The organism is Paracoccus sp. P2, from assembly GCF_046335115.1.
Classification (GTDB): domain Bacteria; phylum Pseudomonadota; class Alphaproteobacteria; order Rhodobacterales; family Rhodobacteraceae; genus Paracoccus; species Paracoccus pantotrophus.
The window spans coordinates 28,501-86,171 of sequence record NZ_JBGOSN010000021.1 but is presented as its reverse complement, the minus strand read 5'-3'; the positions used below and the strand labels follow the sequence as shown (position 1 = coordinate 86,171).

Sequence of the window (57,671 nt, the reverse complement as noted above, 5' to 3'; positions counted from 1 at the left end):
GCGAACTGGGCAAAACTCCTGCTTCGGTAAGCCTTGTGTCGCAAGGGCATCGGCGGTCTCAGAAAATCCAACGTGCGATAGCGGAAAAGCTTGATACCACCCCCGAAAACATCTGGCCTGATCGCTACGAACAGGAGGGCACCATGAAGAGTTAAAAGCGAAAGGCTCCGAAAGCGCCAACTTTCAGAGCCCTGCTTAGGTTTACCGAATCTAACGCACCCGGTACGCCAAGCATCCCCAAAATCGCACGCAAAGTCAATGACCGGCGCCACTCGCTTCGGTCGATGGTTGCGCAGTGCCTGCATCCGCCGTGATTGCCCGTTCCCGCGGGCGGTCACCTGACAAACTATTGCCAGGGATGTGACATGAACCCCTTCTTTCGTTTTCCCGTGCTGGCACCCGCCAGCCGGACCATTCCGGCGCGCTCGAAAGCGAGCGCCCGCGTGCAGGTCGTCGATGTTCGGTCTTTCTTGCCGTGTCCTGTCATCAGCCGGCTCGAATCCGGGCTGGAAGCCCATTGCTGGGACCAGTTGGTCGCGAACTCGGACATCCGGGAAGTTCAGGCGCAGCCGCCCGTCATCCGGTACTGCGACGCACGGGGCAGGCCCGCCGTCCATCACTTCGACTTTCGCGCCCTCCTGACCGACGGCAATGCGATTGCCGTCGCCGTGCGCCCACTGGCCCGTGTTCGCAAATACCGCTTCGAGGACACCCTGAGGCTCATTGCCTCGCAACTGCCCAGATCCTTCGCGACGCGGGTCTTGCTGTTCACCGATGCAGATATTCCCCGGCCAAAGGTCGTGCCGCACGCCCCGACGACGCACCTGATCGAGCATGCCAGGGAACTCGGCGCGCCGATGATCCCCGCCTTTACCCATATGATCTTGGCTTGAGAGCACACCATGAAACACAGCAATTTCAAGCTTCTCGATCTCGTCATCCTTGATGGCGTGGAATATCGGCTTGCATCGCATGAGCCCGGAGGGATCGTGCTGATCGGAACAGCGCCACCGCACCCTGCACGCAGCATCAGCCATGGCGAGCTGGAGGAACTGCTGCGCAGCCCGCGGTTTCGCTACATTCCGCTGGGGGCGGCACGCACAGCCGCGGAGCGCAACCTTGACGGACTCCCCGAATATTTTCGAGATCTTCCCGAGGGCAAGCAAGAGACCGCGCTGTGGCGACTATTGTTCGTCGAGGAGCTGCTGCGCTGCATCAAGGCTGGGCTGGCCAGGCGAAACGAGGCCTCGGTCAACACCATTCTGCCAGCAGTCATCGCTGCCGTAGAAAGTCATATCCGCAAGCGCTTTCGCAAACGGTTCAAGCGCGCGGGGCGTATGGAAACCTCTCGAACGCCGCCTTGCGCCAAGACGTTGCTGACCTGGACACGCGCCTACGAAAGAAGCGGCTTCAGCATCATGGCTCTGGTGCCTCAGACGCATCGATGCGGAGGCAGAGGCCAGATGCTGCCCGGCGAGCTTGCGGCATTTGATGCGCTGATCGCGGAATACGCCTCGCCGCTGCGCCCGACCATCGATCAGATCCACGAGCGCGCGACCAACTTCTACGCGGATTTCAACCGCGACCGTGCTGAGCAGGGGTTGCCCGAACTCCGGCCGCCATCCCGCTCCACCGTCTATCGCGCAATCAAGCGGATGGACCCCTACGAGACCTACCTGCAACGGTGGGGTGTCGATGCCGCCAACAAGAAATTCGCGATCATCGAATACGGCGTGCAGGTCCTGCGGCCCATGGAACGGGTCGAGATCGACGAATGGGATGTCGACCTCATGACATGGGTTTCCAATGCCGGTCTTCTCGACCGGCTGACGACGCAGCAGATCGCGGCCCTCGAAGTGATACGCCTTGTCATCTGCGTCGCCATCGACTGCGCCACGCGTTGCGTCGTCGGTCTCACCCTGTCCAGATCGACCAGCTCGGAAGCGGCAATCCGCACGCTGGAAACGGTGACGATCGACAAGACGGCTATCGCGGTTGGCCTTGGCTGTCGTCACGGTTGGCACCAGGGTGGGCGGCCTGAGACCGTCGCAGCCGACATGGGCTCAGCCTTCGTCAGCGATGATTTCAAGATCACCAGCGCCGGGTTGCTGGCCCGCCTGATCAATCCACCCGGCGGTGTGGCCAAGCTCCGGTCTCGCATCGAACGCCTGTTCGGGACCTTTGCGACGCATTTCGTCAGCCGGTTTCGTGGCCGGACGTTCTCGAACCCCGAGCAGCGGGGCGATTACGATGCGGAGGCGGAAGCCTCGCTCACCGATCAGGATCTGTTGGCGGCGCTCGTGACCTATATCGTGGACGTCTATCACCAGCGCCCTCACGCCGGGCTTCAGGGTGAGACCCCTGCCGATTGCTGGGACCGGCTGGTGGCCAAATATGGCCTTCCGGCCCCGGTCGATGCGATGGATCGCCGGGCGATCTTCGGCATTGAGCTGGAACGCAGCATTTCCGGTCGGGGTGTGCGGGTGTTCGGCGCGGATTTCGCCTGCGACCAGTTGCGCGATGCCCGCAAGCACAGCCATCAGCACAAGGCTCGGCTGCGGTTCGATCCATTGGACCTTGGCTGGATCGCGGTCGAGGTCGGCGGAACCTGGTATCCCGCCCATGACCTGTCCGGAGCGCTCTCGGGCGTCTCCTTCTACCAGTGGTCGGCGTTTGCCAAGACCGTCATGGATCACAACCGCGAACGCGCGGGAATCTCCGCCGAAATCTTCCATGACGGGCTGCGCCGGCTCGATCTGCTTTCGACCGAGGCGGCCAACGCGGCGCAGCTTGGGCGTATGACGTTCACCACCGAGGAGATCGACAGGGCGGAACAGACACTCGGTCTTGGCCTGCACCTGCTGCCCACAAACTCGGTCGGTCAGGCCCAGACCAGTTCGGATTGGCTGCAGGGCGGGTTCGAGGTCGGGGGCAGCGGGGCGGATGATGCCGATGCACCGCCCGCACCGGAGGACCCTCCTGCGGATGACACGCCGCCGACGCGCAAGGGCTGGAGGTTCGAAGATGACGAGTGAGCATCACACGCCACCCGATCAGGTCGCGCGGATCGCCGTTTCCCTACGCAAGCATTTCGTGGCCCATCCGGGCTACGAAACCGTGCGGCTGCTTTTCCGCGAGATTATGGACAAACGCCAGGCCGAGCTGGATCTTGGCCTGTCTGCCGAGGGACGCGGGATCGCGGTCATCGGGGAATCCGGCAGCGGCAAGACCACTGCCATCCAGCGGATCCTGCGCCGGATTGATGCTGCGGACGCCGAATCTGGCGAGTTCCGCTGGATCTCCATTCGGGTGCCGACGCCTGCCACCCAGAAAGACCTCGCACGCGCGATCCTGCATGCCCTGGCTTTCCAGATCCAGAGCAACACCACGGCGTCGCGCATGTGGGAACTGGTCAATTTTCACCTGCACCTGCGGAAATGCTGGCTGATCCACCTCGATGAAGGCCAGGAATTGGGTGGCCGAGGCTCGGAGGTCGAGAAGGCGGGCGTGATCAATGCCCTGAAGAGCCTCATGCAGATCCCGGACTGGCCGACCAACCTGGTCGTCAGCGGGACACCGGAACTGCATGATTTGCTGACCCAGGATCCACAACTGTCCCGCCGCTTCTTCATCACCCGCTTTCTTCCGGTGACCGAGTTCGATGCCTGCGACGATGTTGCAGAACTGGTCGCCCGCTACGCCGGGCTTGCGGATCTGCCGCTGGCGCCGGATCTGGCGGATATGGAGTTCGTGCCCCGGCTTCTCCATGCCGGGCGCGAACAGTTCGGCATCGTGGTCGAACTGATCATCGGCGCGATCACCCGCGCCCTGGCGGATGGAACGCCCGCATTGGGCGGGAAGGATTTCGCACGGTTTTATGCCGAGCGCACTGGGGAGGTCGCTGGTCGGAACCCGTTCCTGGTGCCGGATTTCCGGAGCCTGAACACAGGGCGATCACCGATGGAGCCCGATCCCCCGACGGGTCCCAAGGGGCGGTCGCGAAAACCAAGGGGGAGGCGGTAAGATGATCTTTCCCGCCCCGCATGCCCGCGAGACCATCGCCTCCTACGGATACCGCATTGCCCGGCTGTCAGGCCTGTCATCCCTGGCGGCATTGGTCCACCTCTTCGATCTGGACCTTCGAGCCCTGCTGATGGGCGACAGGCACAGCGTCGAGAACCTTGCCAGATATACGGGCTGTGATCCGCAGGCGCTTGTTCGTGGCGCCCTGGACGCCAGCAATCCGCGGCGTCTGCAACTCGGCGCCGATCCAAGCAACAAGGTTCAGTGCGCCCCGGATCGTTATCGGTTCTGCCCGGCCTGTCTGGGGGGATTGGCCGATGGCGATCTTCGATCTGCCTGCCTGGGCCGGACGGATTGGCTGATCGACGCGAACCATGTCTGTGCCGAGCACGGTCTCCGTCTCATGACGGTCCTGCCCCGCAAGGCGGCACGGATGCAGCAGGACCTGTCGCCTTTGATTCCAAAGCTGGTCGCAGCTCGGGCGGCGCCCTGGCAACCAGGTCGACCGACCACGCTGGAGCGCTATATCACTGAGAGGCTGGACGGTGTGCACTCCAGGCGCTGGATCGATGATGTGCAACTCGATGTCGCGATCCACACCGCCGAAGTCTTCGGGGCTATGGCCATGCGTGGCCCCCAAGGCGACTGGAAAGGCATATCTGCCGATGAGCGTCGCGAGCATGGGCATCTCGGGGCCGAGGTGCTGATCGAAGGACCGGCGGCGATCAAGGATTTCCTGCGCACGCATATCGGTCATGGCCGGCGGGGCAACGATTACCACAACGCCTTTGGCCGCGCGTTCAACGAATTCTATTTCCGAAAGGATCAACCCGCTTACAGGCCCATCTGTGCGGTGCTGGCAGCATATGTTGGGGAAACCTTCCGCTTCACAGGTCAGGAAAAGGTGTTCGGCATCCGCACACGCGGGGTCGAGCCCAAGACCCTGCGTTCGCTCTGCAACCGTCACGGAATCGGGCTGAAGATCACCGTGCAGGTGCTGAAGGCCCAATACGGCCTCAGGGTCGGGATCGGGGCCAGTTCCGAGGTTGATCCCGACCTGATTGCCGATCTCGCACCAAAGCTGAAGGACGTGCTCAACGCCCAGGATGCCGCGCGCCATCTTGGCGTCAGCGTGGATGTCGTGCGGGGGCTGATCGGCGACGGGCTGCTGGTCCCCGATTACCGCTTCAACGACAGGATGGTCGGGTTTTCGGCAGCGACGCTCGAATCCTTTCTCGATGACTGGTGCAGCGCAGGCAAGCCGCCATCAGGTGGACAGGCAATTCGCACCCCCATCCAGACCGTCGCTCGTGCGAACAGGGTCAGAGTTTCGCGGCTGCTGATCGCGGCTCGGGCCGTTGGGGGTGCGCTGTATCGTGACCGGCGGAAGCGGGGACTGACCGGGGTTACTGTCAGTCATTCTTGCATGGCGGCACTGGTTGAGCGGGCAAAAGCCCATGTGGATAGTTGCCCATCCGGCCACAGCGATCCATCCTGTCTGCGATGACATGGTGGGCAGGATATGTCGCGCGAGGGGTTTGCTTGATGAATGCCGGCAGCATAACGGCGGAAATCTCGCGCGTTCGGGACCGATTGTCCCGCCTTGAGGCCGAGCGAATTGCGTTGCAGGGCGAGTTGGAAGCGCTCGAGCGGCAACTGGATGCTGTTGAGCAAACTCGGACGGAACAGGTGACGCTTGAGGGTGCCGCTGTGGTGAATAGCTCATCCTCGCAGGAGAAGATCGATCTGTTTCGGTCTCTTTTTGCGGGGCGCAGCGATGTATTCCCTTTACGATGGGAGAACAGAAAAACTGGTCGATCCGGCTACTCACCCGCCTGCTTCAATGAGTGGGTGAGAGGGGTATGCGGAAAGCCGGCGGTGAAATGCAGTGATTGCCCCCACCAGAGCTTCATCCCACCCGATGATGCGATCATCGAAAAACACCTGCGCGGCGATGGTGCCCGAAACGGAGATTTTGTCGCCGGTGTCTATCCGCTCCTGCCAGCGGATACATGCTGGTTCCTGGCGGCGGATTTTGACAAGGCATCATGGGCGGAAGATGCCATTGCGTTGCTCGAAACCTGCCGGGCAAAGGGAATCCCCGCAGCGTTGGAACGATCGAGGTCAGGGAATGGCGGTCATATCTGGATATTCTTCTCCGAACCGATACCTGCTCGTCTGGCACGTCAACTCGGATCGGTCCTGATCACCGAAACGATGGAAAGACGGCCGGAAATCGGCTTCGCATCCTATGATCGACTGTTTCCAAACCAGGATACCAAGCCACTTGGCGGCTTTGGCAACCTGATCGCGCTGCCGCTCCAGAGCGGGGCGCGCAAGGCGGGCAACAGCGTCTTTGTCGACTCAGACATGCGGCCATATGGGGATCAGTGGGCCCATTTGTCGTCCTTGCCGAGAATGTCCCTGGCGGCGGTGACCGAGCACGTCGAAGCGGCAGAGCTCTCCGGGCGGGTGCTGGGTGTGCGAATGCCGGTGGATGACGAGCAGGCGGACGAGCCTTGGAAGATGCCCCCGTCGCGCCGCAGCACGCGACGACGCCTCGGTGTGGCCCTTCCGCAGACCATCAAGGTGACGATCGCCGATCAGATCTATATCGACCGGTCGGATCTGCCGACCGCTATGATCGCTCAGTTGGTGCGATTGGCGGCGTTCCAGAACCCGGAATTCTATCGCGCACAAGCAATGCGGCTACCGACATTTGGTAAGCCGCGAATTGTATCCTGTGCCGAACTGCACCCCCGACACGTCGCCCTGCCGCGCGGCTGCCTCGATGAAGTGATCGGGCTCCTTTCCGATCACGGAGCGACAGCCGATCTGGACGATTTGCGCGAAGATGGAACTTGTTTGCCAGAGACGGTTCGCTTCCGTGGCGAACTTCGCCAGCAGCAATCGCGCGCGTTTGATGCATTGGCCAAGCACGATACAGGCGTGCTCGCCGCCACGACCGCATTCGGAAAGACCGTCGTGGCCTCGGCGCTGATCGCGCATCGCGCTCGCAATACATTGGTTCTGGTCCATCGCCGTGAACTCCTCAGCCAGTGGGTCGAGCGCCTTGGGTCCTTTCTACAGATCGACCCGAAGCAGATCGGCACCATCGGTGCCGGAAAGCGCAAACCTACCGGTGTGATCGACGTGGCGCTGATCCAGAGCCTGGTTCGCAAGGGTGAAGTTGACGATATCGTTGGCAAATATGGCCATCTTGTCGTCGATGAGTGCCATCACCTGTCCGCTGCAAGCTTCGAGCTTGTCGCCCGCAGATCGAAGGCGCGCTACGTCACCGGATTGTCGGCAACCGTCGCCCGAAAAGACGGGCATCACCCGATCATCTTCATGCAATGTGGTCCGGTGCGCCATCAGGTGAGTGCCAAATTACAGGCTGCCGAAAGCGGCATTCACCATCGGGCCCGTGAGCGTCATACAAGATTTCGATTGCCAGAGGCTCTCGCGTTGGCCGAGCGCCCGTCAATTCCCGCGATCTATGCCGCTTTGGCGGAAGACGAGGCCCGAAATGATCTGATCTTTGACGATGTGCTGAAATCGCTGGAGGCCAAGCGGTCGCCGATCGTACTGACCGAGCGGAAGGATCACCTCGATTACCTTCAGCGACGGTTCGCCCGGTTTGCCAAGAATATCGTTGTCCTTCGTGGCGGCATGTCCGCAAAGGACCGGAAGGCCGCGTATTCCGCGTTGAATGTTGCCGATGAGGACGAGCGTTTGATTCTCGCCACGGGGCGTTACATCGGCGAAGGTTTCGATGACAAGCGTCTTGATACCCTGTTTCTGACGATGCCAATCGCGTGGAAAGGTACGCTGGCGCAGTATGTCGGCAGGCTACATCGGCAGCACGGCGAGAAGAGAGATGTCCTGGTGGTCGACTATGTCGACAGCGCTGTCCCGGTTCTCGCGAGGATGGCCGCCAAGCGGCGAAAAGGCTACCGTGCGCTCGGATATGCCATGGAATAGTATCTGTCAGAAGTGGCGTGGAGAGTAGCAATGTTCAATGAAACCTCGCCCATTCCGACGCTGCGCTCACGACAGTCTTCGTTCATCGGCTACCTGATCCAGTTTTCAACCCGCAGGCCGCGAACGCGGGAAAACTCGCCCGTATTGTCAGTCACGAGGATTGCGCCTGCGGCGCAGGCATGAGCTGCGATCAGCAGATCGTTCGGACCAATGGGCTTGCCAGCGGCCTCAAGCTCGGCACGAATGCTGCCATATTCCGCGTCAGCAGGCACATCGAGCGCCAGAATCTGCACGCTTTCCAGTATCGCTTCGACATGCGCCAGGAGTTTCGCAGACCCTTTCCTGGCGCACCCATATCTCAGCTCTGCGGCTGTGATGATGCTGACGCAGATCGCATCCGGGCCGACCTCGGCAATGCGCTTTGCCGCGCTGCCGTCAGGATGTCGCAGCAGATCGGAGACGATATTGGTGTCGAGCATGTAGAGGGTCAAAGGTCGATTTCCCTGGCCGGGAGAAGCGTCTCGTCAACGTCAGGAAACTGATCCTCTGGTCCGAGCGGGTCTAGTCCGGCCAGCACTTCAAGCAGGTTCTTGCGGCGCACCGGCTCGATGATAAGTCGGTTCCCATCACGATAGATGTTCACCCGATCCCCCGGCATCTCGAAGTCTGCGGGAATGCGGACGGCCTGGCTCTTGTTGTTACGGAAGAGCTTGGCTTCACGAGGCTCTGAATGTGGCTGCGGTCGCGGCATGATCGCCCCTCCTGTGCATATGTATATGCATGAACATATACATCATGCTGCGGAGATTTTCAACCTGCATCGCTGCCAGCCCCGTCCCTACAACCCATTTTGTGGAGAGAAGGCCTGAGCTGAAATGAAACTGAGACCCATGGGGGCAAGGTTGAACTCTCCTGGCGGGATCCGTCAATGATCGACCTGCACGCCCATTTTGCGTCGTGGCCGGCGTCATGGGTCTCGTTCCGAGCCCTGGCCGCGGGGCAATCTTCCCGCCAGCCTCGGCCGTTCTCGCGGATCGTGTTGATTTCGCCACCTTGAACCGCTGAGCCCGAGCGGCTGTGCCCTTGTCCACCCTGCCTTGGTTTCCTATCACGCGGCAACGAAACAGGAGGTGCGCTTGAAGGATTCCCACGATCTCAGCGGCCTGATCCGCTTCGCCGAAACCGATGCCACCTGGCGCCCGCGCTTAGCCAAGGTGGTGGATGAGCACCTTCTGCCTGCGCTCGAAGAATTCGAGATCGACTTCGAAGACTTGGCGGAACTTCTCGGCGAGCAACTGCCCTGGACGCTTTGGGGCTGTGCGTTCGAGGATTTCATTTCCCGTCGCTATGGCAAACATGGGCTCTCGGTGGTTGATGCCTATCTCGCACGAGGAAAAGGTCGCGAAGGCGCCGCAGCTCGGGAATACATGCTCGGGTTGCGTGATGCCTGGGCCAGCCTCTACGAGGTATCCGAGGTGATCCCGGGTCAGAGCATGAAATTGCGTGACCTTATCGCCGGGACGGCACCAGTGACCGTCACCGAACACAGCGCCACGCAGTCTCTGAACATCTGGGACCGCATTGCCGCCCGCGTGGTGCCAGTTGGCGATCATCATGTGATCTCCGGCGGATTGCTGATCTACCCTGCTGCCGCCTCGGAACTGCTCTTCGACGGGCTCCGGCAGGTGTTGAAATTGAAGCGCGGGCAGGATCCGAAGCTGGTGCCCGAGAAGCTGCAGGGCTGCGCACCGCTGTTTTCCAATGCCTGGCTCTTCAGCCAATTACCCGGTCTTCTCGATCCACAGATGCCGGACCTGACCAACACCGATGGCGATGATCTGCTGTTCTGCGAGCTGCGTTTCCCCTTTACCAAGGGCGTGCAGCAGGCACAGATCGCCGACATGCTGGACCGCATGCCAGAGCTGGAGTCCTGCGGGGCAAAGACCTGGGACTGGTTGGCGGCGACGACGCGTCGCAAACCAGGCAAGAGCGGCGGACTGGTGATCGGCAGCTTTGTCGACGGTGGTACGGTGCTGGGGACGATCACGCTGAAGGGCAAAGCTCTGCTCCTGAACGTAAATTCGCGAGAGCGTGCAGAACGCGGCAAGGCCATGATCCAGGCGGTGGCCGGCAAGCTGCTTCGTCCTCCACTGACAGCGATCCAGACCGCGCAGCAGGTGATGCGTGACCAGCAATCGCAAGGCGACGGCCGACAGAGTGATGGCGAAGACCTGCCCCCGGAACTGGCGCGGGAGGTGCTGGCGGAGTTTCTGGACAACCATTATCACGCAATCCTTGACCAACCGGTTCCCGTGCTGGGCGACAAGACACCGCGACAGGCCGTGCGCAGTGCTGCGGGCAGAAAGAAGGTGGTCGATTGGCTGAAGCATCTGGAAAACGGCAGCGCGCGTCAGCCGGGCACGCCGATGGCAAACTATGATTTCAGCTGGATGTGGGACGCGCTTGGCCTGATGTCCGAGCGGCAATGACTTGCTTGGCAGAAACGATCACGTTGGTCTTATCTCAAATTACACAGCACCTCTTGCAATAAGTAACCCGATGGGCTACATGCAAGCACGCAGACAGTGGCGGAAACCCCTATCTTCACCCGACAGACCGAAAAGCTGTTCAATGAAGACGAGAAGCGGGAACTGATCGAGTTTCTGGCCGAAAACCCCATGGCCGGTGATGAGATCCCTGGCACGGGTGGGGTGCGCAAGCTCCGGTTCGCGGCCTCAGGTCGAGGCAAACGGGGCGGTGCTCGGGTGATCTACTACTATCTGGATGAAACCATGCCGCTTTACGCGCTGCTGGCCTATGCCAAGAACGCGAGAAGCGACATGACCCCGGATGAAAAGCGCACGGTGGCCGCGCTGGCCACGGCGCTGAAGGCTGCATGGAAGGAAAGGAAATGAGCACGTTTGGCGAAGATCTAATCCAGGCCATGGGCGAGGCACTGGCCCATGCCAAGGGAGAAGGCCCCGCAATCCTGCACGAGCCGGTCGACCCGCGCGAGGTCAGGATGCGGGCGAAGCTGACACAGGCGCAAATGGCCCCATTGATGGGGATGAGCCTTTCGGGGTATCGAAAATGGGAACAAGGTCAGCGTCGCGTCTCTGGTCCTGCTGCCACGCTGCTGCGGGTGATCGAGAAAGAGCCCGGTGCGGTGCAGCGTGCCTTGGCGGGTTGACCCTGAATGCGTCGAGTAGTTGGAAGCCAACCGGAAATCACCTGCCTCCCGCATGATCGGATGAATGCCGACCAGCATTTCCAGGGGCACCCGATAATGCTGGCAGGAACACAATGAGCACTCTGAACATCCATCTGGACACGGGGGCCAATTTTCGCGCAGGCTTCACCGAAGCAGGCGAACTGGCCGTTGCAGCCAAGGTCCGCGAAGCGGTCCCCGCGCTGTATCTTCGCAGCTACGAGGATCTGCATCGGGTTCTCACACCTTCTCGTCTTAGGGTTATCATGGCGCTCGCCGGGCAAGGGGTCATGTCCATTGACGAGCTTGCGCGCCGGGTCGGGCGCGATGCGCCAGCCGTGCATCAGGACGTGATCACGCTCGCAGATGCGGGGGTTATCGACCATACTGAAAAAGGCGCCGAATTTCCCTATCGCGGCATCCACCTCGATTTCTGGGTGGATTTATCGGATGGGAACATGCAACGGCATGAGCAATAAGCAATATCGGGAGAGCGCTTCATACACTACGGCGCGGCCGATCACCTCAAGGCCTGCAAGATCGCGAACCAACCTCGAAGCAATTGTGAACCTCCGAACTTTGCCAGCCCCAACACGATAACCCGCGTGCGAAGTGAAATAAAAGGCAGTTAACGAAAAACGCGCTAGCCAAAGCCACTGGATTCGTTCAGGATTCGGATGGAGAACAGAGCAAGACTCTCTGAAATTTCAAAAGACTTGTGGCGTTTCAGGAAGATTTGCCTTTTGTGTCACAGGGCGCCCTTTCCGACTCGCTCGTCGGTTGGCCACAGCACCACATATGACTTCCTGCCATGCCGGCAGATCAGCGCTCTGCTTGCATCGCGAGCGACCCGCTCGCAGCAACGGGGCTGCGAAGCGCATGATATCGGTATTTTAGGTAAAGGCGGCTTGACCTGCCCCGGGCTTTTTCCTCCAGTTGCGACTAGAGTCTGCCCCATGGAAAGACCCCTAAAATCCGGCCCGCAAACCCGGACCGCCCGATCCGTCGCAATGGCGGCGGGGGGCCTCGTGCCGATATCCGGGCGCATCGACCGGAGGGGCGATCTTTCCGCGCCGCTCAGCCCGACAGCGCCGCGGCGGTGAAGCCGCCGTTGCGCCACGATTCCAGCGCCTGGCTCAGGGCCGGGCCGGGCGCGCCATCCGCCGGACCCTGGTAGAGCCCGGCCCGCGCCAGGCGGCGCTGCAGCGCGCCCAGCGTCTCTGGGTTCCAGTTCCCGCCCTGCTCGGCCAGCTCGCGCAGCAGGCTGCCATCGTCCGAGGCGACGCCCAGCAGCAGTTGCACCGCCGCGCGCGAGGGGTCGCGGGGAATGCCGCGCCCCTCGTCCAGCAGCACGGCCGCGGCACGGTGGCCGCGCGGCTCGCCCTCGCGCGCGGCGCGCTCGAACAGCGTCCGGGCGTCGCCGGGATCGCCGAAGCGGCCCTCTTGCGCCAGCACGCCCAGGTTGAAGGTGGCGATCGGTGATCCGGCCTGCGAGGCCTGCTGCATCAGCGCGATGCCGCGTTGCTGGTCCTGGGCGCTTCCCCCGTCCAGAAGCGTCACCGCCAGGTTGATCGCCGCATCGGCGCTGCCGGCCGCGGCCGCCCTTTCGTAAAGCGCCAGCGCGCCGGCCGGATCGGGGGCCACGCCGTCGCCGGTTTCCTTCAGCAGCGCCAGGCTGACCATGGCCCGCAGGTCGCCGCGCCCGGCCGCGGCTTCGTAAAGCGCCACCGCCTCGGCGCGCAGGCCGGCGGCCGCCGTCGCCCGCGCCAGCAGCGCGACATATTTCGCCTGCCGGGGGTGAAGGCGGCTGGCCTCGTCGCAGGCCCGCATCGCCGCGACGGCGTTCTGCGCCAGCAGCTCGTAGGAGACGCCGGGCGTGGTCTCGGTCCCGTCGCGCGGATGGGTCGCCAGCAATTCGCAGCGCCGGGCCGGGCCGGGATCGGCCTGGGCGGAGAGTTCGGCCAGCATGCGCCGGGCCTCGCCGATATGTGGCCCGTCGGGATAGCTGCGGGCATAGCTTTCCAGCAGCGGCCTCAGCCGGCTGCGCCGCGCCAGATCCCAAAGCTGCTCGCCCGCCGTGCCCTCGGCCTCGGGGCCCATGCTGCGCCGCGCCTGGCCCGCCCGGCCCGGATCCTGCGCCAGCAGCGCCAGCACCTCGCCGACATGGCTGCCGTTGGGATAGCGTTGCAGGTAAAGCCGCAGCAGCGCCGGATCGGCGGCGCGGACCGAGACCTGGTAGAACAGCGTCTCGGGCGAGGCGGTGGGCGGGCCGTCGGCAAAGCGGAACCGCCGGGTCAACGCCGAGGCGTCCCAGGGGATCTGCTGCCCGCCGGTGCGCGCCATCACGTCCTTGCGCACCGCGATCATCATCTCGCCGATGTCCTGGGCGGGGGTGTGGATATGGCTCAGCAGCGCCTCGGTGAAGGTGCCGTTGCGGCCGGCGCCGTCAAAGGCCACCGCGCCGGGCTGGGTGGCATAGGCGATCAGGAAATCGGCGGGGCTGCCGATGCGGGCCAGGCCGCTGCCGGCGCCGGGAAGCCGCAGCGGATTGTCGCCGCAGGCGTCCAGCAGGACGATCTTGACCCCCGGCGCCTTGGCCATCGCCCCCAGCACCTCGTCCAGCGCCACGGTGCGCTCGGTCGCCTGGTCCAGCCGATCCAGCCGGAAATCCTGCGGCAGCAGATAGTTCCGGTCCGCGACCTGAAAGGCATGGCCGGCGTAATAGAACAGCGCCACCTCGGCGGTCTGCGCCGCCGCGCCGAACTGGCCGACCAGCGCCCGCATCTGCGCCTGGTCGCTGTCCACGCCCAGGATCACCTGGAAGCCCAGGTCGCGCAGCGCCGCGGTCATGTCCTCGGCATCGTTGGCGGGGTTGTCCAGCGCCGGCACGCCGGCATAGGCGGCATTGCCGATGACCAGCGCCACCTTGGGCGCCGCCGCGGCCTGCGCGGCCATGAGCAGCGCCGCGATCAGCGCCGCCAGAACGGCCGCCAGGATGGAGGCGGGCCTAAAGCCCGACCGCGCGCACCAGGACGGCATCGGCTTTCTCGACCGTGGCAAGGATCAGCCCCTCCTGCCGGGCATGGGCGCGGGCCAGTTCGGGGTCTTCGACCCGCAGCAACTCGATCTGCTTGACGATCTCGGCGCGGGCGCCGGCGATGGCCTGGCTGGCCTCGCGCAGGGCGTCGCGGCGGATGGCGCGGCGCTCGGCCTCGCTGCCGGCCGTGGCGAGGCGGTCCATCGCCCGGCTGCGCGCCGCGCCGATTTCCGCGCTGGCCTGGCGCAGGATGGCCGAGACCGTCTGCATCGAGGGCGGCAGTTCCGCCGAAAGCTCGTCCAGCGCGCTGGAATAGCGGTCCAGCGCCCGCGACAGGCAGGCCAGCATGTCCTCGGCCTGGCCCTCGTGCTGGCTGCAGGCGTCGATCATCTGCGACACCTCGTCCGACAGCGCGGCCAACCGGGTCAGCCCGTCGTCCTGCGGGCCGGAGGTGAGCGGCGGCAACCCGTCCGGCAGCACCGAGGCCGCACCGGCCGCCGCGATCGGGAAGGGCACCGGCCCGTCCGTCGGGTTCGGCAGTTCCGTCCCCGGCAGGGTGTTCTGCGGGACCGGCAGCCCCCTGGCCGTGCCGGGGCTGACGATCTGCAAGGTGCCGGGGGCATAGGTGATGGCATAGTTCGCCTCGGCCCCCGCCAGCATCCGCGCGTCCGAGGCGGTGATGCCGTAAGCGCCCGGCGGGCTGGTCACGGTGGCGTCGCTGGCCAGCAGGACGTCGGTGATCGCGTCGCCCTGGGCCAGGCTGCCCGCGATCAGCGCCCAGTCCAGCACCGGCGCAGTGCCGAAGCGGGCCGCGGCGTCGCGCGCGCCGATGGTGATGGCGCGCCGCAAGACCTCCAGCGCGCCCTCGGCATAGGTGATGATGTAATTGCCGGTCGCATCGCCATCCGCGCCGTCGATCCGGGCGCCGCCTGCGGTGATGACATAGGGTGAGCCGGCGACCCAGGCCCCGGCCGCCTCGCCCTCGCTGGCCAGGTCCAGCGCGGCCAGCCGGTCGTCGTAGTGCAGGCCCGTCGCGGTGGCGTCCCCGACCGATAGCCGCCGCTCCTCGCCATAGGTCTTGCTCAGGTCGTTGGCCGAGACGGTCAGCAGCGCGCGGTTGATGGTCAGGCTCGCCGCCGAGGCGACGATGCGATAGCCGGTCCCGTCGGCCGAGGTGACGCTGCCTGCCGTCTGGACGGGATAGGTTCCGGCATTGCGCACCCCCGCCGGCAGGCTGAAGATCCCTGCGACCGCGGGCTGGTCGCCGAACAGGTAGCGGCCCAGCCCATGCACCGTGCCGCTGGGCGTGGGTAGTGCGTCGCCATAGGTCGCGGACAGCGGCGCGGGTTCGGCCCAAAGCACCGGGTCGATGCTGTAAAGCTGCGGATAGGCGCCGTCACCGCCCGGCGCCCAGGTGGTCGTGAAGCTCCAGCCCGCCGCGCGGGCCATGAAGCCCGCCGTGTCCTGCAACTGGGCCGTGGTCAGGCCGGTGCCGCCGGCGGATTGCTGCTGCCCGCTGGCCTCGCGGTCCCAGAACGAGGCGGTGGTGCTGCCGGTGCCCTCGCCTTCGTCATTGGCCCCGACCAGCCCGCCGAGGCGCAGCAGGCCCGGCGCGGCGGTGGAACTGATCCGGCCTGCCGCATGGCTTCGCGCGACGCTGCCGGCGTTCGAGCCGACCAGCCCGCCGATGGTCGCCGGCAGGTTGCCGGAATAGGTCACGGGCGCCAGCGCATAGGCATCGGCGATGCTGCCGTCGTTCCAGCCCGCCAGCCCGCCCAGGGCCGAGCGGGGGCCGTCCAGCGCCTCGGTGCCGTCCAGCGCGACCAGCAGGCTGCCCGAGGCGCGGGCGCGGGTGATCGTGCCCAGGTTCCAGCCGACCAGCCCGCCCGCCGCCGCCAGCGCATTGCCCGAGATGTTGATTGCATTGTCGGCAAAGGCATCGGCGATCTCGCCCTCGTTCACGCCGGCCAGGCCGCCGATCTCGGCGATGCTGTCGCCCTCGGGCAGGCCGGACAGGGCAAGGCCCAGCCCGCCCAGGGCATAGGCGGCGCCGATGGTGCCCTGGTTCACCCCGACCAGCCCGCCGGCCCGGACATAGCCCGCGGTGTCGAGATCCATGGCAACGTCGCTCCAGGCATCCGAGACCGCGCCGCTGCTGGTGCCCGCCAGTCCGCCCAGGGAAAGCAGCCGGATGGTCTCTGCCCCTTCCTGCGTCAGGGTGAGGGTGCCGGTTGCCGAGACCCCGGACAGGTCCGCGGCATTCTCGCCCACCAGCCCGCCGATGATCCAGTTGCCGCTGCCGGTCTGGGTGATCTCGGCGGCGGCGGTGGAATCCGCGATGCTGTCGCCCTCCTGGGTCAGCCCGACCAGCCCGCCCAGCCGCGAGGCGGGGGCGAAGCCTTCGCTGTTGTCCTCGGACCCGTCGAAGCCGGATTCGATGCTGCCGGCATAGCGGCTGCCGGTGACGGTCATCCCGCCCAGCGATTGCCCGACAAGGCCGCCGGCCATGACCACGTCGCCCCAGCCGTCCGCCTGGCCCGAAAGCGCCAGGGCGACGCGGGATTCCGCATCCGTGATGCGGCCGTCGCCGAACAGCCCGGCCAGGCCGCCAAAGCTGGCGCTGCTGACCGAATCCTCGCCCATCTCGGCCGCGATCCGGCCGGTGACCAGCACGTTCTCGATCACGTTGGGTGCCTCGCCCGCCTGCGTCTCGCCGACCAGCCCGCCGGCGACGGCGGCGAAGCCTTGCTGCGCGTCCAGGTCGATGTCCAGCAGGCGCAGGTTCCGGATCGTGGCGCCGGCGATGGTGCCGAACAGCCCGCCCGGACCCGAGCTGACCACCTGCGCAAGCCCGCTGATCGCGTGGCGCCCGCCCGCCGCCGTGGCGCCGTCCAGGCTGCCCGAGAAGGGCGTGCCGCGGCTGCCGATGGGCCGGAAGCCCGCACCCAGGTTCCAGCCGGCCGTGCCCGCCGCGCCGATGTCGGCCCCCAGGGCGTAATGCGCGCCGGCAAAGCCGGCCGAGCCGATGCCCTGAAGCCCATAGACATCGGTGATGACATAGCGGCTGGCGGCGGTGCCGGCGCCGCCCGTGGCGCGCAAGAAGCCCGCGGTGTCGGAAAGCGCGAAATCGCGCGCCGCAAAGCCCGGCAGCGTGGCGGCGACCTGCCACCATTGCGAGGCGCCGTTCAGGCGGAAGCTGTCCACCGAGACGCCGGCGCCGGCCGTGACCAGCGGCGCCTGCAGGTTCAGCATACCGGCCGGCCCCTGTACCGGCGCGGCCAGCGCGATGCTTTCGCCCGCGGTCAGGTTCAGCGCCGTGGCGCCGCTCCAGCTCAGCCCGCCAAGGGTCGTGAGGCCGGCGCCGGCGGTCAGCGACAGCTGGCCCGGCCCGCTCCAGCTCATCGCGGCATTGACCAGCAGGTCGTTGTCGGCGCGCAGGTCCAGGTGGCTGGCCGCGCCGGCGGCGAAGGTCAGGGTCATCGGCGTATCGACCACCAGGTCGCCGGCATCGTCGCCCTCGCCCTCGGTCGAGAGGATGTAATGTCCCGCATCCAGCAACATGCCGTAGATGTCCGTCACCAGCACATGCGTGGGGTCGTCGGGGTCATATGTTTCTTCGTCGACGATGCGCAGGTTCTGCGGGTCGAACAGCGCGGTGCCCGGCCGCCCCCTGGGGGCCGAGACCCGCACGTCGGAACTGCGGATCGCCAGTTCGCCGCGGCTGGAGATCTCGGCAAAGCCGCCGTCGCCGCCCTCGGCGCCGCCGCGCACCGACACGCCGCCGGCAAAGCGGGTGTGGTCGTCGGACCAGACGATGATCCGCCCGCCGTCGGCATGGCCGATCCCGTCGGCCAGCAGTCGCGTCCCGGCGTCCAGCGTGGTGCGCCGCGCCCGCGGCAGGTCGCCGGTGCCGCGATAATCGCCGCCGACCCGGATCAGCCCGCCGCCGCCGGTGCCGCTGGCATCCAGCACCGCGCCCTCCAGCGCGATCTCGGCGCCGGTGACGGTGATGCTGCCGCCGCGCTCGGGCCGCGCCGCGGGCCGTTCGGCGGTGATGGGTGCCGCGGCGCGCCGGCCGCCGCTGGCATCGACCCGGCCCGCCACGCGCACCCGGCCGCCGTCGCCGCCGCCCAGCACCACCCGGCCCGAGCGCCCCGAGACGGTGCGCGCCTCGGTCACGCCGGACAGGTTGATCGCGTGGCGCGCGGCATGGCGGGCCGTCGCCGCCTCGATCTCGATCACGCCGCCATCGGCCGAGATCCGGCCGTGCTGCTCGACCAGCGCCATGGCCTCGCCATCCTCGGCGGGCGGCAGGGCCACGGACAGGAAATTGTCGCCCGAAAGGTTCAGCACCGCCCGCCGCCCGGCGCCCAGCCCGACCGTGCCCAGCGGCACGCGGATCGTGCCGCTGTTGGCGACCCGCCCGCCCAAGAGCGCGGCATAGCCGCCGGGGATGATGTCGATGCGCCCGCGATTTTCCACGCGGCCGGGCCGGTCGCCGGAAAAGCGCAGCCGGCCGGCGGTGAAATCCTCGTTCGAGATGTCCAGCGTCGAGCCGACGAAGCCCGCCGTGGCGATGCGCCCCTCGCGCCCGACCAGGATGCCGTTGCGGTTGACGACGAAGACCTGGCCGTTCGCGCCCAGAAAGCCGTCGATGCGGGTCGGGCTGTCGCCGGTCACGCGGTTCAGCAGCGCCGCGTCACGCCCCGGCTGATGCACCCGGACGGAACCGCCGGCGCCGATGCTGAAGCTGGTCCAGTCGATGATGGCGCGGTCGCTCAGCTGGTCCACGCGCATGGCGCCGGGGTTCGGCGTGCTGACGCTGGCGCTGCCGCCGACCACGTTCGGCCCGCTGGGCAGGGTCTGGGCCGCCAGCGGCCCGGGCACCAATGCGCTGCACATCAGCAGCGCCGCCCAGAGCCGGCGGCCGGGATTAGAACCGGTACGAGCTGACGATCGTGAAACGCGAGGGATCTTCCTGGCCATCGTCCCTGTTCCCTTTGCCGTATTCCAACCTGATAAGCGCCGAGGAATAGCTGGGATCGCGGATCAGCCGCAGATCGACGCCGATGCCGAACGAACTGGCCTCGATGCGCGCAGCCTCGATGGCCGTGGGGTTTTCCAGGTGGACCGCGCCCACCGCGGCGAAAACATAGGGGCTGACCACCAGCGGGTGCCCGAAGCCCTGCGCCGGGAAATGCCGCGCCACCTCGCCGCGCAGGAACCAGCCGGAATCGCCCGACAGGCTGCCCAGGTCAAAGGCCGACAGCCCCTCGGTCGAGGCGATGCCGAATTGCTCGCTGGACAGCAGCGGGTCGCCGAAGCCGGTCTGCGCCTGCCCTGACAGCGCCAGGCTCCAGTCCTGGCGGAAGTCGCGGTCATAGCGGAAGGACAGCTCCAGCTTGCGGAAATCCGCATCCGCGCCGCCGCGCGACAGCGGCATGGCCGGCATCGCCTCGGCGGCGCTGCGCGCGCCCAGGGCGTCCAGCCCCACCGACAGCACGGCGGCCATGCGCAGCGCGCTTTGGTCGGAAAGCTGCCAGTTGCCCTCGCCGGTCAGGCGCAGGACGCGGGTGCGGTCCTTGTAAAGCCCGATGGCGCCCGCGCCGGTTTCCAGATCCTGCCGGTCGCGTTGCAGATCCAGCGCCGCCGTGACCGAGATGTTGCGCTTGACCGAACGCACCACCGGATAAAACAGCCTGAAGGACAGCCGGTCGAAATCCGAGGCCGTGGCCACGCCGCCTGTGTCCGGTCCCGCCTTGGAACTGGCCGCCTCGAGTCCGAAGGTCAGCCCGTCATTGCCCAGCGGAAACACCGCGCCGCCGGCCAGGGTGCGCAATTGCGGCCGATCGCCGAAATATCCGTCATCGCCCAGCTTGGGATGGCCCGAGGCGCGCAGGTAGAACACCTCGCCCCGGCCGAGCTGGTTGTTCAGCTCGACCCCGGCGCTGAGGTTCCACCGCCCCAGCTCGCGCGAGAAGCTGTTGTCCAGCCCGACGAAGCCCGTGACCGAGCGGAATTGCGGATCCAGGATGATGACCGTGCCGCCGGGCCGGGCGCCGGTGGACAGCGCCGATCCCAGTGCGACGCCGAACATGTCGCCGGCCAGCAGCAGTCGCCGCTCGATGTCGGGCAGCCGCAGCGTGGGGCGGTCGACCAGCGGCGCGGTCATGGCGTCCAGCCGGGCGCGCAGGCCGGGGGGCGCGGCGCTGGTGTCGATCTTCTCGACAAAGCCGCTGACCACGGTCAGGCGCAGCGCGCCGCCATCCTCCAGCGTCTGCGCCGGGATCACCACGCGCGCCAGCACATAGCCGTCGCGCACATAGCCTGCCTCAAGGTCCGAGGCGGCGGCGAAGATCTCGGAGACCGCGATCCGCTTGCCGACCACGCGCTGGCGCAGCGCGGCGATCCGGGCCTCGCTGCCCGGCAGGGCGCCCTCGACCCGGACATCGGCCAGCTGGATCGACAGCCGGTCCGCGCCCTCGGGCGCGGCCAGGCCCGGCGAGCCGCTGAACACCACCGAACCGGACAGCCGCTGCATCGGCGACTGATAGCTGTCCTGGGTGATCTGGCTGGCGGTCTGGGCCTGCCCCGGCGCCGCGGGCAGGGCCAGCATGGCAAGCGCCGCAATCAGCGCAGTCGGACGAGCGGTCGGGCGTGGCGGGCGGATGCCGCGTCTTGCAAATGTCACTTTCCTGCCTCCCCCGAACGATGCGGCGACCTGGATGGCGCCCTTGTTTCGTCAGCCCGTCGAAAGCCCCGTCGAAAGTCCCGTGTTCATCGGCATGCCGCCGCTGCCGCGGCGGTCCGTCGCGTCAACTCAGTGCCTGGAACTCGACCCGGCGGTTTTCGGCCGCGGCCGGATCGGCGGGATTGGCCAGGAAGCGCTTGCCCATGCCAAGCGCCTCCAACCGCGAGGCGGCGATGCCGCAATCCTGGACCAGCCAGCGGCGCACTTCCTCGGCGCGCAGCTTGGAAAGGGTTTCGTTATAGCTGTCCGAGCCCTTGGCGTCGGTATGGCCGACGATGCGGAACAGCGCCACGTCCGATTGCCGCATGGCCGAGCACATCTTGTCCAGGGCCGGGCGCTGGTCGGGCGCGATGCTGGCCGAATCGAAGGCGAAGCGGATGGCGATATTGACCTGAAGCTCGGGCGCGAACTCGCCGAAGACCACGGTGCCCTCGCCTGCCGCGGCGTCCGCTTGGGCCGGCTCGCCGCTGGGGGTGACGGCAATCATGTCCAGACCGCGCGTCTTCTGGCCCTGGACGGTGGCGCGATACATTTCGCGCTGAGCCTCGAAGCGTTGCAGGATCTGCTCCTCGGTCAGGTCCTGCCCCTGGGCGGAACCGGCCAGAAGGCAAATACCGGACAATATGGCTAGACCAGTCCGCAGCACGGGAATCACCTTAAAAAACTGCATCCCTGAAAGAATATTTTACGCTAAACTAAGGATGTTTTCAATTCTTGCGCGATTGTTCGGGATGAGGATGCCTTGCCCGCAAAGGATCACCCGGTGAACGGTCCCACCACCCGGCGCGGCCTGTCGGTCCGGGGCGCCGGGCTGACCCATCGCGGCACGGTGCGCGACCAGAACGAGGACGCGATCCTGGTCGATCCCTCGGGCCGGGTCTGGGCGGTGGCCGACGGCATGGGCGGGCACCGGCTGGGCGGCTATGCCGCGGACCGGGTGATCGACGCGCTGGAGACCCTGGCCGACGGCGAGGATCCCGCCGCGGCGCTGGCCGCGCGCTTTGCCGCGGCCGATGCGCTGATCGCGGCGCGGGGCCGCAGCGAGGGCGCGGTGATCGGCGCCACCGCCGTCGCCGCGGTGATCCGGCGCGGGCGGCTGACGCTGGCCTGGGCCGGCGATGCGCGCGCCTATCTGCTGCGCGAGGACCGGCTGGCGCGGCTGACCCGCGATCATTCGCTGGTGCAGGAACTGGTCGATGCCGGCCGGCTGGCGCCCGAGGCGGCGCGCGACCACCCCCAGGCCAATATCGTCACCCGCGCCGTCGGGGCGGGGGCGGCGCCGGAACTGGCGGCGCTGGACCTGGTGGCGGGGGATCGGCTGCTGCTGTGCTCGGACGGGCTGACGCATGTGCTGGCCGATGCCGCGCTGGCCGAGGCGCTGCGCGAGACCCGGCCCGGCACGGCGCTGGCCGCCGGCACGCCCGCCGATGCCGCCTGTGCCCGGCTGCTCCAGCAGGTGCTGGCCGCGGGGGCGCCGGACAATGTCTCGGTCATCGTTGTCGACATCGGGCCGGGCTGAGATGGGCCGCCGTCCCGCCCCGCCGACTGCCCCGCCCGCGCGCAGCGCGATGCCGGGGCGCAGCCTGTCCCGCGCGCCGCGGCCGGCGGGCAGCCTGGCCGCGCCGATCATCGTGGCGATCGGCGTGGTGATCGGCGCCATCGCCTTTGCGGTCACGACCTGGTTTCTCGACAGCGCCGACCAGGCGACCGAGCTGCGCCTGTCCCGGCAAGAGGCGGAACTCGCCCTGCTGCGCGAGGCGCTGGCCGAGGCGCGGGTCGAACGCCAGGGGTTGCGCGCGGACCTGGCGCAGCTGCGCGACGACCTGAGCCTGGTGGCGAACCGTGCCCCGGTCGCGCCGCAGCTTCAGCTTGCCCCTCCGGCGGACCTGGGCGGCGAGGATTTCGAAAGCCCGCCGCCGACCGAGGCGCTGACCGAGCAGATGCGGCTGGCCAAGTCGCGCTTCAACAAGGGCATCACCCAGCCGCGCAACGCGACCATGCTGGCGATCCTGGGGCAGCCGCGCGACAGCTACAACACCGATTGCCAGCCGGTGACCAATCCCCGGCTGCGGGCGCTGATCGAGACGCGCAAGGTCGGCCCGATCACCGTGACCATGCTCAAGCCCGCGCTCGACAGCCTGGCGCGGGTGCTGGAGCGGCTGGAGCAGAGCGATCCCGACATCCATGCCAAGCTGGGCACGGCCGGCGGGCTGTGCGCGCGGCTGATCCGCGGCTCGACCCGGTCGATCTCGAACCATTCCTGGGGCACGGCCATCGACCTGACGCTGGAAGGGCAGCTCGACCCCTTTGCCGATGGCGCGACGCAGTTCGGGCTGCTGATCCTGGCCGAATATTTCAACGAGGAGGGCTGGTTCTGGGGCGCCGCCTATAACAGCCGCGAGGATTCGATGCATTTCGAGATCGGCGAGGAGACGCTGCGCAAATGGCAGGCCGAGGGGAAGCTCTGACCGCCGCCGCCGAACGGCTGGCCCGGCCGGTGCTGGCCTATGCCGACCGCCTGCCCTGGGTGGCCGAGGACATGGCGGCGCTGGCCGGCCATGCGCGGGTGCTGCTGGACCGTTTCGAGACCGAGGCGCTGCGGGCGGGCCTGTCGCCGCAGGCCGTGGCGGCGGCGCGGGCGGCGCTGGCGCTGCTCTTGCAGGATGCGGGCGCGGCCAATCCGGCGCTGCCGGGCTGGCAGGGCGCGGCGCGCGGCCTTGGCGTCCTGGACGGCGCCAGCCTGGCCGAGGCGCTGCGCCGCGGCGGGGCGGAACTGGACCCGGTGCGCGCCCTGGTGGACGATTGCCTGGCCCGGACCGAGGCGCGGCGGCAGGCGCTGGACCGCAGCCGGCCGGCGGGCTGGGGCGCCATGCTGGCGGTGCTGGCGGTGGCCTGGCTGCTGGCCGCCATGGCCTGGGCGCTGTGGGTCGAGACCGGGCAAAGCCGGGCGCTCGATCGGCTGTTCCAGGCCGAGGCGGTGGCGGCGGGGCTGGACCGCGCAGCGCCCTTTGCCGATCTGGGCGCGCGGCTCGACCGGTTGCAGCGGGCCGAGGCGCAGGTGGCGGCGGGCATGGCGCGGGTGCGGGTGCGGCCCTTGGGCTGGCTGACCGGGCGCGATGCGGCCCGCCGCGCGGCGGCGGCGCTGGCCGAGGCGCGTGCCCGCCACCTGCCGCCTGCCCTGGCCCGCGCCATCGACGCCGCCCTGGCCGGCGAGGGCGAGCCCGCGGCCGCCTATGACACGCTGCGCGCCTGGTCGGTGCTGTCGGGCGCGGCGGCATGGCAGCCCGCCTGGCTGGCCGGCTGGGCCGAGGATCGCGCCGGTGCCGATCCCGCCCTGACCGGCCTTGCCCCGCATCTGCTGGCCCTGCCGCGCCGTCCCGGCACCCCGGTCGCGCCGCCCGATGCCGAATTGCTGGCGCAGGCCCGCGTCCTGGCCGCCGAGGCGCCCGAGCCCGAGCGCGCCTTTCTGGAACTGCGCCGCTCGGCCGAGGCGGCGGCGCTGCCGCCCTGGCGCCCCTCGCAGGCGCTGCCGGTGCTGGCGGACATCGCCGAGCGCCGCTCGGGCCTGCCGCTGGATCGGCCGCTGCCGGGGCTTTACACCGCCGCCGGCTGGGACATGGCGCGGACGCGCGGCGCCGGCCTGGCGGTCGAGGCCGCCAGGCAGGCCGGCGCGGCGCTGCTTGCGCAAGCCCCGGCCCAGCGGAACGACAGCCCGGACCGGGTGATGGCGCTGCTGCAGGGGGCGACCTTGCAGCATTGGCAGGATTGGCTGGGCGACCTGCGGCTGCGTTCCTTCGACGACCGGCGGCGGGCGGTGCTGGTCTCGGGGGCGCTGTCGCGGCCGGATTCGCCCCTGGCGGCGCTGATCGCCGAGGTCTGGCGCCAGGCCGGCGGCACCGACCGCAGCCGCCCGCACGCGCTGCAACTGGCCGTCGCCGTCCGCTTCGGCCCCGAGATCCAATATGTCGAAAGCGGCCGCATCGCCCAGATCGCGGCGCTGTTTGCCGAACTGAACGTGGCGCTGGGGGCCATGGACGCGGATGCGGCGGATGCGCAGCGCCGGCTGCTTGGCGTGCAGGCGCGGGCGCGCACGGTCCGGGCGCTGCGCGACGCGCCGCCGCTGATCGGCCGGCTGGTCGAGGACACGCTGGCCGAAAGCGGCGCGGCCGAGGCCAGCGACCTGACCAACCCGCTGACCCGCGCCTGGCAGGCCGAGGTGCTGCCGCTTTGCGCCCCCGCCCTGGCCGGGCGCTTTCCCTTTGCCCAGGGCCCCGATGCCGATCCGGCCGCGGTCGCCGCCCTGATCGGGCCGGGCGGTGCGATGGACCGTTTCCTCGGCGCCCGCGCCGCCACCTTGCTGGACCGCGAGACCGATCCCTGGCGCTGGAAGCCCGAGGCGCGCTTTGCCGGGCTCAGCCCCGACAGCGCCGCCTTTCTGCAACGCGCGCTGACGGCGGGGGCGGCGCTGGCGCCGGGGCTGCGCATCTCGGCCGCCGCCCTGGCCGAACGCGGCCGGGCCACGCTGCTGATCGGCGGCCATGGCGGGCCGGTGGGCGCGGCGGGGGACGCGGTGGCGCTGGACTGGCCGGGCGCCGACCCCGCCGCCGGGATCGAGGTCAGCTTTGCCACGCCCGAGGGCGCGGCGCGATTGCAGCAGCCCGGCCCCTGGGGGCTGATGCGCCTGCTGGCGCCCCTGCGGCTGCGCGAACGCGACGGCGGCCGGCGCTTCCTGATCGACCTGCGCACCGAAGGCGCGCGGCTGTTCCTGGAGATGGGGTTCGACCGGCCGCTGAACCCGCTGTCGGCCCGGCGCCTGCTGGCGGGGCTGGCCTGCCCGCAAGTGCTGTAATCATTCGCCAATCCGCCCGGCTTGCGTCATACTGAAACCGGTATCCGGCCGGCGCATCGGCCCCGGAGGCAGGAGGTCAGCATGTCATCCGCCCGCGAGATCACCGTCGCCATCCCCGCCATCGGCGAGCCCGTCACCTTCGAGCGCATGGAGGGCGAGGAACAGGTCTCGGCCCCCTTCGCCTTCGAGCTGCGCCTGTCGGCCAAGACGCTGGACGTGAAGGCGGCCGACGTGCTGGGCACCCGCGCCACCATCGCCGTCAAGGGGCCCGAGGACAGCGAGCCGCGGCATTTCGACGGCCATGTCGCCGAGTTTGGCCTGGCCGAGATCCGCGACGATTTCGCCTTCTACCGGCTGCTTCTGCGCCCGGCGCTGTGGTTCGCAAGCCTGGCGACCGACAACCGCATCTTCCAGAACCTCTCGGTGCCCGACATCATCGAGGAGGTGCTGCGCGCCTATCCCGACGTGGTGCTGGACAAGCGGCTGGAGGGCAGCTACCCGCCCCGCGACTATTGCGTCCAGTTCGAGGAAAGCGACCTCGACTTCCTCCAGCGGCTGATGGAGGAGGAGGGAATCTTCTATTTCTTCGAGCATGGCGAGGATGGCCATGTCACCGTGCTGGCCGATGCCAATGCGGCGATGAAGCCCGCGCCGGGCGCCGAGGAGATCGCCTATGAGCCCGACAGCCCCAGCGCCCCGCGCGAGGGCGATTACCTGACCGGCTGGGTGCCGCGCGCCGCGATGCGCATCGGGGCTTTCGCGCAGACCGATTACGATTTCCTGAAACCCTCCTCGGACCTGATGGCGACGGCAAGTCGGCCCGAGGGCCATGCCGGCGACCGGCGCGAGGCTTACCTTTATCCCGGCCGGCACCTGGACCTGGGGCGCGGCGAGCGGCTGGCCGGCATCCGGCTGGAAGAGGGGCAGGCCGCCTTCGAGCGCGTCGCGGCCGAGGGCACCGCCCGGCCGCTGGGGCCGGGGCGCAGCTTCACGCTGGCGGGTTTCCCGCGCGAGGCGGAAAACGACCGCCATCTGGTGCTGTCCGCCCGCTATCGCATGTGGGACGACCAGGTCCGCGCCGGCCAGCGCGCCGGGCAGGAGGGGCGCGACCCCTTGGGCTATCACGTCCGGCTGGTCTGCGCCCCGGCGCGCATCCCCTTCCGCCCCGAGCGCCGCACGCCGCGCCGGCCGATGCGCGGGCCGCAGACCGCCGTGGTGGTGGGCCCCGCGGGGGCCGAGATCTATACCGACGAACATGCGCGGGTGAAGGTGCAGTTCTTCTGGGACCGCAAGGGCCGGCGCGACGCGCATTCCAGCTGCTTCGTGCGCGTCAGCCAGGCCTGGGCCGGGGCGGGCTGGGGTTTCATCCAGATCCCCCGCATCGGGCAGGAGGTGATCGTCGATTTCCTGGACGGAGATGCCGACCGGCCGATTATCACCGGCCGGGTCTACAATGCCGAGCAGGTGCCGCCCTATGGCCTGCCCGGCAATGCCACGCAATCGGGCTGGAAATCCAACAGCTCGCCCGGCGGCGGCGGCTGGAACGAGTTGCGCTTCGAGGACAAGGCCGGCGCCGAGGAGGTGTATTTCCAGGCGCAGAAGGACCATAACGAGCTGATCAAGAACGACGAGACCCGCCGCATCGGCCATGACTGGGTCGAGGATGTCGGCAACGACGCCACCCAGTCCATCGGCAACGACCGCCGCGAAAGCGTCGGCAACGACAAGTTCACCACCATCGGCGCGAACCGCCAGGTCTCGATCGGGGTGGACGATACGGAAAAGGTCGGCGGCCATCGCAGCCTGGACGTGGGCGCGACCGAGACGATCCATGTCGCCGCCAGCTCCACCGAGACCATCGACGGCGCGCATAGCCAGACCGTCGGCGGCATCCAGACCATCACCGTCAAGGCGGCGCGGGTGGACAGCGTGGCCGCGACCGAGACGCGCAATGTCGGGGCGGCGCAGACCAATACCATTGTCGGTGCGCGCGGCGTGACGGTGCTGGCCGGGCAGAACCACGCGATCTCCTCGGACGACGGCTGGAAGGTAGGCGGCAACCGCTCGACCAACGTGGCGGGGAACGAGACCGTCGAGGTCGGCGGCAACCGCAGCCACAAGGCGGGCGGCAACCGGGCCGAGAAGGTCGGCGGCGATTCGACGCTGGACGTTGCCGGCAAGCGGGCCACCACGGTCGGTGCGGATGAATTGCACAAGGTCGCCGGCAAGATGGGGCTGGACGTGGGTGCGGCGCTGGCCATCGTGGCGGCGGATTCGATCGCGCTGACCTGCGGCTCGGCCGCCATCGTGATGAAGAAGGACGGCACCATCACCATCGAGGGCAAGGACATCACGATCAAGGGCTCGGGCAAGATCGACGTGAAGGCCTCGGGCGAGACCTCGATCAAGGGCTCCAAGGTCAACCTGAACTGAAGAGCGCTGCCAGCGCAGGCCCCGGCGCCTCGGGATCGGCGGCCAGCGCCGGATGCCCGCGTTGCCACAGCAGCAGCGGCGGTGCCTCGGCCTTGCCCGCCGGCGCGGGCAGGGCCGCCAGCGCCTGCCACAGCGCATCGGGATCGGGCTCGGCGGCGGCTTGCAGCGCGGCCTCGCACCAGGGCTCCAGCGCCTCGGGTCCGGGCAGGCTGTCGGCCAGCAGGAACAGCGCCAGCGGAAAGCGCCGCCCCACTGCATCGGCCGAGGGCAGCACCAGCCCCGCCGCCGCCCGCCCGCCCGAGGCGATGCGCAGCCGCAGCCCGCCCTCCGGCCAGTCCTCGCGCCTGGCCAGATGCGCCGCGGCCCAGCGGTCCCAGCGGCGGCGGAACGGCTCGGGCAGGCCGCGGCCGACGAAATCGCCGCGCGCCGGCAGCTTGCCCCAGAAGCCCGCCTGCGCGCTCAGAACGCTTCCGGGCATCGGAAGGCGCCGAACATGCTCAGGTCGAAGGGATTCTCGACCGAGGCCGCGCGCAGCTCGAACCGGGCGGCATAGGGGCCGATGCCCAGCCGCAGGCCAAAGACCTCGGGCAGCGCGGTGGGCGACAGCCCGGCCTTGCGCACCAGCCGCAGCCAGGCCCAGGCGCCGGTCTCGGTGCTGATCGCCTCGCCCGTGCCATCGACGGGGGTGAAGCTCAGCGAGATCAGGTTGGTGCCGTCCTTGCCCGGCCAGGTCATCGGCATCGGCCGGGAGGCGGCATTGAAATAGACCAGGCTCTGCCCGTCGACGTTCAGTGTCACCCGCGCGGCATTCGGGGTCAGATCCTTCGGCTCCAGCGTGAATGCCATGACCGGCCCGGCGCCACCCGGAAACAGCGCGTCGCGGATGGCGCGGGCCTGTTCGAACGGCGCCAGCGTTCGCGCGTCCAGCCCCAGGTCGGCCCGCCAGCGCCAGGGCCGGGCGCTGGTGTCGACATAGGGCGCCAGCGTCTCGTTGGAGAAGGCGTCGAAGCGGCCGCCGGGGCCGAAAAGCTGCTGGAAGTCGCTGACCGTCACGTCGATGGCCGAATCCGCGACGAAGGGATAGCGCCCGCCCGTCGCCGCGCGGCAGAAGGGCAGCACATCCGCCCGCCAGCGCGCGTTGAGCTGCGCGAGGATCGCCTCGCGCGTGACGCTGATCGTGTCGCCGGCGATGGCGCCCAGCCAAGCGTTGACCGGGTCGGGCAGGGTGGCCGCGACATTGCGCAGATCGCCCGTCAGCTGCGGCAGCCCGCCGCGCGACAGCAGCGCCGCCTGCGGATCGGGGCTGGCCTGCACGGTCAAAAGCTCCTTGGACAGCGCCCCCAGCGCGGTCTCGGCATCCAGGATCAGCGGCGGCTTGCCGTCCACCTCGGCGACGATAGCCTTGAGGGGCGCGAAATGCCGGGCGATCTCGGCGCCGGGCGGCGGCGGCTCGGGCTCGCCCGGACGGCGGGCGGCGGCGGCGACCTTGGTGCCGATCCGCGCCGCGGCGCCAAGGCCCAGCTTGCCGGCCACCTTCTTCAGCACGCCGGGATTGATCTCGGGGCTGTCGCCCTGTTCGGGCGGGCGCGCCAGGTCGGTTTCGGCGACGACGGCGTTCAGCAGCCGCTTGAGCGTGCTGTCGGGACTGGCAAGGTCTTTCAGGTTCGCGGTGGCGGTGGCCAGGTCGGGGATCGGCGCCAGCCGCACGTCGCGCAGGAAGCCTTCCCAGGCGTTGATGAAATCGTCCTGGTAAAGCTTCATCATGTCGGCCTGCAACGAGGCGGCCGAGGCATCGGCGCTTTCCGCACAGCCGCCGGCAAAGACCTTGCGGTCGTTCAGCGCAGCCTCGGCCATGCTGGGCAGCATCGGCAGCACCGTGCCGTGAAAGCCCTGCCAGGTGAAGGCGCCGGGAATGCCCTGGCGCAGGGTCTGGCCCGACAGCCGCGTCAGAACCTGCCCCGCCAAAGGCCCGGCCTTTTCCGCCGGGATCCAGTCGGGCAGGGTGGCGATCTCGGGCTCGGACATCAGCGCGCGATAGCTGCGCAGCGACAAGGGCACGGTGCAGATCGCCTGCAAGGCGGCCTCGACCAGTTGCGGATCGGCCTGGATGCGGCTTTCGTCGCCGCCCAGCCGGTCCAGCGCGGCAAGTTGCCAGGCGCGCGCCGCCTCGGTCGGGAAGGGGGTCTCGGCGGCAAAGGCGGGCAGCACCTCCTGCCACCATTCCGCGAGCCAAGCCCGGTCATAGGGGCCAAGCCCGGTCAGCATCTGATAGGCCTTCAGCGCGCCCAGCAGGAAATCCGGGTCGCGGATCTGCCGCCACATGGTNAAAGGCGGGCAGCACCTCCTGCCACCATTCCGCGAGCCAAGCCCGGTCATAGGGGCCAAGCCCGGTCAGCATCTGATAGGCCTTCAGCGCGCCCAGCAGGAAATCCGGGTCGCGGATCTGCCGCCACATGGTCGCCTCCAGAAAGGCGACCATGCGCGGCTCCAGCAGGTTGCGCAGCCCGCGTTCGCGGGCCAGCCGGGCCGCGCCCTCGATCTCGGCCGCGGCCGAGGGGCCGATCAGCGCCAAGGGTCCGCCGGGCACCGGCGTCCGCGCCGCCTCGATCTCGGTCATGGCATCCAGCGCGACGGGCAGGTCCAGGGGCTCGGTCGGCGCCTGGCGCGAGGCGGCGTTGGCCAGCCGCCCCGACAGGTCGGCCAGCAGGCGCTGCTGGTCCGCGACCGCGCCGGACTGGCGCATGGTGTTGAACAGGAACCCCAGGCCCGCCAGCAGCACCAGCAGCGCCGCCGCCGCCGCCGAGCCGCGCCAGAGCCATGTCCGGCGCTCCTCGGCGCGCGGGTCGAACAGGCCCAAGCCTGCCTCGCCGAAGATCACCCCGGCCAGCAGGTCGTGCAGGAAGAAGGACCGCCGCTCGCCCATCATCCGATGCGGCGCCGCCGCGGGCGCCAGGCCAAAGCCCGCCGCCATCCCGGCCAGCATTCGGTCCAGCGGCGAGCCTTCCTGCGTGGCCGAGGTCAGGTAGAAGCCGCGCAGCCAGGGGGTCTGCTCATAGCGGCTTTCGCCGAAGGCGGTGTCGATCAGCAGCCGCAGCGGCGGTTCCAGCCGCTCGAACTCGGCCGGAAAGCGGAAGATCGCGGCGCGCTGCGGCAGGTCGGCATCCTCGGCCAGCCGCGCGTCCAGCCGGCCCTCCAGCACGGCGGCGAGGCTGCGGAACTCGCGGGTGATCGCCTCGGGCTCGGGCAAGGCATCGACCGGCAGGGTCGCGCCCCAGACCTGCGCCCGCTGGGCCGAGGTCAGCGCGCCGAAGAACGCCTCGAAGCCCGGCAGCCGGTCGGCCTTGGTCAGCATCAGATAGACCGGCAGCTGCATCTCCAGCCGCTCGGCGATCTCGGTCAGGCGCTTGCGGATCTCGCGCGCGTGGCGGCGCAGCGCGTCCTCGGGGCCCAGCAATTCGTCCAGCGACAAGGCCACGATCACCCCGTTCAGCGCCCGCCGGCCGCGATGCTTCTTGAGCAGGTCGAGAAAGCCGGCCCATTCCGCCGCGTCGCGCTCGGGCTCGCTGGACTGGTCGGTATAGCGGCCGGCGGTGTCGACCAGCACGGCGGTCTCGGTAAAGAACCAGTCGCAATTGCGGGTGCCGCCGACGCCCTTCAGGTCGTCGTTCAGCGCGATGGGAAAGTTCAGCCCCGACTGGCGCAGCGCCGTGGTCTTGCCGGTGCCGGGCGGGCCGATGATGACATACCAGGGCATCTCGCGCAGAAAGCGCCGCTTGCCCAGCCGCGAGCGCGCCAGCGTCGCCAGGATTTCCTGGAACTTGCCGCCGATCTCGGCCGCGGCATCGGGCGCGTCGGGCAGGGGCGGCGGCGCGGCCAGTTCGGTGACGAACATGCGGTTGCGCCGCGCCGCGCGGATCTGGCCCAGCAGCAGGATCAGCAGCCACAGGACCAGGATGGCGCCCAGGCACAGCGCGCGGATCTCGGCGCTTTCCAGGGGCGCCGCCTCGCCGACCGAGACCAGCGGGCCATAGAACCAGATCGCCGCCGCCAGCAGCGCCAGCCCGACGAAGGTCCAGAAGCCGCGGGACAGGAGGAACCGGAACATGGCCTTGAGCACGCGCATCTATTGCCTCTTTTCGATGCGGATCTCGATCCGGCGGTTCTGGGCACGGCCGTCGCGGGTGGCGTTGTCGGCGACCGGCTGGCTGTCGGCGCGGCCCTCGGCGCTGATGAGCTCGGCGGGCACGCCGGCCGCCGCCAGCGCCTGCGCCACGGTCTCGGCCCGCGCCTCGGACAGGCCCTGGTTCGAGGCGAAGGGATTGCTGCGCTGCACCGGCACGTTGTCGGTATGGCCGCTGACCGCGACCGCGCCGATGCGATGCGCGTTGGCCACGACGGTCCTGCCGATCGCCTCGACCAGCGGCTGATAGGCGGGGTTCAGGCTGGCCTTGGCCGAGCGGAACACCTCGGGATTGCTGGCCTGCACCACCAGCACCACGAGGCCCGAGGTTTCGCGCCCCTTCATGGCCGGGCGCAGGGCGGCGGGCAGGGCGGCCTCGAAGGCGGGCAGCAGCGGGTCGATCACGGTGGCCGGCAGTTCCGGGGCCGGCTCGACGGTCTGGCGCACGGGCCTGAAGATCGCGGCGCGTTCGGCCGGCGGCAGGCCGGCGGCCTGGGTGAACAGGCTTTCCGCCTTGCCCGAAAGGTGCATGGAGAGGCCCGCGTGGATCGCCAGGACCAGCCCCAGCGCGCCCAGCCACAGCGTCCACAGCGGCACGGCGAAACGGCGCGGCGTGTCGGGCGCGATCACCCCGGCGCCGTGCGGGGCCAGCGGCATGGCCTCGCGTTCCGGGTCGCGCAACAGCCGGGCAATCTGCGCGCGCAGCGCCACCAGCGCGCCTTCGCCGGCGCCGCCCTGCACGCGATACTTGCCGCGAAAGCCCAGGCAGAGGCACAGCCAGGCCAGTTCCAGCAGGTCGCGCTCGCCGGCCGGGTTGCGCATCAGCGCCTCCAGCCGGTCGAAGAAGCGGGTGCCGGCATCGACCTCGCCGGTCATCTGCGTGACCAAGGGCTGCCGGGGCCAGTCGCTTTGCCCGCCCCAGGGCGTGTTCAACGCCAGGTCGTCCAGCAGGGCGGCGACGAACCAGGCGCCCTGGTCGGCCCGGCTCAGCGGCACGCCGGCAGCGACCGAGGTGTCGCGCCCCTCGACCAGCACCGATTGCAGCCGCGCGCGCAGCGCCTCGGGGCGGGCGGGGGGATTGGCGCGCTCAAGCTCGGGCGCCAGTTCCAGCAGCGTGGCATGGGCGGCGACCAGCGGGTTGGCATGCGCCCGCCCGCGCCGGGCATGGGGCGCGGCCTCGGGCGCGGCGGGATCGGGGGCGGCCTGCCAAGTGGGGCGTGGCGGCGCGGGACCGGGGCCGGGCGGATCGGGCAGGGATTGCGGCCGGCCCGCGCCCAGCGGTCGGATCCGGGTGCGACCGGGGTCGCCAAGGCCGAATGGATCGTTCTGGTCGCCCATTCCCCGCCCCTATCTGCTGACCGCGTAGCAGTCGATTTCGGGTTCGCGGTCCAGCTTGCCCGATACGCCCAGCACGAAGCCCGGCGAGGCTTGCAGCCGTGCCCAATGCTCGGACTTTCGGTCCAGCTCCAGGCACAGCCGGTCGCCGTCATAGGGGATCTCGCGCGGCTGCGAATGCAGCGGCCGCAGGGGAATGCCCGGCAGGCGCGAGGTCCACAGCGCCTCGAACTCCTCGGCCGCGCCCACCGTGACCTGGCGGGTGAAAAGCTGCATCAGCCCCTCGTCCGACATGTCGGAGCCGATGCGCAGCACGATGCGGCTGTTTTGCAGGATCTCGGGGTTGTCGATGCGCACCTTCCAGACGTTCTGCGCGTGGCGGGCGACCGGCAGGGCGCGGGATTTCGGCTCGACATGGCGCAGGGACAGGATCAGCGAGCGCAGCGCATCGGCCAGCGCGGCGAAACCCGGCTGCGGGTCGGCATGGTCGTAATCCGGCAGGGGCGACAGCCGCCGGGTCGAGGAGCCATAGGTCGCCATCCGCCCCGCCAGCTCGGCCAGGTCGGCGAAAAGCTCGGACGGATGCGCAAGGTTCTGCGCCAGCAGGTGTTGCAGCCTTGGCCGCGCGGCATTGGCCAGTTCCAGGATCAGCAGGTTCTCGACCGAGCGGCCGGCGCCGCCCAGCACCATGCCGCCCTGCGCCTCGATGATGCGGTCGAGCCCGGTGACCAGTTCCTTGAGCAGCCCGCCATACCAGGGCACGGCGGCCAGGGTCAGGGCGGGGGGCAGCCAGCCCTCGGCCAGCGCGACCCGGCCGTCGGCGGCCAGCCCCTCGATGCCCGCCAGCGGCAGGGTGACGGCGCCCTGCGTGGCCTCGCCGGGCAGGAACAGCCGAGTCGAGAGCCGGGCGATCTCGACCTCGGCGGGTTCGGCGCCGCCGCGGATCTCGTCGCGCAGGCTGGCCCATTCGCCGCGCCAGCGCGCGCCGCCCGGCTCGGCATGGGCGGGATCGACCGCCGCCGTGCCGGGCTGGCGCGGCGCCACGCCCAAAAGGACCGCGCCGGCGGGTGTCGCACGGCTGACCGCGACCGGCGGCGGCGGCGGGCTGTCGGCCGGGATGCGAAAGCCGGTGCCGTCGGGGAACAGCCCCTCGGCCTCGGCCACGGCGACCTGCCCGGCCTCCAGCGCCGCGGGGTCCAGCCGCAGCGCGACAAAGCCCCAGGCCTGCCGCGGCCGCGCCCGCAGCAGCGCGCGCAGCTGGGCCGCGGCATGGCGGTCCTGCTGCTGGAAATGCTGCGGGCGCAGGAACAGGCCCTCGGACCAGACGACGCGGCTGCCTTCGGTCATGCGCTTTCCCTTCAGGCTGGGGTCATGGTGACGCCGCCCGGACCGGCGGTGACGGTGAAGCTGGCGGTCCCGGTGGGCGAGACGGCGGCCTTGGCGCGGGTGGTCTTGCCGGCCGGGTCGCGATAGCCGGCGACCACCGCCACCGCCGTCGTCGCCGGGTCGAGTACCAGCGCCTTTTCGGCGCTGCCGCCGGGGGCCAGCGTGACCGTTTCCGCCTTGACCAGGTCGGCCCCCAGGGCGGCGGCGGGGTCTTGCAGCGCCAGCGTGTCGGCGGCGTCGAAGCCGGCGGTGCCGCGCAATTGCAGGATATGCAGCGTCAGCGGCCGGTCGCTGCCGTCGGGGCCGGGATTGACCCCGGCCGAGGCCGACATGGCCAGATTGACCGAGCCGGGACCGGCCGGCCCGCCGCAGGCCGCGGTCAGCGCCAGCGTTCCAAGCCCGGCCAGCGTGGCCCGGCGGGTGAGGATGGGAAGGATCGTCGTCATGGCTCGCTCCTCTCGGGGGTTTCGTAGGCATCGCGGAATTCGGCGCCGACCTCGCCCAGGAAACGGTCTTCGGCGGCGCGGGCGATCTCGGCCCAGCGGGCGGCATAGGCGTCCCAGAGCAGCGCCGAGCGCCCGCCGGCCAGCAGCGCCCGCAGCATCCCGGCATCGGCCAGCTGCGCCTCGATCGCCTCGGGCGAGAAGCGGTCGATCATCCGGCGCAGCGCCGCCTGCAAGCCGTGCCAGCTGCGCATCCGGTGGTCGGCAAGGTCGCGGAACGCCTCGGCGATGGCGGCGTCCGGGTCCAGGTAGCCCGCCCCGCGCGGCGCGACCAGCGCGGCCACCTGCTCGTCGGGCATGGCCAGGAATTTCAGCGGGTTGACCTGGGCCGCGCCCAGCGTGGTGCGGGCGACGCGCAGCGAGCCCTTTTCCTCGGCCCGCGCGCGCAGCAATGCGACCAGCCCCTCGGCCAGCATGCGGTAGCGCCGGCCAAGCGCCTCGAGGTCCACGTCCTCGGTGGCCGACGGATCCAGCTCGGCGCCGCGCAGAAAGGCGGCGGCCGCGTCGGATGGCGGCTGCGGTTGCGGGGCCAGGGCGGGGGGAGGGGTTGCCGCGACGGGCGCGGGGTCGGGCTGGGGCGGTGTCGCGCCGGATGGCCCCCAGTTCCAGCCGTCGCCTTGCGGGGCCGGTTCGGCCGGCGCGGCAGGCGGTGCGGCGGGCAGCGGGTCCAGCGTGAAGGGATCGTCGAAGCCCGGCGGCGGTGCGGGCGGCAGCGGCGGCGCGAAACGGCCGGTGGTGCGCTCGAAGGGCTCGGGCAGTTCCGAGGGCCGCGGCGGCGGCGGCGGTGGTGGCTCGCGGGGGGCGAAGAACGGGTCGACGCCGATGCCCGGATCGGTGGGCGCCGCCGCGGCGGCCTGCGCCCCGGCCTCGACGGCCACGCCCAGCGTCACGTCGCCCAGCCGCAACCGCATCCCGTCGCGCAGCACGGCGCTGCGGTCCGGTCCCAGCGGCTCGGCCGCCCCGTCGAGGAACAGCCCGCCGGTGCTGGTATCGGTGACGGTCCAACCCTCGGCCGTGGCCTCGACGATGCAATGGCGGCGCGAGACGAACATCTCGGGATCGTCGATCTGCCAGTCGCAGCCCGGCTCGCGCCCCAGCACCGCCCGGCCGCCCTCCAGCCGCAATTCGGTTTGGGGCTGGGGAACGGGGCTGGTGAGGACGGTGAGGCGCAGGGTCATCAGGCGACCTGCCTTTCGTCCAAGGGCAGGCGCAGGTCGTCGCGGTCCCGCGCGGCCCCGTCGCCCAGCCAGCCGGTCCGGCCAAGCGCCGGTCCCCGCCCCAGCGCGGGCGGCGGTACCTCGGGCGCGGCCAGCACCAGCCGCAGGTCGAAGCCGATCTCCTCGCCCATGGCAAAGCGCAGCAGGCGGCGCAGCGCCGCCCGTTCCGCGCCTTCCTCGGCCAGCCGGCGGTATTGCGCAAGCGGCAGCGGGCCGACGGTGATCTCGGCCCGCGCCTGCGGCTGATAGACCCGCGGACCCAGCATCGCACCCCGGCCAAGCCCGGCATGGGCGCGGCCAAGGCGGCTGGCCAGGGCGGCGGGGATGTCCTGCCAATAGGGCACGAACTCGGCCACCCGCACCGGCGCGTCCAGCAGGTCCGACAGCAGCGCCGCCAGCACCTCGGGGCTGCGAACCTGGCCGGCCAGCCCGGTGGCATGGCGCAGGGCGGGCGCGGGATCGTCCAGCGCCTCGGCGCTGCCAGGCAGGCCGAGCCCGGCCAGCGCCGCGATCATCGCCGCAAGCCTGCCCTCGCGCCCGTGATCGGCGGCGAGGGCGGGCTGCGCCTCGGCAAAGGCGCGGTAGTAAAGCGCCATCATCCGGTGTTGGAGCAGGTTGCAGAACTCCAGGAAGGCGCGATCCGCCCCCGGCTCGGGCTGGGCGGAGCCGGCGAACCAGCGTTCGGACATGCGTTCCAGCATGCGGCGGCTGAGATGCAGCGGCATCGGGCCTTCGGGGCCGAAAAGCCCGGTGATCTCCAGCGCGATGCGGGCGGGACTGTCGCCTTCGGCGGGGCTGAAGCGCGCGACCTCGCGGGCGGCGGGGCCCAGCCGGATCTCTTGCCCCAGCCGCGCCGGCTCCTGGTCCGGGCCGCCGGCATGGCCGAAGCGGCGGCCGGGCGCTTCCAGCCGCCGCATCAGGGCGAAGGCCTCGATGCCGGGGGGCGGGGGCGGTTCCCCGGTCAGATCCGGGGGCGCAGGCCGGGCCGCATCGGCCATGACATCTCCTCCTGTTTCTGCACAAGGCGGGTGCGGGTGCGCACGAAGCTGTTGACCGAGGCGTGCCGGGCGAACAGCCGGTCGAGCAGCGCCGGCAGAAGCAGCCGGCTGGCCCCGGCCAGCGGCGCCTCGTCGATTTCCAGCGTGATCTCGGTGCCGCGGCCGAAGGCCAGCGGGCCGGGCAGGTCCAGCCGCGCGATCACCGGGCGGCTGGCGACGGCGGCGACGGCGCGGGCGTGGCGGGCAAGCTGCGGATCGCCGCGATCGGCGTAAAGCGCCAGCAGCGCGCAAAGCGGCGCGCCGTCGCGCCCGGCCTCGGCCAGCGACAGATGGCCCGAGGCAAGCTGCGCCACCAGCCGCCAGGTCAGCTCGTCCAGCCCCGCCGCACCGCCCTGACCCGCCTGCGGCGGTGCGCCCGCCAGCGCCGGTTGCGGCCGGCGCATCGGGCCGACCAAGTCAACCCGCATCACCGGCTCGCCGCCCTCGGGCGTCAGCCGCGGCGTGTCGTCCAGGATCGGCAGGTCGCGATTGGTGCAAAGCGCGCGGATGTCCAGCCGGCGCGGCATCCAGTCCGCGGCGCGCGAGACCGAGATCCACAGGTCATGCCCGGCATAGGAGCTGCGCATCTGGCTGCGCCGGATTTCGTCGGTGGCCGGGCGGCGGGGGCGGCGCTCGGCCCACCAGACCGGGCCGGCATGGCGCGGCGCCTCGGGGGCATGGGCGGGGCAGAGCAGCCCGTCCGCGCCCTCGCGGTCGGCATCGGCGACGCGGATCAGGCGATAGACCTCGAAATCGCGGGTGCGGGCGCGGTCGGGATGGACCGGATGCGCCGTCGCCCGCGGGTCGAGTTCGACGAAGTTGCACTCTTTCTCGAACAGGTTGACCAGCGGCACGGCGAACAGCCGGAAATCGTCGCGGCCCAGCCCCTCCAGCAGCGGCTCGGGGCGGGCAAGCGGCAGGGCAAGCTCCAGCGCCACCCCCTCGCCGCATTGCCGGGCGGCGGGGGCGAGCCCGTCCAGCCGCAGGTAGTGAAAGCGTTCCGGCATCAGGAAATAGTCGCGCAGCAGCCTGAAGCCCTCGAAGCTGCGGCGCAGGCGCGGGGTCAGCCCCTCGTCGTCGCCGGTGCCGACCAGTTCGGGCCGGTCGAGGGGAAGCGCCTGCGCGCCCGGCCGGGCGGGCCGGGCCAGCGCCCCCAGCCCGTTGCCGAAGATCGCGTCGAACAACGGACCCGCCCGCGCGCTGCCGGCAAAGCACAGGTCGAGCCGGTCCAGCGCCAGCGCCGACAGCGCGGCCGGACCCGTCGCGTTCAGGCCGATGCGGATGCCCGCCTCTGCCCCCGGCACGGCAAGGCCGGCGGCGGCCAGCGCGCCGCGGTCGGGCAGGTAATCCGCCGCCGCCAGCGCCAACGGCCAGAGCGTCACCGCCTGCGCGGTGGCATAGGTGGCGCGGGTGGCCAGGCCTTCGCGCGCGGCGGCGACGAAGCGGCTGCCGCGCGGCACCGGATGCCCGCCCGCCATGGCCTGCACCTGCGGGCCGGGTTGCAGCACGCCGATGCCCATGGCCGGCCCCGGCGCGGCCAGGTCGGGCCAGAGCGCGTCCAGCACCCCGGCGGTGAAACGCTGGCCCTCGGCCTCGACCTTCATCCGCGTGCGGGCGGCCAGGAAGGCCACGCCCTCCAGCAGCCGCTCGACATAGGGGTCGGGGCAGGGCACGGCGTCCAGCGACAGGTTGCGCGCCACGTTGGGATGCAGGGCGGCGAATTCGCCGGCCAGCACCCGGATATGGTCCAGCTCGGCCTCGTAGGCGGCAAGGAAGGCGCGGTCCATCAGCCCTCCTCCAGCACCGTGGCGGCGATGCCCGTGTCCAGGTCGATGGTGGTCAGCAGCCGCAGCCGCTCGGGCGCCGGGGCCATCAGCAACAGCCCCTCGATGCGCACGCGCAGGCCGATGCGGGTGCCGGGCTCGACCCTGACGCGGATGGTGTCGCGGCGCAGGCGCGGCTCGAACACCGCCAGCACCTCGCGTAATTCGCGGGCCAGCGCCTCGTGGTCGAAATCTCCCGCGCGCCGCCCGGCAAAGGCCGGCACGCCGTAATTCAGCACCGAGGCGCGGACATGGGGGAAATCGGCCAGCATCTCGGCCGGATCCTCGGCGCCGCCGGCGATGCCGGGGGGCGCGGCGCGGCGCTCGGCCGGCGTCAGCAGATAGCGCACCTCCAGCCGCTCGATGCCGAACAGATCCTCGATGTCGCGGCGCACCGCCTCGCGCAGGACATCGGGCGTGACCCGGATGCCGCGCTCCTGCAAGGCGGCGTGGCGGGCCTGCAATTGCGCCAAGGCCGCCAGGTCGCGCGCCTGCTCGGGGTCGAGCCCCTCCCGACCCTGGCCGGCCAGCAGCGCCCGAAGCCCTGCGGCGCCGTGGCGCGCGGTCAGCGCCGCCTTGCGCCTTGCGATCTCGGCCGACAGCGCGGGCAGGTCGTCGATCAGCCGGTCCCAGAGGCTCGGCTGCACCGCCTCGCGCCGCGCCTGGAGGGGCACGGCGGTCGGGGGGCGGTCGGGGGCGGGGCTGGCCATGGCGATCCTGTGCGCATCCCGGCGGTCACTTGGCCGCCATCAGGTCGTACTCGACCTCGTGCTCGTCGCCCTTCGAATGGTCGTCGGCCTGCACGACGTATTTGATCGCGACCTTTTCGAACGAGATGCCGATCTGCTCGGCGATGGTGTCGATTTCCGGGGCCGGCTGGTTCTGGCTCATCGAATAGGACGAGATCAGGCAGTTGGTCATGGTGATGGTCAGGTAATCCAGATGCGCCTCGCCCGAATCCTTGCGGACGGTGAAGGTCATCGCCTCGAAGGCCTTGCCTTGCATGCAGGCCAGCGCCAGGTAGGGCGAGGCGGCGTCATACCATTTGTAAAGCGTCAGGTCGCTGATGGTGGCGCGACCGCGCACGCGGCCCGACCCGGTCGCGGCCGAGCTTTTCTGCTCGGCCTTCAGGTCGGCGCCCCAGATGTCGATTTCGCCTTCGTGATCGGCCCGGCGCGATTCGCCGTCGATGCCGTCGATCTTGAGGTATCCGGTGAAAGCCATCTCACATCTCCCTGTTCGGCCTGTTCGGCAAGCCGGGTTTCAGACATGGCGGGGCCCCTCGGGGCCGCGTCAGGGGCCGCGCGCGTCATGCACCCGCCGGCCCGGCGCCGCAGGGGCCGCCGCGGCCCCTGGGCAAAAGCGCGTCACGGCCCCTTGACCGAGGGCAGTTCCGAAACCAGCCGCAGCGAGGCGTTGATGCCTTCCAGCTGGTAATGCGGGCGCAGGTAGAAGCGGGCGGCGTAATAGCCGGGCCGGCCCTCGACGCTGTCCACCTGCACCTCGGCCTTGGCCAGCGGCCGCTTGGCCTTGGCCTTGTCGTCGGCCATGGCGGTATTGGCCAGCACATAGCGGTTGATCCATTCGGACAGCCAGACCTCCATGTCGGCGCGTTCCTTGAAGGTGCCGATCTTGTCGCGGGCGATGGCCTTGAGGTAATGCGCGAAGCGGCAGACCGGCAGCAGATAGGGCAGGTTCGCCGACAGCCGCTCGTTGGCCTGGGCATCGGGGTCGACCAGCCGCCCGGCGCGGGCCTCGCAATCCTGCAGGGTCTGCGCGCCCAGGAAGGCCGCGATATCGGTGTTCTTGCGATGCAGGATCGGCATCAGCCCCAGCTTGGCCAATTCATGTTCGCGCCGGTCGTCGATGGCGATCTCGGTGGGGCATTTCATCACCACCGAGCCGTCGTCGCTGGGGAAGGTATGCACCGGCAGGTTGGTGACGGCGCCCCCGGATTCCACGCCGCGGATCTGGCTGCCCCAGCCGTAAAGCTTGTGGCTGCGGTTGATGTTCACCCCCATGGGGAAGGCGGCGTTCATCCAGACGTAATGGTCATGCTTGCCGTCGATCTCCTCGCGGAAGTCGAAGCCCTTGACCGGGATGGTGTCCGGCCCATAGGGCAGCCGCGCCAGCACCCGCGGCAGGGTCAGGCCGATATAGCGCGCATCCTCGCTTTCGCGCAGGCTTTGCCAAGCCGCGTAATCGGGCGAGGATGTGACCATCTTCAGATCCTGCGGATTGGGCAGTTCCTGCCAGCTTTCCATGCGGAACAGCCGGGGCGAGGCCGCCGCGATGAAGGGCGCATGCGCCGAGGCGCAGATCCCCGACAGGTTGCGCAGCAGCCCCACGTCGCGCGGATGGTGGCTGAATTCGTAATCCCCGATGATGCTGCCGAAGGGGGCGCCGCCGAAGCTGGAATATTCCTCGGTATAGAGCTTGCGGAACATGGGCGACTGGTCCCACATCTGCCCCTCGAAATCCTCCAGCTGGTCGGCAAGCTCGTCCTTGGTGATGTTCAGCACCCGGATCTTGAGCATGGTGTCGGTTTCGGTGTTGTTGACCAGGTAATGCAGCCCGCGCCAGCTGCCTTCCATGCGGCGGATCTCGGGGGCGTGCAGCACCTCGTTCATTTGCACGGTCAGCAACTCGTCGATGCCGGCGATCAGCGACTTGATCGAGCGCACGGCATTGCCGGAAATCGTGGCGCTGCCGGCCTTTTCGCGGGCGGCAAGCGCCAGGTTGGCGACCAGTTCGCGCAGCTTGGCGCTGTCGTCCTGTTCCTTGACGCGGAAGTCCTTTTCCAGAAGCGCGCCGAACTCGTCCAGGTCGACGGCCTCGGCTTCGGGGGCGGCTTCGGTGCCCTTGAGTTCCTGTTCGGCCATGGTTCAGCCCTCCGTCCCGTCGCTGGCCGGGCTCACCGCCTGCTCGGCGATGCGGGCCAGCAGCGGCTCGTCGTTCAGAAGCTGGGCGATGCGCTTTTCGGCGCTGGCCTTGCCGTCCATATAGCTCAGCAGTTCCTCGAGCTTGCGGCGCATCTTCATCAGCTCGGCCAGTTCCGGGATCTGCTCGGCGATGCGGTCGGGGGCGAAATCGCCCATGTTGCGAAAGGTCAGGTCCACGAACATCTCCTCCTCGCCGCCCTCCTCGCCTTCCTTGCCGGGCAGGCGGTTCGGGATGCGGGCGGTGACGCGGGGCGACAGCGCCTCCATGAAGGCGGGGAAGCGGCCGGCATCCACCTCGACGAAGGACCGTTCGGCGGGCGGCTTCTGCGCCTCGCGTGAGGTGGACTTGCCCGCCAGATCCGCCATCACCCCCATGACGAAGGGCAGTTCGATGGTGGTCGGGCTGCCGTAATGCTCGACGTCATAGGCGATCTGCACCCTTGGGGCGCGATTGCGTTCGATTACCTTGGCCTTGCTCTCGCTCATCGCGGGTTACTCCCTGTCGCGGCGCCATCCGGCGCCGTCCCCGATTGCGCCCTGCCGTCAGCGTCCCTTGTCCTCGGTCACTCCGGCGACATTGCGGAATTCCTTCATCCCTCCCGGCGCCAGTTCCTCCATCAATTGCAGGAAGTTCATCGGCACCATCTTCTTCATCCGCCGCGCCAGATGCGGCAAGGGCGAGGCGGGTTCGTTGCGGTCGTAGAAATCGATGATGAGGTCGAGGCAGGCCTCGACCTGGGCGCGCGAGGCCAGCCGGGACGGCAGGCCCGCCGATGCCGGTGCAGCGGCCGCGGCGGCGGGCATGGGGCCGGGCATCGGGGCGGGCGCTGCGGCCGGCGCATCGGCTGCTTGCGCCGTGGCCGGGGCGGCCGCGCGGGTGAATTGCGCCGGCGGGCTGGCCAGGGTCGCCGCCATCCGCTCCAGCACCCGGCGCAGCGCCGGGAAGCGGGTCGGCGGGTCGTCCCCGATGCGCGCGGCCAGGGCCGCCTCCAGCCGGTCGAGCGCCGCCAGCGCGGCCGCAAGCCCCGTTTCCAGCCGCGCCACCGTTTCGGGCTCGGTGTCGCGCAGGGCGCGGCAGGCGGTCAGCACCCGCGTCACCCTGGCGTCATGGCGGGCCTCGCGCTCGGCCTGTTCGGCGGCGGAAAGCCCGGTCGGCCCCTCGGCCGCCAGCATCGAGGCCGAGACCGCCCCCGCCGCCAGATCCCCGCCCGAGACCACCGGCAGGCCACGCGGGGCCAGGACGGTGTTGAACTCCAGATCGCCCAGGATGCCGGCATCGGCATTCTCGATCTGGTAAAGCGCGTTGATGCGGCGCAGTGCCGCTTCGCGTACCAGCTGGCCCTCGCGCAGGGCGGGATGCAGGTGGTCCCACCAGGTTTCCAGCGTCTCGGCCAGCAGGTCCAGCCCCTCGGCCAGCCCCTCGGGGCCGCGCATGTTGGTCATGATCCGCGCCACGACAACCAGCAGGCGCAGGTCGCGGCCGGTCTGGGCCAGGGCCTCGGCCTCGTCCAGCAGATGCGCCCAGTCCAGCGCCACGTCGCCGGTATTGCCCTTGGCCAGCTGTTCGGCCCGCGCCGCCCGAGAGGCCCCGTCCAGCGCCCTTTCAAGCGCCAGGAACCTCATGTCGTTGCGAAGATCCAGCCCGGCGGAATCCGGCACGGCGAGCGGAGCGAGAAACATAGGAGTAACCTTCTCAAAGGCCGCATTATGTTCTTCTCGAAATGGGAAAATCATCTCATGGACTGCGGCTTTGCGCAATGAAATCCTGCGGATCGGCCGATATGCCCCTTGCGGCACGCGCGCCGGGCCCATCCGCCGTCAGGGCCGCAGGTCCAGGACGCGCTGGGTGGCGGCCAGGATGAGCTGGGGATCGGCCGCGCGCCGCGCCGCCAGCGCCTCGGCAAAGGCGGCGGCGGATTCGTCGCCCGGCCGGCGCTCGTCGAAAAGCGGGCCGCGGGTCACGAAGGCAAAGATCCCGGCCTTGCCGAAATCGCGGTCGTTGACGCGAAAGGCGATGCGTCCCTGGCCCAGGGCGGCCTCCTCGGCGGGCCAGAGCACGCGCACGCGGCGCAGCGCGCCTTCGGGCTGGCCGATGCGGTCCAGCCGGGTTTCCTGATCGGTCATGTTGGGCAGGATGTTGAAGACCTTGCCGGTCTCCTCGACCGCGACCCAAAGCTCGGCGCCGGGCGTCGCCGCTAGTTCGGCGGGGACCAGCACGTCCGCGACCGGGTTGTCGCCGGGGCGGTATATCCCGGTCAGCGAGGGTTCGGGCCGGCCTGCCTCGGCCAGGCGAATGCCGATGCCGCCCTCGGGCAGGTCCGCCGCCGCGGCGCGGATCCGGCAGAGCGAGGGGCTGAGCGTCTCGATCTCCAGCCGCAGGGCGCGCTCGCCCAGGGCCGGGCGCAGCGCCTCGGCCAGTGCCGCCGCGGCGGCCGCATCGGGCAGGGCGCCGCGGATCGCCACGCCGGCACCGGGCGGGGCGCCGCCCGGGGACAGGTCGCTGGTCAAGGGGCCGCAACTGGCGGCGCGGGCCAGCAGCGCGTCCAGATCGGCCGGCATCAGCAGGGTGGGGGCGGTGGCAAGCCGCGGCACCAAATCCATCCCCGAGGCCTGCGCCCATTCGGCCAGCCGGGCGGCGATGGCGTCGCGCTCGGCCGGGGTGGCGGCGCTGCCGGCGATCTCGGCGCGCATGTCGGTGACCAGCACCGTCCAGCCCTGCAACCCTTGCAGCGCCGGGAAAAGCCGCTCGACCGCCTCGGCCCAGCCCGGCGCCGGCATGCCGCGCGCCGGGGCCAGGGCGTCCTGCGGTGGGCTGGCCCCGGCGGCCTCGGCAAAAGCGGCGGCGATGCGCGCGGCGCTGGCCGCATCCGGCGCCGGGCCGGACAGGTGCGGCGCCTCGCCCCCCGCCGCCTCCAGCCGCCAGGGCTGGACCAGCGGCAGGGCGGGGAAAAGCAGCGGCCTTGCGGCAAAGAACCCGCCGGACAGCATCACGGCCAGAAGCAGCAGGATCAGCCAGATCCGCCCGCCGCCACCCGCCTTTCGCGCCGGTTGCGGCCGGGGTGCGGCGCCCTTGCGGGCCGGCGCGGCCTCGGCCCCCTTCAGCAGCGCATCCAGCCGCGCCACCACCGCTGCGGCCGAGGGTGCGCGCTCGGCGATCCGCGGTGCCGAAAGCCACAGGATCAGCCCCGCCAAGGGCTCGGGCAGGCCGGTCACGTCCAGCGGCTCGGATTTGCGGCGGATCATCTCGCCGGGCGTCGCGCCGGCAAAGGGCACTTCGCCCCGCGCCGCCGCCAGCAGCAGCGCGCCGAGCGCGTAAAGGTCGCTGGCCGGCTCGGCCTTGCCGTCGAACTGTTCGGGCGCGGCATATTCGTATTTGCCGGCGAACTGGTTGCCGACCACGGTATGCGCGCCGGCGGCGGTGTCCTTGGCGATGCCGAAGTCGATCACCGTCGCGCCTTCGACCCGGCCGTCGCGCAGGATGACGTTGTCGGGCGACAGGTCGCGATGCACCACGCCGCGGGCATGGGCGGCGACCAGCCCCTCGGCCACGCGATGCGCGACGATCAGCAAGTCGCGCATCCCCAGCCGCCGCTCGGCCATCACCTCGGAGAGCGCCGGCCCGTCGATGAAGTCCATGACCAGGAAGACATGGCCCTCGGGCGTGCGCGAGCAGTCGCTGTAGCGCACCACGGCATCATGCAGGATGTCGCGCATCGCCTCTTCGCGGCGCATCAGTTCCAGATAGCCCTCGTCGCCGGAAAAGCCGGCCGAAAGCGCCTTGATCGCCACCACCCGGCCGGTGACGAGGCTTTTGGCGCGATAGACCTCGCCGGTGCCGCCGCGGCCCAGCACGCCCTCGACGGTCCAGGTGTTGTTCAGCACCTGGCCCTCGTGGAAGATGTCCCCCGGCAGGGCCGGGATCATGGCGACGTTCCCTTTTGCGGCAGGCTGGCCATGGCCGGCTCCTTGCGAAAAGATTTCCGAAAGTCGCGGTTTTGAAATACACTTTCCCAAGGATCATTTCCCCCGAGCCTGCCCGTGGCAAGCCCGTTTTATCGCTCCGGTTCTTTTGCCAGCTTTGCAAGGATGGCCAGGATGACGACCGTGACGCCCCGCGCCCCCGCCCGAGGATCCAGGGAAACCGTCAAGCGCAAGGAACTGGTCGCCCGGCTGGACCCGCTGTGCCTGCGGGCGTTTTCCGAAGGGGCGCGCAATGCCAAGGCGCGCGGCAACCCTTACGTCGAACTGGTGCATTTCATCGCCGCGCTGGCCGGGATGCCGGATTCGGACCTGGCGCTGATCGCCCAGGCGGCCGGGGCCGATGGCGCCCGGCTGGAGGGCGACCTGGCCCGCGCGCTGGACGCCCTGCCGCGCGGGGCCAGCGCGGTCGAGGAGTTCTCCGACCACATCTTCCACGCCATCCAGGAGGGCTGGACCCTGGCCGCGCTGGAGGGCGGCACCGACCGCGTGCGCTCGGGCGACATCCTGATCGCCTGCCTCAAGACCCCGGTGCTGGAAGGCTTGCTGCTGCGCATCAGCCCCGAGTTCGGCCGCATCGACCCCGACCGCATGGCGCCGGACCTGCCCGGCATCCTGGCCGGTTCGGCCGAAGCCGAGGCGGCGGAGCCGCCCGAGATGGCGCCGGCCAATGTGCCGAAACCGCCCGAGGGGGCGCTGGCGAAATACGCCACCAACCTGACCGAGCGGGCGCGGGCCGGCAAGATCGACCCGGTGGTCGGCCGCGACCCGGAAATCCGCCAGATCATCGACATCCTGATGCGGCGGCGGCAGAACAACCCGATCCTGACCGGCGAGGCCGGGGTGGGCAAGACCGCCGTGGTCGAGGGCTTTGCCCTGCGGCTGGCGCGCGGCGACGTGCCGCCGCAGCTGGCCGCGGTCGATCTGTGGCTGCTGGACATCGGGCTGATGCAGGCCGGCGCCAGCGTCAAGGGCGAGTTCGAGAAGCGGCTGAAATCGGTGATTGACGAGGTGCAGGCCTCGGCGAAATCGGTGATCCTGTTCATCGACGAGGCGCATACGCTGATCGGCGCCGGCGGTGCGGCGGGCACGGGCGATGCCGCCAACCTGCTGAAACCGGCTCTGGCGCGGGGCGAGCTGCGCACCGTCGCCGCCACCACCTGGGCCGAATACAAGCAGCATATCGAAAAGGATCCGGCGCTGACCCGGCGCTTCCAGGTGGTGAAGGTCGAGGAGCCTTCGGAAGCCGCCGCTGTCGAGATGCTGCGCGGCGTGGCGGGCGTGCTGGAAAAGCACCACCGGGTCGAGATCCTGGACGAGGCGATCGGCGCCGCCGTTTCGCTGTCGCATCGCTATATCCCGGCGCGGCAATTGCCGGACAAGGCGATCAGCCTGCTCGACACCGCCTGCGCCCGCGTCGCCGTCAGCCAGCACGCGACGCCCGCCGAGCTTGAGGATCTGGAGCGCCGCTTGCAGGCGCTGGAGATCGAGGCGGGCATCATCGCCCGCGAGGCCGCGATCGGCATCGACACCACTGAACGCCAGGCCGCCAACGATGCCGCCCGCGCCGCGGCCGAGGCCGAGCGGGCCGCCGCGCTGGAACGCTGGGAGGCGGAAAAGGCGCTGGTCTCGGACATCCTGGCCCTGCGGGCCGAGCTGCGCGGCGAGGGCATGGCGCTGGACGAGACCGGGGCGGACGCGGCAGAGGCTGAAGCGGAGAGCGCCGCCGCGCAGGCCGCTGCCGAGGGGGCTGCGGCCGAGGCCGCGCCCGATGCATCCGTCGGGGCCGCGCCGGCCGCTGATGCGGGTGCCGAAGCCCCGAACCCCGATCCCGACCCCGCCGCGCGGCTGGCGCTGTTGCGCGCCAAGATGGCCGAACTGGCCGAGCGGCAGGGCGAGCGGCCCTTGATCCTGCCCTCGGTGGACCGGCTGGCGGTGGGGGCGGTGGTCCAGGACTGGACCGGCATCCCGCTGGGCCGGATGCTGGCCAGCCAGACCGAGCGCGCCCTGGGCCTTGCCGGCCTGCTGGCGCAGCGCGTGGTCGGCCAGGACCATGCCATGGCCGCCATCGCCAGCCGCATCCAGACCGGCATGGCCGGGCTTGGCGCGCCGGAAAAGCCGATGGGCGTCTTCATGCTCTGCGGCCCCTCGGGCGTCGGCAAGACCGAGACGGCGCTGGCGCTTGCCGATGCGCTTTACGGCGGCGAGCAGAACCTGATCTCCATCAACATGAGCGAGTTCCAGGAGGCGCATACCGTCTCGACCCTCAAGGGCGCGCCGCCGGGCTATGTCGGCTATGGCAAGGGCGGCGTGCTGACCGAGGCGGTGCGGCGCCGGCCCTATTCGGTGATCCTGCTCGACGAGGTGGAAAAGGCCCATTCCGACGTGCACGAGATCTTTTTCCAGGTCTTCGACAAGGGGATGATGGATGACAGCGAAGGGCGGCGGATCGACTTTCGCAACACGCTGATCCTCATGACCTCGAATGTCGGCACCGACGAGATCATGGCGCTGACCGATGCCGGCCGCAGCCGGGTCGAGATCGACAGCCTGTCCGCCGCGCTGCGCCCGCCGCTGCTGAAGGTATTCCCGCCGGCGCTGCTGGGGCGGCTGGTGACGATCCCCTACCTGCCGCTTTCGGATGCGATGATCGAGACCATCGCCGGGCAGAAGCTGGCCGGCATCGGCCGCAGGCTGGCCGCCGCGCATGGGGCCGAGCTGGTGATCGGCCAGGGCGTCATGGAGCAGATCTGCGCCCGCTGCACCGAGGTCGAATCGGGCGGCCGCATGATCGACGCCATCCTGACCGGCGCGATCCTGCCCGAACTCAGCCGGCGGGTGCTGGACGCCAGGCTGGAAGGGCGCGGCATCGGCAGGGTGACGGTGACCGGCGGGCCGGACGGCTTTGCCTATGCCCTTGACTGAGGTGCGCCGTGCAGATCCTGGACCAGACCGGCTTTTCCCATCAGATGGGGACCGGCATGGATGTGGCCGGGCAGGCCTACATGCTGCTGGTGGTCAAGGGCAGCTTCGCCTTTCCCGAGCGTGAAACCGACCCGCCCCTGCCGCTGAAGGACCAGCGCCCGCTGGTCATGGCCGACGAATATACCGGCGCGCCGGGGTTCTCGGCGCCGCTTTGGGAAAGCGATTTCGCCTTTCGCAAGCCTTTCTGCGACGTGGTGCTGAACGGCGCCGCCCATGCCCCCGGCGGCCGCCCGGTCGAGCGGCTGCGCGTGGGGCTGGCGGTGGGCAACTGGTCCAAGCAGTTCGACGTCGTCGGCCAGCGCGAATGGCGCACGCTGGGGCCGGCCATTGCCGCGACCCGGCCCTATCCCTTCACGCGGATGCCGTTTTCCTATGACACCGCCTTCGGCGGCCCGGACCGCAGCCGCCCGCCCGGCCCCGAGGTGCCGGTCCATGCCGCCAATCCGGTCGGGCTGGGCTGGGCCACCGCCTCGGGCGGCAGCCCGGCCGGCCTGGCGCTGCCCAATACCGAGGCGCCGGGGCAGGAGATCACCTCGCCCTATGGCGACTGGCAGCCGATGGCGCTGGGGCCCTACGGCCGCGGCTGGCCGCTGCGCCTGCCCTATGGCGGCACCTATGACGAGCGCTGGGCGGCGGAAACCGCGCCCTTCCTGCCGCGGGACTTCGACGAGCGTTACTACCAGATGGCGCCGCCCGACCAGCAGATCGCGCCGCCCGCGCCCTTTACCCCGGTGGTGCTGGTGCATCTGACCCCGCGCGGGCGCGAGGCGTTCCGCCTGCCCGACACCCGGCTGCCGTTCCGGGTCTGGCGCGGGCGCGACTGCTGCCTCGACACCGTGGCGCTGCCCGACACGCTGGCCATCGACGCCGAGGCGCGGGTCTTGATGCTGTGCTGGCGCGTGCAGGTGCCGATCCGCCGCACCATCGCCGAGTTCTCGCGCGCCTGGATCGGCGAGCCGACCGCCGCCATGCTGCGGGCCGAACGCGAGGGGCGCGGCTATATCCGTCTGCCCGCCGTGCTGGGTGAGGGCGGGGGCGGGGAGGATGGCCCATGATCGGCGTGCTGGCGGCGGGCATGGTGACGGCGGTGGGGCTCGACTGGGCCTCGTCGGCGGCGGCGATGCGGGCGCGGCTGGACGGGTTCGCCGAGACGCGCTTTACCGCACCCGGCGGCTGGCGCATCGGCGCGCCGGTGCCTTTGCCGCGCAACTGGATCGGCCAGCGGCGCATGGCGCATCTGGCCGCCGGTGCCGTCGCCGACATCCTGCGCCAGGAGCCCGCAGCCGCCGAGGCCGCGCTGATCCTGTGCCTGGCCGAGGAGGGCCGCCCCGGCCGCCCGGTGCAAGACCCCTCGGCGCTGCTGCGCATGCTGTCGCGGATCCTCGACCTGCCCGAGCGGCGGGCGCATGTGGTGGCGCATGGCCGCCCTTCGGGCTTCGTCGGGCTCGATCGGGCGCGGCGCATGATCGCCACGGGGCAGGCGGGGCGGGTGCTGCTGCTGGGGCTTGACAGCTACCTGACCGGGCCGGCGCTGGCGCATTACGCGGGGCTGGAGCGGCTGCTGCAGGACGGTAATGCCGACGGCTTCATCCCCGGCGAGGCGGCGGCGGCGGTGCTGCTGGGGCCGGGCGGCGCCCTGCGGCTGACCGGGCTGGGCCTGGCGCGCGAGGCGGCCTTCCTGGGCAACGGCCGGGGCGAGGACGGGTCGGACCTGCCCCTGCGCGGCGACGGCATGGCCGCGGCCTATCGCGCCGCCCTGGCCGAGGCCGAGACCGACCTGGCCCATGTCGAATACCGCATCTCGGACCTGCCGGGCGAGCAGCATTTCTTTCGCCAGGCCGCGCTGATGACCCTGCGGCTGGAACGCGGCCGCACCGCCTTTCAGGATCTGTGGAGCCCGGCCGAGAGCCTGGGCAATATCGGCGCGGCGGTGGTGCCGGCCATGCTGGGCATGGCGCTGGCGGCCGTGCGCCGGGGCTATGCGCCGGGCTCGCCGGTGCTGGTCGAGGCCTCGGGCGACGACGGCGCCTGTGGGGCGGCGGTATTGCACGAGGCGCGGGGCCCGGCCCGGCGCGTCTCGGCCGAGGACCGCCTTGCCACGGCGGCGATGCGATGAGCGGGGTTTTCGCCAACGGGCTGGAGATCAGCGGCAAGGCGGTCAACGCCCAGACCATCGCCGCCTTTCCCGACACCTGCTTCACCCCGCCCGAGAACCCGGCGACGCCGCCGGGCGTGCCGGTGCCCTATCCCAGCTTCGGCATGGCTTCGGACACGGAGAACGGCACCGGGACGGTGTTCATCTGCGGCAAGACGGTGAACATCAAGAACAAGTCCGACGTCAGCCGCACCTCGGGGACCGAGGCGGGCTGCGCGGCGAAAAAGGGCATCATCACCTCGAAGAACACCGGCAAGAAATATTTCACCTCATGGTCGAACGACGTGAAATTCGACGGCGAGCCGGTGATCCGCTTTTCCGACCTTGCCACGCATAACCACGCCTCGCCGGGCGGGCAGACGCCGCCCTGGGCCGAGATCTGCAAGTTTTCGCCCAACCGGCTCGACTGCAAGACCGTGCTGGCGGATTTCAAGCTGCACCGCCACGGCGACAAGGATTGCCCCGAGGGCCACGAATCCGAACATTTCGTGCAGAACGAATACCTGCAATGGAGCCGGGGCAAGACCACCGCGACCCATTTCGAGAACTACAACATGGAGGATGCCCCCTGCATCTGCATGCAGGCCTATCAGAAAGGCCCCGGCGGCAAGTTCAAGTCCGGCACGGGCAGCAAGGAAGGCTCGCCCCACCATGCCAAGACGCTTCAATGCAACGACGCGATCCGAAAGCGCACGCAGACGCCCAGCCTCAGCGAATCCATCGACGATTGCACCCAGGCGGTCGTGGACAACGACCCCCGCGCCAAGGGCAAGACGGACAAGGAAAAGAAAAACATCATGGAATGCCTGCGCGCGGCCTTCATGGAATACCTGGACCGCGCAGTGAAGGAAAAAGATCCAGGCAATTCGGCGAAAAAGGCCGTCAAGGATCCGATCGCCTGGGAAGTCAGCCCAGATCCTCAGCAAATGTGGTTACGCGTATGACCAGACAGCACGAATACAGCTCGGCCACCGAGCTTCCGCCGGAACTGATTTCCATCGGCTCCCTTAACGCCTATGAGATCGCGACCGACGACATCCGCGTCGCTTGCCGGCTTTCGGACCCGAATTACGAGATCGGCCAGCTGGTCATGCTCGACATCTCGATGACCAGCTTCGAGCTGCGCGTCGAACATGTGGCGGACCAGTTTTTCATGGGCTACCACGCCATTCCGCATCTGCGCGAGGTTCTTGTCGAGATCGGGGGCTATGTCCGCAGCCGCGATGCCTCGGGCTGGCGGGTGGCACGGATCGAATCCTCGTTCCTGCGCGATGCGTTCGTACTCGAGAACGGCCCGGCATTCGTCTTTGGCAACCGGGGCGAGATCTTTCGCATGGATGCCGGCGGGGCATGGTCGCGCGATGCCACCGGCACCGACAGCACGATCTATGCCATGCACGGCACATCGGCCGAGACGCTTCATGCCGTCGGGGGCAAGGGCACGTTCCTGCGCGCGCAAGGCCGGGAATGGCAGGCGGTGGAACTGGGCATCGGCGACGAGCTCCGCTGCGTCAGGCAGGTTGGCGACAGGATATTCGTCGGCGGAGAGGGGGGCTTTGCTGCCGAGCTTCGGGACAGCGAACTGCGCCTGATCGCCACCGGCATCGAAAGCGACATCCTGTCGATCGCCTGCTTCCGGGACCAGATCTATTTCAGCGATTCGGATTTCGGGCTGCACCGGCTGGCCGGGGATGCCTTCGTTCCGGTCGCCGAACTGGGCTATGTCTGCCGGCTGAACGCGACGCCGCGCTGGCTGACCCTCGATGCCGGGGAATTCGTCTTCCAGTTCGACGGCACGCATTGGCGCGGCATCGAGATCACCTATCGTGACGGCTATCGGGCCGAGGGCTATGACATGTCCTTCCTCGGGACTCCGCCCGAAGGCTGACCCAGCCGCCCGGCCAGATAGGCCCGGACCCGGTCCAGGTCCAGCCCGGCCACCCGCAGCCCCTCGGCGCCGGGTTGCAGCATGCGCAGCACGAACAGCTCGCCCGGCTCGGGATATTCGGCAAAGCGCGCCTCGGCGATGTGCCGCCCCTCGGCGCCGGCCAGGCGCAGCCCGTCCAGATGCGCCTCGAGCCGCTCCAGCAGGCGGGCGATGCGCAGCGCGTCCATCTCGGGGTTTTCCTCGGGGAAAAGCATCGCCCGGTCGTAGAGCGTCCACAGAAAGGCCGCCTGCTCGGCGTGCTGGCGCAGGATCTCGGGCAGGGCAGGGGCGGGGGGATACATCAGTTCAGGTTGATCGAGCCGCCGCGGATGCGGTTCGCCGCCGAGGCATGGCTGACCAGATAGGTGCCGCGGATGGTGATATGGCCGTCCGCCTCCATCACGATCGAGGCCTTGCCGCAGCGCAACTCGATCCGCTGCCGGGCGGTGATGCGCAACGGCTCGCCATCGACGGCGGCAACCGGGCCGGGCGGCCGGTCCCCGACGATGCGGCCGATCACCAGCGGCCGGGTCGGGTCGCCATCCTCGAACAGGATGGCAAGCTCGGCGCCGATGTCGCCCAGATCGAAGCGCACCAAGCTGCGCGCCGGAACCGCCTGGGCCGAGGGATTGCCGGGAAAGACCACCAGCGGCCGCCCCTCATCCAGGCCCAGCAGCATGCCGATTGCCACGCCGCCGCGAACATCCTCGCCGATCATGCCCAGCCCTCCGCTCCGGCTGGAACGATGATAGCATGGCCGGGGTCCGAATTCACCGGCTTTCACGGCCTGATCCGCCTGGGCGGCGCGTGGGGGAGGGGCTACGGCCCGGCGATCCGGCGCAGGAAATCCGTCAGCCGGTGGCGGGCGGCAAATCCGCTGCAAAAGGACGAAAAGATCGTGCGCAACTGGTGATCGGTGTGGTCCTGGCCCAGCGTTCCGTAATCCCGCCCCTCCACCAACTCGGCGCCGAGCTTCTCGGACAGGACGGGCTTGCCGGCGAGATACGAGGAAAGCAGGCGCGGATATTCGGTATAGATACCATCGGCGAAATGGATGTTGACGACGCCCCGGCTGTCGCAGATGGCCTTGTGCAGGTCCGTGCCATAGGTCTCGGACAGCAGGTCGCAATGATCCTTGGGCAGCCCGGCCAGGATCTTTGCCCTGCGGTCGTTGATGGCGCCGAAGAACACCGGCGGGCGCTGCCCGGCGCGATACGGCACCGGCCGGCAGGGAAAGACATGCGGGCCGAACAGCACCCGGCGCCGCAGGAAGCGGGGAAGCCATCGGTAATAGGGGGCGTTGGCGGGGCTGAGATCCAGGATGAGGTGATAGAACAGCAGCTGTTTCAGCAACCGCCGGGGGCGGGGCTTTCTCCACATCGTGCGGCCGTTTTCGTCGAAGTAATGTTCGGTCTGGAGCCCGAGCCGCAGCCCCCTGCGGAACAGGGCGGGGCCGAATTTGCGATGGATGCCGACATAGAGGTTGATCCGGGCGGCGGGCAGGTTCTCTGCCCGGATGCCGGCCAGCATGTCCCGGGCGAACTGATCGAGGACGGGGTGATTGGAAAAGACGGTCAGGGAGCCGAGCTTCTGTTCCCGAACCGGATCAGCCATCGCAGCCTCGTCTGGAAAAGCCCGCTTGCCGTTTTCTGCCCCGGCCGCCGTCAATGCCGGGCGGGAGGGGGCTGGCAAGGATATGCCCGCTGGCCCTGGGGATCATGCGGAACGGTGCCGCCGACCCGCGGGGGGCGGCTCCGGCGCATTCGGGTGCTGGCCGCAAGGATATGCAAAGGCCCCGCCGTTGCCGGCAGGGCGCATCGCATGGGACCGGCCCCGAATCGGCGCCACGGTCGGAAGGATCAGGCTTTCGCCAGCTCGCGCTTGATCTTCAGCGCGCGGTCGGACAGTTCCGCGTCCTTGGCCTTCGCCAGGAAGGCGTCCAGGCCGCCGCGGTGATCGACCGAGCGCAGCGCCGCGGCCGAGATGCGCAGCTGGTAGCTGCGGCCCAGCTTTTCCGACAGCAGCGACACTTCGTTCAGGTTGGGCAGAAACCGGCGGCGGGTCTTGTTGTTGGCGTGGGAGACGTTGTTGCCGCTCATCGGGCCCTTGCCGGTCAGTTCGCAAACGCGCGACATGATCTTGTTCCTTCGATTCGATCCTGCACGGGCGGCTGCCCGCAATATGAAAGGGCGCCGCGTGGCAGCGCCCGGAAATCCGTTTGCGCGGAATAAAGCGAGACGGGGGGCGCGTCAAGCGTTTTCGCCGGGCCGTTCCCTGCCGGTGCGGCGCTTCATCCCGCGAAATGCGTGGATTCATGCGCGATCAGCGCCTGCTTGCGCCACAGCCCGCCGCCATAGCCGGTCAGCGCGCCATCCGAACCGATCACCCGATGGCAGGGAATCACCACCGCGATCTGGTTCGCGCCATTGGCCCGCGCCGCCGCACGCACCGCTTGGGGCCGGCCGATGCGCCGCGCCAGCTCGGCATAGCTGATGGTCGTGCCCGCGGGCAGGCGCTGCAATTCCCGCCAGACCTGCTGCTGGAAATCGGTGCCGTGCAGGGCCAGCGGCAGGTCGAAAGCCGCCCGCTCGCCGGCGAAATAGCCGGCGATCCGCGCCTCGGTCCGGTCGGTGACGGCAGTGCGGCCGGGACCGATGCGGCCCCGCGCGGCCAGGCGGCGCAACTCGGTCGGCAGCGCCGCGCGTTCGAGGAATTCCAGCAGGTGCAGTCGCTTCTGGTCGGCGACCGCGATCATGCGGCCCAAGGGCGTGTCGAACCATGCGGCCAGCAGCTCGGCCGGCCCAGGCGGCGGGCCCAGGAGTGCGGCCAGCAGGGCGCCGGGATCGGCCTGCGGGTCAGGCCCGGCGCTCATGCGCCTGTCGCCCGGCGATCAGCGTGTCGCATTCGGCGGCGCCCAGCCAGTCCAGCATCTGCGCCGCCGCCGAATCGGGGTCGCTTTCGCCCCGCGCCACCGCGTCGCCCATCTCGCGCAGCCGGGTGCGCACCTCGGGCCGGTCGAGCCGCGCCAGCAGCCCGGCGCGCAGTTCCGACAGGAACCAGTGCCGCGCCTGTTCGGCCCGGCGGGCGTCGAAATGCCCGTGCTCGCGCCGCCAGTCGGCGAGCCAGGTCATGCTGGTCCAGGCCTTGTCCAGCCCCTCGCCGGTATAGGCGGAAACCGGCAGCGCCTTGGGAAAGCCCTCGGGGTCGTAGGGGCGCTTGCGCAAGAGCCGCAGCGCGCCGGCATAATCGGCCACCGTGCGCATGGCGGTCTCGCGCAGATCGCCATCGGCCTTGTTGACCAGGATGATGTCGGCGATTTCCATGATGCCGCGCTTGACGCCCTGCAGCTCGTCGCCGCCGGCCGGGGCGAGCAGCAGGATGAACAGGTCCGACATCTCGGCCACCAGGGTCTCGGATTGCCCGACGCCCACCGTCTCGATCAGCACCACGTCGAAGCCCGCCGCCTCGCAGAGCCGCACGGTCTCGCGGGTGCGACGGGCGACGCCGCCCAGCTCGGCGCGCGAGGGCGAGGGGCGGATGAAGGCGTTCGGGTCGCGCGACAGCGTCTCCATCCGGGTCTTGTCGCCCAGGATCGAGCCGCCCGAGCGCGCCGAGCTGGGATCGACGGCCAGCACCGCGACCTTGAGGCCCTGCGCGGTCAGCATCTTGCCGAAGGCCTCGATGAAGGTGGACTTGCCGACCCCCGGCGTGCCCGACAGGCCGATGCGCAGCGCCTGCCGCTCGGGGAGTTCGGCCAGCAGCGCGACGGCGCGGGCGCGGTGGTCGGGGCGGGTGCTTTCGATCAGCGTGATCGCGCGGGACAGCGCGCGGCGATTGCCCTGTGTCAGGGGTTCGGTCAGTTCGTCCATGCCCATCCCGGCTGCATCCTTGCGACGCGGGGGCCGACTGCCCCCGCAC

Annotated in this window: 46 protein-coding genes (1 of these 46 running past the window's edge); 19 read left to right on the top strand and 27 right to left on the bottom strand. The window is 69.7% G+C overall.

Translation table 11 applies throughout. From position 1 onward, the window contains the following. The 6 genes from ACDP63_RS14580 to ACDP63_RS14555 all read left to right on the top strand — a co-directional run. Positions 1-155, top strand: the 3' portion of a protein-coding gene (locus ACDP63_RS14580) for a transcriptional regulator (protein WP_409928142.1). Its footprint begins 76 nt before the window's first position; 155 of the gene's 231 nt are visible here — the last part of the coding sequence; its start codon lies beyond the left edge, outside the window; its stop codon occupies positions 153-155. A 210-nt stretch (positions 156-365) separates the two neighbouring features. Continuing rightward, the gene (locus ACDP63_RS14575; protein ID WP_147277982.1) at positions 366-893 is read left to right on the top strand and encodes a hypothetical protein; all 528 of its coding nucleotides are present in this window, start codon (positions 366-368) and stop codon (positions 891-893) included. A 9-nt stretch (positions 894-902) separates the two neighbouring features. Next, positions 903-3,035 (top strand): transposase, encoded by a 2,133-nt coding sequence (locus tag ACDP63_RS14570; RefSeq protein WP_114669426.1) that lies wholly within the window; start codon positions 903-905, stop codon positions 3,033-3,035. After that, positions 3,025-4,023, top strand: coding sequence for an ATP-binding protein (locus ACDP63_RS14565; protein ID WP_167521790.1), 999 nt, complete (start codon positions 3,025-3,027; stop codon positions 4,021-4,023). The genes ACDP63_RS14570 and ACDP63_RS14565 overlap by 11 nt, the downstream gene beginning before the upstream one ends. Before the next feature lies 1 nt (position 4,024). After that, a complete protein-coding gene (locus tag ACDP63_RS14560) occupies positions 4,025-5,530 on the top strand; it encodes a TniQ family protein (protein ID WP_114669424.1) in 1,506 nt (501 codons plus the stop codon). Between the two features lie 38 nt (positions 5,531-5,568). Then, complete coding sequence (locus tag ACDP63_RS14555; RefSeq protein WP_028710956.1) at positions 5,569-8,007, top strand: TOTE conflict system archaeo-eukaryotic primase domain-containing protein; 2,439 nt, start codon at positions 5,569-5,571, stop codon at positions 8,005-8,007. A gap of 89 nt (positions 8,008-8,096) precedes the next feature. Here ACDP63_RS14555 and ACDP63_RS14550 read toward each other — a convergent pair whose 3' ends face one another. After that, on the bottom strand, positions 8,097-8,498 hold the full coding sequence (locus ACDP63_RS14550; RefSeq protein ID WP_197029493.1) for a type II toxin-antitoxin system VapC family toxin: 402 nt from the start codon (positions 8,496-8,498) through the stop codon (positions 8,097-8,099). Then, positions 8,495-8,758, bottom strand: coding sequence for an antitoxin (locus ACDP63_RS14545; protein WP_028710954.1), 264 nt, complete (start codon positions 8,756-8,758; stop codon positions 8,495-8,497). The genes ACDP63_RS14550 and ACDP63_RS14545 overlap by 4 nt, the downstream gene beginning before the upstream one ends. 385 nt (positions 8,759-9,143) lie before the next feature. Here ACDP63_RS14545 and ACDP63_RS14540 point away from each other — a divergent pair, with 385 nt between their 5' ends. The 4 genes from ACDP63_RS14540 (at position 9,144) to ACDP63_RS14525 (ending at position 11,694) form a co-directional block, all read left to right on the top strand. Beyond that, on the top strand, positions 9,144-10,496 hold the full coding sequence (locus ACDP63_RS14540; RefSeq protein ID WP_028710953.1) for a hypothetical protein: 1,353 nt from the start codon (positions 9,144-9,146) through the stop codon (positions 10,494-10,496). Between the two features lie 96 nt (positions 10,497-10,592). Continuing rightward, the gene (locus ACDP63_RS14535; RefSeq protein WP_028710952.1) at positions 10,593-10,922 is read left to right on the top strand and encodes a type II toxin-antitoxin system RelE/ParE family toxin; all 330 of its coding nucleotides are present in this window, start codon (positions 10,593-10,595) and stop codon (positions 10,920-10,922) included. Continuing rightward, entirely contained in the window at positions 10,919-11,197 is a 279-nt protein-coding gene (locus ACDP63_RS14530; protein ID WP_036765876.1) for a helix-turn-helix domain-containing protein, read from the top strand. Before ACDP63_RS14535 ends, ACDP63_RS14530 begins: the two co-directional genes overlap by 4 nt. Before the next feature lie 113 nt (positions 11,198-11,310). Further along, positions 11,311-11,694 (top strand): hypothetical protein, encoded by a 384-nt coding sequence (locus ACDP63_RS14525; protein ID WP_028710950.1) that lies wholly within the window; start codon positions 11,311-11,313, stop codon positions 11,692-11,694. A 598-nt stretch (positions 11,695-12,292) separates the two neighbouring features. Here the strand turns inward: ACDP63_RS14525 and ACDP63_RS14520 are convergent. The 4 genes from ACDP63_RS14520 to ACDP63_RS14505 form a co-directional block, all read right to left on the bottom strand. Beyond that, positions 12,293-14,254 (bottom strand): caspase family protein, encoded by a 1,962-nt coding sequence (locus tag ACDP63_RS14520; RefSeq protein WP_024844285.1) that lies wholly within the window; start codon positions 14,252-14,254, stop codon positions 12,293-12,295. Continuing rightward, a complete protein-coding gene (locus tag ACDP63_RS14515) occupies positions 14,223-19,154 on the bottom strand; it encodes an MBG domain-containing protein (protein ID WP_024844284.1) in 4,932 nt (1,643 codons plus the stop codon). The genes ACDP63_RS14520 and ACDP63_RS14515 overlap by 32 nt, the downstream gene beginning before the upstream one ends. A 31-nt stretch (positions 19,155-19,185) precedes the next feature. Continuing rightward, complete coding sequence (locus tag ACDP63_RS14510; RefSeq protein WP_409928141.1) at positions 19,186-20,943, bottom strand: ShlB/FhaC/HecB family hemolysin secretion/activation protein; 1,758 nt, start codon at positions 20,941-20,943, stop codon at positions 19,186-19,188. Positions 20,944-21,067: 124 nt separating this feature from the next. Further along, positions 21,068-21,649, bottom strand: coding sequence for an OmpA family protein (locus ACDP63_RS14505; protein ID WP_036747420.1), 582 nt, complete (start codon positions 21,647-21,649; stop codon positions 21,068-21,070). A gap of 117 nt (positions 21,650-21,766) precedes the next feature. Here ACDP63_RS14505 and ACDP63_RS14500 point away from each other — a divergent pair, with 117 nt between their 5' ends. The 4 genes from ACDP63_RS14500 (at position 21,767) to ACDP63_RS14485 (ending at position 28,285) form a co-directional block, all read left to right on the top strand. Beyond that, positions 21,767-22,522 carry a PP2C family protein-serine/threonine phosphatase gene (locus tag ACDP63_RS14500; RefSeq protein WP_028710312.1) on the top strand — a complete coding sequence of 252 codons (756 nt, stop codon included), beginning with the start codon at positions 21,767-21,769 and terminating at the stop codon, positions 22,520-22,522. A 49-nt stretch (positions 22,523-22,571) separates the two neighbouring features. Then, positions 22,572-23,471: a M15 family metallopeptidase gene (locus ACDP63_RS14495; RefSeq protein WP_051481104.1), complete on the top strand. Its 900-nt coding sequence runs from the start codon at positions 22,572-22,574 to the stop codon at positions 23,469-23,471. After that, complete coding sequence (locus ACDP63_RS14490; protein ID WP_024844279.1) at positions 23,447-25,852, top strand: ImcF-related family protein; 2,406 nt, start codon at positions 23,447-23,449, stop codon at positions 25,850-25,852. The genes ACDP63_RS14495 and ACDP63_RS14490 overlap by 25 nt, the downstream gene beginning before the upstream one ends. Before the next feature lie 81 nt (positions 25,853-25,933). Then, the gene (locus ACDP63_RS14485; protein ID WP_024844278.1) at positions 25,934-28,285 is read left to right on the top strand and encodes a type VI secretion system Vgr family protein; all 2,352 of its coding nucleotides are present in this window, start codon (positions 25,934-25,936) and stop codon (positions 28,283-28,285) included. On the opposite strand, the gene tagF is transcribed toward ACDP63_RS14485, so the two are convergent. The 15 genes from tagF to ACDP63_RS14410 all read right to left on the bottom strand — a co-directional run bounded on the left by tagF (position 28,272) and on the right by ACDP63_RS14410 (position 46,632). Next, the gene (gene tagF, locus ACDP63_RS14480; protein WP_024844277.1) at positions 28,272-28,763 is read right to left on the bottom strand and encodes a type VI secretion system-associated protein TagF; all 492 of its coding nucleotides are present in this window, start codon (positions 28,761-28,763) and stop codon (positions 28,272-28,274) included. The two genes, ACDP63_RS14485 and tagF, sit on opposite strands and share 14 nt — an antisense overlap. Beyond that, a complete protein-coding gene (gene tssM / locus ACDP63_RS14475) occupies positions 28,745-30,607 on the bottom strand; it encodes a type VI secretion system membrane subunit TssM (RefSeq protein ID WP_409928140.1) in 1,863 nt (620 codons plus the stop codon). The genes tagF and tssM (ACDP63_RS14475) overlap by 19 nt, the downstream gene beginning before the upstream one ends. Beyond that, positions 30,525-32,408: a type VI secretion system membrane subunit TssM gene (gene tssM, locus ACDP63_RS14470; protein WP_409928139.1), complete on the bottom strand. Its 1,884-nt coding sequence runs from the start codon at positions 32,406-32,408 to the stop codon at positions 30,525-30,527. The genes tssM (ACDP63_RS14475) and tssM (ACDP63_RS14470) overlap by 83 nt, the downstream gene beginning before the upstream one ends. Then, the gene (icmH, locus tag ACDP63_RS14465; protein WP_024844275.1) at positions 32,409-33,803 is read right to left on the bottom strand and encodes a type IVB secretion system protein IcmH/DotU; all 1,395 of its coding nucleotides are present in this window, start codon (positions 33,801-33,803) and stop codon (positions 32,409-32,411) included. 9 nt (positions 33,804-33,812) lie between these two features. Continuing rightward, the gene (tssK, locus tag ACDP63_RS14460; RefSeq protein ID WP_024844274.1) at positions 33,813-35,147 is read right to left on the bottom strand and encodes a type VI secretion system baseplate subunit TssK; all 1,335 of its coding nucleotides are present in this window, start codon (positions 35,145-35,147) and stop codon (positions 33,813-33,815) included. Positions 35,148-35,158: 11 nt separating this feature from the next. Then, entirely contained in the window at positions 35,159-35,632 is a 474-nt protein-coding gene (gene tssJ, locus ACDP63_RS14455; protein WP_051419623.1) for a type VI secretion system lipoprotein TssJ, read from the bottom strand. Further along, a complete protein-coding gene (gene tagH, locus ACDP63_RS14450) occupies positions 35,629-36,867 on the bottom strand; it encodes a type VI secretion system-associated FHA domain protein TagH (RefSeq protein WP_024844272.1) in 1,239 nt (412 codons plus the stop codon). Before tagH ends, tssJ begins: the two co-directional genes overlap by 4 nt. After that, positions 36,867-37,904 (bottom strand): type VI secretion system baseplate subunit TssG, encoded by a 1,038-nt coding sequence (gene tssG / locus ACDP63_RS14445; RefSeq protein ID WP_024844271.1) that lies wholly within the window; start codon positions 37,902-37,904, stop codon positions 36,867-36,869. Before tssG ends, tagH begins: the two co-directional genes overlap by 1 nt. Then, entirely contained in the window at positions 37,868-39,730 is a 1,863-nt protein-coding gene (tssF, locus tag ACDP63_RS14440; protein ID WP_409928138.1) for a type VI secretion system baseplate subunit TssF, read from the bottom strand. Before tssF ends, tssG begins: the two co-directional genes overlap by 37 nt. After that, positions 39,730-40,476, bottom strand: a complete 747-nt coding sequence (locus ACDP63_RS14435; protein WP_024844269.1) for a type VI secretion system baseplate subunit TssE — start codon at positions 40,474-40,476, stop codon at positions 39,730-39,732. The genes tssF and ACDP63_RS14435 overlap by 1 nt, the downstream gene beginning before the upstream one ends. A gap of 25 nt (positions 40,477-40,501) precedes the next feature. Then, a complete protein-coding gene (locus tag ACDP63_RS14430; RefSeq protein ID WP_024844268.1) occupies positions 40,502-40,990 on the bottom strand; it encodes an Hcp family type VI secretion system effector in 489 nt (162 codons plus the stop codon). 143 nt (positions 40,991-41,133) lie between these two features. Next, a complete protein-coding gene (tssC, locus tag ACDP63_RS14425; protein ID WP_024844267.1) occupies positions 41,134-42,648 on the bottom strand; it encodes a type VI secretion system contractile sheath large subunit in 1,515 nt (504 codons plus the stop codon). A 3-nt stretch (positions 42,649-42,651) separates the two neighbouring features. After that, positions 42,652-43,194, bottom strand: a complete 543-nt coding sequence (gene tssB, locus ACDP63_RS14420) for a type VI secretion system contractile sheath small subunit (protein WP_024844266.1) — start codon at positions 43,192-43,194, stop codon at positions 42,652-42,654. A gap of 57 nt (positions 43,195-43,251) precedes the next feature. Beyond that, a complete protein-coding gene (locus ACDP63_RS14415; protein ID WP_024844265.1) occupies positions 43,252-44,388 on the bottom strand; it encodes an ImpA family type VI secretion system protein in 1,137 nt (378 codons plus the stop codon). Between the two features lie 138 nt (positions 44,389-44,526). Continuing rightward, on the bottom strand, positions 44,527-46,632 hold the full coding sequence (locus ACDP63_RS14410; RefSeq protein WP_028710308.1) for a serine/threonine-protein kinase: 2,106 nt from the start codon (positions 46,630-46,632) through the stop codon (positions 44,527-44,529). A 171-nt stretch (positions 46,633-46,803) separates the two neighbouring features. Between ACDP63_RS14410 and tssH the strand changes: the two genes are divergently transcribed. The 5 genes from tssH to ACDP63_RS14385 are packed head-to-tail and all read left to right on the top strand — an operon-like array spanning position 46,804 to position 53,714. Further along, positions 46,804-49,611 carry a type VI secretion system ATPase TssH gene (gene tssH, locus ACDP63_RS14405; RefSeq protein ID WP_024844263.1) on the top strand — a complete coding sequence of 936 codons (2,808 nt, stop codon included), beginning with the start codon at positions 46,804-46,806 and terminating at the stop codon, positions 49,609-49,611. Positions 49,612-49,619: 8 nt separating this feature from the next. Beyond that, positions 49,620-50,726 carry a DUF2169 domain-containing protein gene (locus ACDP63_RS14400; protein WP_024844262.1) on the top strand — a complete coding sequence of 369 codons (1,107 nt, stop codon included), beginning with the start codon at positions 49,620-49,622 and terminating at the stop codon, positions 50,724-50,726. Further along, entirely contained in the window at positions 50,723-51,787 is a 1,065-nt protein-coding gene (locus ACDP63_RS14395; RefSeq protein ID WP_024844261.1) for a 3-oxoacyl-ACP synthase, read from the top strand. The genes ACDP63_RS14400 and ACDP63_RS14395 overlap by 4 nt, the downstream gene beginning before the upstream one ends. Beyond that, on the top strand, positions 51,784-52,770 hold the full coding sequence (locus ACDP63_RS14390) for a DUF4150 domain-containing protein (protein ID WP_024844260.1): 987 nt from the start codon (positions 51,784-51,786) through the stop codon (positions 52,768-52,770). The genes ACDP63_RS14395 and ACDP63_RS14390 overlap by 4 nt, the downstream gene beginning before the upstream one ends. Continuing rightward, positions 52,767-53,714 (top strand): hypothetical protein, encoded by a 948-nt coding sequence (locus ACDP63_RS14385; protein ID WP_024844259.1) that lies wholly within the window; start codon positions 52,767-52,769, stop codon positions 53,712-53,714. Before ACDP63_RS14390 ends, ACDP63_RS14385 begins: the two co-directional genes overlap by 4 nt. On the opposite strand, the gene ACDP63_RS14380 is transcribed toward ACDP63_RS14385, so the two are convergent. From ACDP63_RS14380 to meaB, 6 genes are all read right to left on the bottom strand, one after another. Then, positions 53,675-54,055 (bottom strand): hypothetical protein, encoded by a 381-nt coding sequence (locus ACDP63_RS14380; protein WP_024844258.1) that lies wholly within the window; start codon positions 54,053-54,055, stop codon positions 53,675-53,677. The two genes, ACDP63_RS14385 and ACDP63_RS14380, sit on opposite strands and share 40 nt — an antisense overlap. Next, positions 54,055-54,471: a DUF6484 domain-containing protein gene (locus tag ACDP63_RS14375; RefSeq protein ID WP_024844257.1), complete on the bottom strand. Its 417-nt coding sequence runs from the start codon at positions 54,469-54,471 to the stop codon at positions 54,055-54,057. The genes ACDP63_RS14380 and ACDP63_RS14375 overlap by 1 nt, the downstream gene beginning before the upstream one ends. A 101-nt stretch (positions 54,472-54,572) precedes the next feature. Then, positions 54,573-55,367: a hypothetical protein gene (locus tag ACDP63_RS14370; RefSeq protein WP_024844256.1), complete on the bottom strand. Its 795-nt coding sequence runs from the start codon at positions 55,365-55,367 to the stop codon at positions 54,573-54,575. Positions 55,368-55,612: 245 nt separating this feature from the next. Next, positions 55,613-55,888 (bottom strand): 50S ribosomal protein L28, encoded by a 276-nt coding sequence (rpmB, locus tag ACDP63_RS14365; RefSeq protein WP_011748713.1) that lies wholly within the window; start codon positions 55,886-55,888, stop codon positions 55,613-55,615. Positions 55,889-56,043: 155 nt separating this feature from the next. After that, positions 56,044-56,625 carry a methylated-DNA--[protein]-cysteine S-methyltransferase gene (locus tag ACDP63_RS14360; RefSeq protein ID WP_051419622.1) on the bottom strand — a complete coding sequence of 194 codons (582 nt, stop codon included), beginning with the start codon at positions 56,623-56,625 and terminating at the stop codon, positions 56,044-56,046. After that, positions 56,609-57,622 carry a methylmalonyl Co-A mutase-associated GTPase MeaB gene (gene meaB, locus ACDP63_RS14355; protein WP_114669430.1) on the bottom strand — a complete coding sequence of 338 codons (1,014 nt, stop codon included), beginning with the start codon at positions 57,620-57,622 and terminating at the stop codon, positions 56,609-56,611. The genes ACDP63_RS14360 and meaB overlap by 17 nt, the downstream gene beginning before the upstream one ends. Between the last annotated feature and the right edge of the window lie 49 nt (positions 57,623-57,671).

Coding starts and splice junctions, on each gene's coding strand:
- tssH (WP_024844263.1), top strand. CDS start 46,804: ATGACGACCGTGACGCCCCGCGCCCCCGCCCGAGGATCCAGGGAAACC.
- ACDP63_RS14415 (WP_024844265.1), bottom strand. CDS start 44,388: ATGTTTCTCGCTCCGCTCGCCGTGCCGGATTCCGCCGGGCTGGATCTT.
- ACDP63_RS14370 (WP_024844256.1), bottom strand. CDS start 55,367: ATGGCTGATCCGGTTCGGGAACAGAAGCTCGGCTCCCTGACCGTCTTT.
- icmH (WP_024844275.1), bottom strand. CDS start 33,803: ATGGGCGACCAGAACGATCCATTCGGCCTTGGCGACCCCGGTCGCACC.
- ACDP63_RS14485 (WP_024844278.1), top strand. CDS start 25,934: ATGTCATCCGCCCGCGAGATCACCGTCGCCATCCCCGCCATCGGCGAG.
- tssG (WP_024844271.1), bottom strand. CDS start 37,904: ATGGCCGATGCGGCCCGGCCTGCGCCCCCGGATCTGACCGGGGAACCG.
- tssB (WP_024844266.1), bottom strand. CDS start 43,194: ATGAGCGAGAGCAAGGCCAAGGTAATCGAACGCAATCGCGCCCCAAGG.
- ACDP63_RS14530 (WP_036765876.1), top strand. CDS start 10,919: ATGAGCACGTTTGGCGAAGATCTAATCCAGGCCATGGGCGAGGCACTG.
- ACDP63_RS14410 (WP_028710308.1), bottom strand. CDS start 46,632: ATGATCCCGGCCCTGCCGGGGGACATCTTCCACGAGGGCCAGGTGCTG.
- ACDP63_RS14565 (WP_167521790.1), top strand. CDS start 3,025: ATGACGAGTGAGCATCACACGCCACCCGATCAGGTCGCGCGGATCGCC.
- tssJ (WP_051419623.1), bottom strand. CDS start 35,632: ATGACGACGATCCTTCCCATCCTCACCCGCCGGGCCACGCTGGCCGGG.
- ACDP63_RS14570 (WP_114669426.1), top strand. CDS start 903: ATGAAACACAGCAATTTCAAGCTTCTCGATCTCGTCATCCTTGATGGC.
- ACDP63_RS14380 (WP_024844258.1), bottom strand. CDS start 54,055: ATGTATCCCCCCGCCCCTGCCCTGCCCGAGATCCTGCGCCAGCACGCC.
- rpmB (WP_011748713.1), bottom strand. CDS start 55,888: ATGTCGCGCGTTTGCGAACTGACCGGCAAGGGCCCGATGAGCGGCAAC.
- tssM (WP_409928140.1), bottom strand. CDS start 30,607: ATGTGGCGGCAGATCCGCGACCCGGATTTCCTGCTGGGCGCGCTGAAG.
- ACDP63_RS14390 (WP_024844260.1), top strand. CDS start 51,784: ATGAGCGGGGTTTTCGCCAACGGGCTGGAGATCAGCGGCAAGGCGGTC.
- ACDP63_RS14385 (WP_024844259.1), top strand. CDS start 52,767: ATGACCAGACAGCACGAATACAGCTCGGCCACCGAGCTTCCGCCGGAA.
- ACDP63_RS14375 (WP_024844257.1), bottom strand. CDS start 54,471: ATGATCGGCGAGGATGTTCGCGGCGGCGTGGCAATCGGCATGCTGCTG.
- ACDP63_RS14360 (WP_051419622.1), bottom strand. CDS start 56,625: ATGAGCGCCGGGCCTGACCCGCAGGCCGATCCCGGCGCCCTGCTGGCC.
- tagF (WP_024844277.1), bottom strand. CDS start 28,763: ATGCCCGGAAGCGTTCTGAGCGCGCAGGCGGGCTTCTGGGGCAAGCTG.
- ACDP63_RS14495 (WP_051481104.1), top strand. CDS start 22,572: ATGCCGGGGCGCAGCCTGTCCCGCGCGCCGCGGCCGGCGGGCAGCCTG.
- tagH (WP_024844272.1), bottom strand. CDS start 36,867: ATGACCCTGCGCCTCACCGTCCTCACCAGCCCCGTTCCCCAGCCCCAA.
- ACDP63_RS14490 (WP_024844279.1), top strand. CDS start 23,447: ATGGCAGGCCGAGGGGAAGCTCTGACCGCCGCCGCCGAACGGCTGGCC.
- tssC (WP_024844267.1), bottom strand. CDS start 42,648: ATGGCCGAACAGGAACTCAAGGGCACCGAAGCCGCCCCCGAAGCCGAG.
- ACDP63_RS14430 (WP_024844268.1), bottom strand. CDS start 40,990: ATGGCTTTCACCGGATACCTCAAGATCGACGGCATCGACGGCGAATCG.
- ACDP63_RS14435 (WP_024844269.1), bottom strand. CDS start 40,476: ATGGCCAGCCCCGCCCCCGACCGCCCCCCGACCGCCGTGCCCCTCCAG.
- tssK (WP_024844274.1), bottom strand. CDS start 35,147: ATGACCGAAGGCAGCCGCGTCGTCTGGTCCGAGGGCCTGTTCCTGCGC.
- tssF (WP_409928138.1), bottom strand. CDS start 39,730: ATGGACCGCGCCTTCCTTGCCGCCTACGAGGCCGAGCTGGACCATATC.
- ACDP63_RS14545 (WP_028710954.1), bottom strand. CDS start 8,758: ATGCCGCGACCGCAGCCACATTCAGAGCCTCGTGAAGCCAAGCTCTTC.
- ACDP63_RS14520 (WP_024844285.1), bottom strand. CDS start 14,254: ATGCCGTCCTGGTGCGCGCGGTCGGGCTTTAGGCCCGCCTCCATCCTG.
- meaB (WP_114669430.1), bottom strand. CDS start 57,622: ATGGACGAACTGACCGAACCCCTGACACAGGGCAATCGCCGCGCGCTG.
- ACDP63_RS14515 (WP_024844284.1), bottom strand. CDS start 19,154: ATGTGCAGCGCATTGGTGCCCGGGCCGCTGGCGGCCCAGACCCTGCCC.
- ACDP63_RS14395 (WP_024844261.1), top strand. CDS start 50,723: ATGATCGGCGTGCTGGCGGCGGGCATGGTGACGGCGGTGGGGCTCGAC.
- ACDP63_RS14575 (WP_147277982.1), top strand. CDS start 366: ATGAACCCCTTCTTTCGTTTTCCCGTGCTGGCACCCGCCAGCCGGACC.
- ACDP63_RS14525 (WP_028710950.1), top strand. CDS start 11,311: ATGAGCACTCTGAACATCCATCTGGACACGGGGGCCAATTTTCGCGCA.
- ACDP63_RS14555 (WP_028710956.1), top strand. CDS start 5,569: ATGAATGCCGGCAGCATAACGGCGGAAATCTCGCGCGTTCGGGACCGA.
- ACDP63_RS14560 (WP_114669424.1), top strand. CDS start 4,025: ATGATCTTTCCCGCCCCGCATGCCCGCGAGACCATCGCCTCCTACGGA.